53 protein-coding genes (1 of these 53 only partly in view) are annotated in these 57059 nt (G+C 51.1%); 26 read left to right on the top strand and 27 right to left on the bottom strand.

What is annotated here, in order from left to right:
- The 4 genes from A0W33_RS12290 to A0W33_RS12305 all read left to right on the top strand — a co-directional run.
- Nucleotides 1–1019 carry the 3' portion of a SusC/RagA family TonB-linked outer membrane protein gene (locus A0W33_RS12290; RefSeq protein ID WP_068838407.1) on the top strand. Its footprint begins 2146 nt before the window's first position, so 1019 of the gene's 3165 nt are visible here — the last part of the coding sequence; its start codon lies off the left edge, out of view; its stop codon occupies nt 1017–1019.
- 18 nt (nt 1020–1037) lie between these two features.
- Nucleotides 1038–2480, top strand: coding sequence for a SusD/RagB family nutrient-binding outer membrane lipoprotein (locus tag A0W33_RS12295; protein WP_068838408.1), 1443 nt, complete (start codon nt 1038–1040; stop codon nt 2478–2480).
- Between the two features lie 243 nt (nt 2481–2723).
- Nucleotides 2724–3779 (top strand): porin family protein, encoded by a 1056-nt coding sequence (locus tag A0W33_RS12300; RefSeq protein WP_071890044.1) that lies wholly within the window; start codon nt 2724–2726, stop codon nt 3777–3779.
- Between the two features lie 31 nt (nt 3780–3810).
- A complete protein-coding gene (locus tag A0W33_RS12305; RefSeq protein ID WP_068838410.1) occupies nt 3811–4407 on the top strand; it encodes a ribonuclease HII in 597 nt (198 codons plus the stop codon).
- Between the two features lie 70 nt (nt 4408–4477).
- On the opposite strand, the gene A0W33_RS12310 is transcribed toward A0W33_RS12305, so the two are convergent.
- The gene (locus A0W33_RS12310) at nt 4478–4912 is read right to left on the bottom strand and encodes a response regulator (protein WP_068838411.1); all 435 of its coding nucleotides are present in this window, start codon (nt 4910–4912) and stop codon (nt 4478–4480) included.
- 34 nt (nt 4913–4946) lie between these two features.
- Nucleotides 4947–6437 (bottom strand): sensor histidine kinase, encoded by a 1491-nt coding sequence (locus A0W33_RS12315; RefSeq protein WP_068838412.1) that lies wholly within the window; start codon nt 6435–6437, stop codon nt 4947–4949.
- Between the two features lie 350 nt (nt 6438–6787).
- Here A0W33_RS12315 and gcvT point away from each other — a divergent pair, with 350 nt between their 5' ends.
- Together gcvT and A0W33_RS12325 are read left to right on the top strand one after the other, a co-directional pair.
- A complete protein-coding gene (gcvT, locus tag A0W33_RS12320) occupies nt 6788–7876 on the top strand; it encodes a glycine cleavage system aminomethyltransferase GcvT (RefSeq protein ID WP_068838413.1) in 1089 nt (362 codons plus the stop codon).
- Between the two features lie 77 nt (nt 7877–7953).
- Nucleotides 7954–8679 carry a 2-phosphosulfolactate phosphatase gene (locus A0W33_RS12325; protein WP_068838414.1) on the top strand — a complete coding sequence of 242 codons (726 nt, stop codon included), beginning with the start codon at nt 7954–7956 and terminating at the stop codon, nt 8677–8679.
- Nucleotides 8680–8746: 67 nt separating this feature from the next.
- Here A0W33_RS12325 and A0W33_RS12330 read toward each other — a convergent pair whose 3' ends face one another.
- The 3 genes from A0W33_RS12330 to A0W33_RS12345 all read right to left on the bottom strand — a co-directional run bounded on the left by A0W33_RS12330 (nt 8747) and on the right by A0W33_RS12345 (nt 10875).
- Complete coding sequence (locus A0W33_RS12330) at nt 8747–9073, bottom strand: nucleotide pyrophosphohydrolase (RefSeq protein ID WP_068838415.1); 327 nt, start codon at nt 9071–9073, stop codon at nt 8747–8749.
- A 2-nt stretch (nt 9074–9075) separates the two neighbouring features.
- Nucleotides 9076–9534 carry a D-aminoacyl-tRNA deacylase gene (gene dtd, locus A0W33_RS12335; protein ID WP_068838416.1) on the bottom strand — a complete coding sequence of 153 codons (459 nt, stop codon included), beginning with the start codon at nt 9532–9534 and terminating at the stop codon, nt 9076–9078.
- Nucleotides 9535–10224: 690 nt separating this feature from the next.
- Nucleotides 10225–10875, bottom strand: a complete 651-nt coding sequence (locus tag A0W33_RS12345; RefSeq protein WP_068838418.1) for a hypothetical protein — start codon at nt 10873–10875, stop codon at nt 10225–10227.
- A 143-nt stretch (nt 10876–11018) separates the two neighbouring features.
- Here A0W33_RS12345 and A0W33_RS12350 point away from each other — a divergent pair, with 143 nt between their 5' ends.
- Entirely contained in the window at nt 11019–11921 is a 903-nt protein-coding gene (locus A0W33_RS12350) for an ATP-grasp domain-containing protein (RefSeq protein ID WP_068838419.1), read from the top strand.
- Here the strand turns inward: A0W33_RS12350 and A0W33_RS12355 are convergent.
- Entirely contained in the window at nt 11918–12814 is an 897-nt protein-coding gene (locus A0W33_RS12355; protein WP_068838420.1) for a universal stress protein, read from the bottom strand. The two genes, A0W33_RS12350 and A0W33_RS12355, sit on opposite strands and share 4 nt — an antisense overlap.
- A 169-nt stretch (nt 12815–12983) precedes the next feature.
- Between A0W33_RS12355 and A0W33_RS12360 the strand changes: the two genes are divergently transcribed.
- Nucleotides 12984–15704: a hypothetical protein gene (locus tag A0W33_RS12360; protein WP_068838421.1), complete on the top strand. Its 2721-nt coding sequence runs from the start codon at nt 12984–12986 to the stop codon at nt 15702–15704.
- Between the two features lie 41 nt (nt 15705–15745).
- Here the strand turns inward: A0W33_RS12360 and corA are convergent, their stop codons facing one another.
- Entirely contained in the window at nt 15746–16876 is a 1131-nt protein-coding gene (gene corA, locus A0W33_RS12365) for a magnesium/cobalt transporter CorA (RefSeq protein ID WP_068838422.1), read from the bottom strand.
- A gap of 67 nt (nt 16877–16943) precedes the next feature.
- Nucleotides 16944–17561 (bottom strand): IMPACT family protein, encoded by a 618-nt coding sequence (locus tag A0W33_RS12370; RefSeq protein ID WP_068840102.1) that lies wholly within the window; start codon nt 17559–17561, stop codon nt 16944–16946.
- A gap of 108 nt (nt 17562–17669) precedes the next feature.
- On the opposite strand from A0W33_RS12370, the gene A0W33_RS12375 reads away from it, so the two are divergent.
- The 4 genes from A0W33_RS12375 (at nt 17670) to A0W33_RS12390 (ending at nt 21594) form a co-directional block, all read left to right on the top strand.
- On the top strand, nt 17670–18083 hold the full coding sequence (locus tag A0W33_RS12375; protein WP_068838423.1) for a sugar 3,4-ketoisomerase: 414 nt from the start codon (nt 17670–17672) through the stop codon (nt 18081–18083).
- Between the two features lie 278 nt (nt 18084–18361).
- Nucleotides 18362–19477, top strand: coding sequence for a DegT/DnrJ/EryC1/StrS family aminotransferase (locus A0W33_RS12380; protein WP_068838424.1), 1116 nt, complete (start codon nt 18362–18364; stop codon nt 19475–19477).
- 2 nt (nt 19478–19479) lie between these two features.
- Complete coding sequence (locus A0W33_RS12385; RefSeq protein ID WP_068838425.1) at nt 19480–20424, top strand: glycosyltransferase; 945 nt, start codon at nt 19480–19482, stop codon at nt 20422–20424.
- Between the two features lie 189 nt (nt 20425–20613).
- Nucleotides 20614–21594, top strand: coding sequence for an acyl-ACP desaturase (locus A0W33_RS12390; protein WP_068838426.1), 981 nt, complete (start codon nt 20614–20616; stop codon nt 21592–21594).
- Between the two features lie 122 nt (nt 21595–21716).
- On the opposite strand, the gene A0W33_RS12395 is transcribed toward A0W33_RS12390, so the two are convergent.
- Nucleotides 21717–21998 (bottom strand): DUF427 domain-containing protein, encoded by a 282-nt coding sequence (locus A0W33_RS12395; protein ID WP_068838427.1) that lies wholly within the window; start codon nt 21996–21998, stop codon nt 21717–21719.
- 153 nt (nt 21999–22151) lie between these two features.
- Between A0W33_RS12395 and A0W33_RS12400 the strand changes: the two genes are divergently transcribed.
- From A0W33_RS12400 to A0W33_RS12410, 3 genes are all read left to right on the top strand, one after another.
- Nucleotides 22152–23252: a vWA domain-containing protein gene (locus A0W33_RS12400; RefSeq protein WP_068838428.1), complete on the top strand. Its 1101-nt coding sequence runs from the start codon at nt 22152–22154 to the stop codon at nt 23250–23252.
- 47 nt (nt 23253–23299) lie between these two features.
- A complete protein-coding gene (locus tag A0W33_RS12405) occupies nt 23300–23773 on the top strand; it encodes a hypothetical protein (RefSeq protein WP_068838429.1) in 474 nt (157 codons plus the stop codon).
- Nucleotides 23774–23866: 93 nt separating this feature from the next.
- Nucleotides 23867–25390 (top strand): sigma 54-interacting transcriptional regulator, encoded by a 1524-nt coding sequence (locus tag A0W33_RS12410; RefSeq protein ID WP_068838430.1) that lies wholly within the window; start codon nt 23867–23869, stop codon nt 25388–25390.
- Between the two features lie 68 nt (nt 25391–25458).
- On the opposite strand, the gene A0W33_RS12415 is transcribed toward A0W33_RS12410, so the two are convergent.
- On the bottom strand, nt 25459–25749 hold the full coding sequence (locus tag A0W33_RS12415; protein ID WP_068838431.1) for a hypothetical protein: 291 nt from the start codon (nt 25747–25749) through the stop codon (nt 25459–25461).
- A 210-nt stretch (nt 25750–25959) separates the two neighbouring features.
- On the opposite strand from A0W33_RS12415, the gene A0W33_RS12420 reads away from it, so the two are divergent.
- Nucleotides 25960–26682, top strand: coding sequence for a hypothetical protein (locus A0W33_RS12420; protein ID WP_068840103.1), 723 nt, complete (start codon nt 25960–25962; stop codon nt 26680–26682).
- Here A0W33_RS12420 and A0W33_RS12425 read toward each other — a convergent pair.
- Together A0W33_RS12425 and A0W33_RS12430 are read right to left on the bottom strand one after the other, a co-directional pair.
- Nucleotides 26660–27964: a dicarboxylate/amino acid:cation symporter gene (locus A0W33_RS12425; protein WP_068838432.1), complete on the bottom strand. Its 1305-nt coding sequence runs from the start codon at nt 27962–27964 to the stop codon at nt 26660–26662. The genes A0W33_RS12420 and A0W33_RS12425 overlap by 23 nt on opposite strands.
- Nucleotides 27965–28300: 336 nt before the next feature.
- Nucleotides 28301–28759 carry a peptidylprolyl isomerase gene (locus tag A0W33_RS12430; protein WP_068838433.1) on the bottom strand — a complete coding sequence of 153 codons (459 nt, stop codon included), beginning with the start codon at nt 28757–28759 and terminating at the stop codon, nt 28301–28303.
- Nucleotides 28760–28913: 154 nt separating this feature from the next.
- Here A0W33_RS12430 and A0W33_RS12435 point away from each other — a divergent pair, with 154 nt between their 5' ends.
- Nucleotides 28914–29567 (top strand): fasciclin domain-containing protein, encoded by a 654-nt coding sequence (locus tag A0W33_RS12435; protein ID WP_068838434.1) that lies wholly within the window; start codon nt 28914–28916, stop codon nt 29565–29567.
- A gap of 80 nt (nt 29568–29647) precedes the next feature.
- On the opposite strand, the gene rsgA is transcribed toward A0W33_RS12435, so the two are convergent.
- Together rsgA and A0W33_RS12445 are read right to left on the bottom strand one after the other, a co-directional pair.
- Nucleotides 29648–30571: a ribosome small subunit-dependent GTPase A gene (gene rsgA / locus A0W33_RS12440; RefSeq protein WP_068838435.1), complete on the bottom strand. Its 924-nt coding sequence runs from the start codon at nt 30569–30571 to the stop codon at nt 29648–29650.
- The gene (locus A0W33_RS12445) at nt 30568–31821 is read right to left on the bottom strand and encodes a 3-deoxy-D-manno-octulosonic acid transferase (RefSeq protein WP_229802172.1); all 1254 of its coding nucleotides are present in this window, start codon (nt 31819–31821) and stop codon (nt 30568–30570) included. The genes rsgA and A0W33_RS12445 overlap by 4 nt, the downstream gene beginning before the upstream one ends.
- A gap of 256 nt (nt 31822–32077) precedes the next feature.
- On the opposite strand from A0W33_RS12445, the gene A0W33_RS12450 reads away from it, so the two are divergent.
- Together A0W33_RS12450 and A0W33_RS12455 are read left to right on the top strand one after the other, a co-directional pair.
- Entirely contained in the window at nt 32078–34084 is a 2007-nt protein-coding gene (locus A0W33_RS12450; RefSeq protein WP_139237171.1) for an FG-GAP-like repeat-containing protein, read from the top strand.
- Between the two features lie 213 nt (nt 34085–34297).
- The gene (locus A0W33_RS12455) at nt 34298–35107 is read left to right on the top strand and encodes a tRNA pseudouridine synthase A (protein ID WP_068838437.1); all 810 of its coding nucleotides are present in this window, start codon (nt 34298–34300) and stop codon (nt 35105–35107) included.
- 384 nt (nt 35108–35491) lie between these two features.
- On the opposite strand, the gene A0W33_RS12460 is transcribed toward A0W33_RS12455, so the two are convergent.
- The 3 genes from A0W33_RS12460 to A0W33_RS12470 form a co-directional block, all read right to left on the bottom strand.
- On the bottom strand, nt 35492–36136 hold the full coding sequence (locus tag A0W33_RS12460; RefSeq protein ID WP_068838438.1) for a peroxiredoxin: 645 nt from the start codon (nt 36134–36136) through the stop codon (nt 35492–35494).
- Nucleotides 36137–36388: 252 nt separating this feature from the next.
- Nucleotides 36389–37162, bottom strand: a complete 774-nt coding sequence (locus A0W33_RS12465) for an enoyl-CoA hydratase-related protein (protein ID WP_068838439.1) — start codon at nt 37160–37162, stop codon at nt 36389–36391.
- Nucleotides 37163–37256: 94 nt separating this feature from the next.
- On the bottom strand, nt 37257–38531 hold the full coding sequence (locus A0W33_RS12470) for an aspartate kinase (protein WP_216637163.1): 1275 nt from the start codon (nt 38529–38531) through the stop codon (nt 37257–37259).
- Between the two features lie 77 nt (nt 38532–38608).
- Here A0W33_RS12470 and fbp point away from each other — a divergent pair, with 77 nt between their 5' ends.
- Nucleotides 38609–39616, top strand: a complete 1008-nt coding sequence (gene fbp, locus A0W33_RS12475) for a class 1 fructose-bisphosphatase (RefSeq protein WP_068838440.1) — start codon at nt 38609–38611, stop codon at nt 39614–39616.
- A 260-nt stretch (nt 39617–39876) separates the two neighbouring features.
- On the opposite strand, the gene A0W33_RS12480 is transcribed toward fbp, so the two are convergent.
- The 4 genes from A0W33_RS12480 to yihA all read right to left on the bottom strand — a co-directional run bounded on the left by A0W33_RS12480 (nt 39877) and on the right by yihA (nt 41866).
- The gene (locus tag A0W33_RS12480; RefSeq protein WP_139237170.1) at nt 39877–40191 is read right to left on the bottom strand and encodes a hypothetical protein; all 315 of its coding nucleotides are present in this window, start codon (nt 40189–40191) and stop codon (nt 39877–39879) included.
- Nucleotides 40192–40288: 97 nt separating this feature from the next.
- Nucleotides 40289–40762, bottom strand: a complete 474-nt coding sequence (locus A0W33_RS12485; RefSeq protein WP_068838442.1) for a DUF5606 family protein — start codon at nt 40760–40762, stop codon at nt 40289–40291.
- A 22-nt stretch (nt 40763–40784) separates the two neighbouring features.
- Nucleotides 40785–41183 carry an energy transducer TonB gene (locus A0W33_RS12490; protein ID WP_068840106.1) on the bottom strand — a complete coding sequence of 133 codons (399 nt, stop codon included), beginning with the start codon at nt 41181–41183 and terminating at the stop codon, nt 40785–40787.
- 74 nt (nt 41184–41257) lie between these two features.
- Nucleotides 41258–41866: a ribosome biogenesis GTP-binding protein YihA/YsxC gene (yihA, locus tag A0W33_RS12495; RefSeq protein ID WP_068840107.1), complete on the bottom strand. Its 609-nt coding sequence runs from the start codon at nt 41864–41866 to the stop codon at nt 41258–41260.
- Between the two features lie 770 nt (nt 41867–42636).
- On the opposite strand from yihA, the gene A0W33_RS12500 reads away from it, so the two are divergent.
- The 4 genes from A0W33_RS12500 (at nt 42637) to A0W33_RS12515 (ending at nt 46952) form a co-directional block, all read left to right on the top strand.
- Nucleotides 42637–44613 (top strand): OmpA family protein, encoded by a 1977-nt coding sequence (locus tag A0W33_RS12500; RefSeq protein ID WP_068838443.1) that lies wholly within the window; start codon nt 42637–42639, stop codon nt 44611–44613.
- A 147-nt stretch (nt 44614–44760) separates the two neighbouring features.
- Complete coding sequence (ubiE, locus tag A0W33_RS12505) at nt 44761–45483, top strand: bifunctional demethylmenaquinone methyltransferase/2-methoxy-6-polyprenyl-1,4-benzoquinol methylase UbiE (RefSeq protein WP_068838444.1); 723 nt, start codon at nt 44761–44763, stop codon at nt 45481–45483.
- Nucleotides 45432–46199 carry a type IX secretion/gliding motility protein PorT/SprT gene (gene porT, locus A0W33_RS12510; protein WP_082815381.1) on the top strand — a complete coding sequence of 256 codons (768 nt, stop codon included), beginning with the start codon at nt 45432–45434 and terminating at the stop codon, nt 46197–46199. The genes ubiE and porT overlap by 52 nt, the downstream gene beginning before the upstream one ends.
- Nucleotides 46200–46202: 3 nt before the next feature.
- Entirely contained in the window at nt 46203–46952 is a 750-nt protein-coding gene (locus tag A0W33_RS12515) for an SDR family NAD(P)-dependent oxidoreductase (RefSeq protein ID WP_068838446.1), read from the top strand.
- A 79-nt stretch (nt 46953–47031) separates the two neighbouring features.
- Here A0W33_RS12515 and A0W33_RS12520 read toward each other — a convergent pair whose 3' ends face one another.
- The 4 genes from A0W33_RS12520 to A0W33_RS12535 all read right to left on the bottom strand — a co-directional run bounded on the left by A0W33_RS12520 (nt 47032) and on the right by A0W33_RS12535 (nt 50281).
- The gene (locus A0W33_RS12520) at nt 47032–47427 is read right to left on the bottom strand and encodes an NUDIX hydrolase (RefSeq protein WP_068838447.1); all 396 of its coding nucleotides are present in this window, start codon (nt 47425–47427) and stop codon (nt 47032–47034) included.
- 198 nt (nt 47428–47625) lie between these two features.
- On the bottom strand, nt 47626–47898 hold the full coding sequence (locus tag A0W33_RS12525) for a hypothetical protein (RefSeq protein WP_068838448.1): 273 nt from the start codon (nt 47896–47898) through the stop codon (nt 47626–47628).
- A 379-nt stretch (nt 47899–48277) separates the two neighbouring features.
- The gene (locus A0W33_RS12530; protein ID WP_068838449.1) at nt 48278–48469 is read right to left on the bottom strand and encodes a cold-shock protein; all 192 of its coding nucleotides are present in this window, start codon (nt 48467–48469) and stop codon (nt 48278–48280) included.
- 207 nt (nt 48470–48676) lie between these two features.
- Complete coding sequence (locus A0W33_RS12535) at nt 48677–50281, bottom strand: hypothetical protein (RefSeq protein WP_229802173.1); 1605 nt, start codon at nt 50279–50281, stop codon at nt 48677–48679.
- Between the two features lie 300 nt (nt 50282–50581).
- Between A0W33_RS12535 and A0W33_RS12540 the strand changes: the two genes are divergently transcribed.
- Nucleotides 50582–53068 (top strand): DUF5686 and carboxypeptidase-like regulatory domain-containing protein, encoded by a 2487-nt coding sequence (locus tag A0W33_RS12540; RefSeq protein WP_172798115.1) that lies wholly within the window; start codon nt 50582–50584, stop codon nt 53066–53068.
- A 201-nt stretch (nt 53069–53269) separates the two neighbouring features.
- On the opposite strand, the gene A0W33_RS12545 is transcribed toward A0W33_RS12540, so the two are convergent.
- Nucleotides 53270–54493, bottom strand: coding sequence for an OmpA family protein (locus A0W33_RS12545; protein ID WP_068838451.1), 1224 nt, complete (start codon nt 54491–54493; stop codon nt 53270–53272).
- A gap of 440 nt (nt 54494–54933) precedes the next feature.
- Here A0W33_RS12545 and A0W33_RS12550 point away from each other — a divergent pair, with 440 nt between their 5' ends.
- The gene (locus tag A0W33_RS12550; RefSeq protein WP_082815221.1) at nt 54934–55980 is read left to right on the top strand and encodes a hypothetical protein; all 1047 of its coding nucleotides are present in this window, start codon (nt 54934–54936) and stop codon (nt 55978–55980) included.
- Nucleotides 55981–56096: 116 nt separating this feature from the next.
- Here the strand turns inward: A0W33_RS12550 and A0W33_RS12555 are convergent, their stop codons facing one another.
- Nucleotides 56097–56939 (bottom strand): 1,4-dihydroxy-2-naphthoyl-CoA synthase, encoded by an 843-nt coding sequence (locus A0W33_RS12555; protein ID WP_068838452.1) that lies wholly within the window; start codon nt 56937–56939, stop codon nt 56097–56099.
- Nucleotides 56940–57059 lie beyond the last annotated feature (120 nt).

Raw genomic sequence — 57059 nt, forward strand, 5'->3', positions numbered from 1 at the left:
AAGTAGGTGGTGATTTCAGGTTCTTCAACAACCGCTTTACATTGGACTATACGTACTACGTGCAGACGACGACAGACCAGATATTTGCAGTTCCGTTGGCACCGTCAGCAGGTTTTACTTCAGAGTTTAGAAACGCTGGTAAGTTAGAGACAAAAGGCCATGAACTGATTGCCACAATCATTCCTGTGAAGACAGATGCTTTCGAATGGTCATTGACTACTAACTTCTCTTCCTATAAGAACGAGGTGTTAGAACTGGCTGAAGGTGTGGATAATATCTTCCTGGGTGGTTTCGTTACACCAAATATCAGAGCTGAGGCAGGTGGTGCTTATCCTATTATTTTTGGCTCGTCTTTTGTAAGAGATGATGCAGGTAACGTGGTAGTAGACAGCAGAGCAACGTTGGCGAATGGTAGTGCCAACCCATACTACGGTATGCCGCTTGTAGGCCCTGAAACAAACATCGGTAACGTACAGCCTGACTTTGAATTCACCTTCACAAACGGGTTCACTTTCAAAGGACTTAACCTGACAGCACAGTTAGACTGGAGAAAAGGCGGTAACATGTATGCTGGTAACACGCGACTGCTGAAGCTTTACGGTATGGCAGCATTAACTGAAGACCGTGAGTCAGCTTATGTTTACCCTGGTTCTAAAGGCTTCCTGGACGGTGACGGTAACCTGGTGCTGGAAGGCAACAACGATATCGAAATCGTGCGTGGCCAGACGTTCTGGAGCAACAGAATGGATGCCATCACAGAGTCTAACGTGTACTCTACCTCTTTTGTGAGATTGAGAGAAGTAGCTCTTAGCTACTCACTGCCAGCTACGTTGCTTTCTGCAACACCGGTACGCAATGCATCAATCTTCGTAACAGGCCGCAACCTGTTCCTGGTAACAGATTACCCTAACTTTGACCCAGAGACAAGCGTGGGTGGATCAGGTAACTTCCAGGGTCTGGAGTATGTATCGCTGCCACAGGCCAGAAGCTTCGGTGTTGGTTTGAAAATTGGATTTTAATTGATAAGTAGATAAATCATGAAGACGAATAAATTTCTAAGTTTCCTGCTTGCGACTGGCCTGCTTTTCGGCGCCAGTTCGTGCAGCGATGATGTGCTGGATGAGATTGACACAAACCCTAACTCACCCGAGGATGTGTCGCTTAGCCTGCTGATGCCGCAGGTAACCGTGAACGTGCCAACGGCCGTTACCGGTACGGACCTTGCCTGGTACTCTTCCGTGTACGTACGTCACACAGCGGGTGCCCACGGGCAGCTTCAGGATGCTGACAGACGCTCGAACCAGGAGGCATCCTCGATTGTGAACAACGTGTGGAACAACATCTACGCAGGTGTTCTTCCAGACTTGAACCTGATCATTCAGAAAGGTTCTGAAGGCGGAAGCGAGACGGGAAGCAACATTCACGTGGGTATTGCCAAGGTACTGAAGGCGTACACGCTTTCTGTGGCTACAGATGCGTGGGGTCGTGTACCTTACACTGAAATAGGCCAGGGAAGTGACCTGCGCAAGCCTAAGTTTGATGAGCAGCAGGCTATCTATGCAGGCATTCAGCGCTTGCTGGACGAGGCAATCGCTGATCTTGCAAAAGGAGGCGTAAGCCCAGGCGCATCAGATCTGATCTATGGCGGCGATGCTGCAAAATGGACGAAAGCAGCCTGGTCTTTGAAAGCTAGGTACTACAACCGTCTAAGCAACATTGACCCTGCCGGCTCTGCCACAGCAGCGCTTGATGCCGCTTCTAAAGGCTTTACAAGTGCCGCAGACAACTTTACATTCAACAAGTACACCGCTACTGCCATTGGAGAGCATCCTTGGTTCCAGGAGTCTAACGACCGTGCACACCACGCCGTAAGTGATGCCTTCGTAAGCACGCTTACTACCCTGAGCGATCCACGCCTTCAGGCAATGGTGAAGCCGGTACCTGCCACAGGTGTTATCACTGGTTTTCCGAACGGAGCCCAGGAGAACGACCAGGCAAGCACGAAGTTCTCTGACCCTACGGCCACTGTGTTGAACGCCACTGCTGCTATGCCGTTGATGACGTATGACGAGCTGAAGTTTATCCAGGCTGAGGCAAACCTTAGACTTGGAAACGCGGATGTTGCCTACACAGCTTACAAAGAAGGTATCTCAGCCGCTATGAAGCGCCAGATTGGTGCTACGGATGCTGCTGTTGCCACTTACCTGCTGGATGCTGATCTGCCACAGACGGCAGCTGCACTGCAGGTGCGTGACGTTATACTTCAGAAGTGGATCGCTTTCTGGTTGTTCCAGCCGTTCGAAGCTTATAACGACTGGAGAAGAACAGGTTTCCCTGGCTTCGTTGCAGAGCACCAGATTTCGGCTCCGCCGCTTCGCTTCTCTTACCCTACGAGTGAGATCGCTGCAAACAGCGAAAACATTCCAGACGTGCAGATTTACACGGACGGCGTATGGTGGGATGACGCATCAGAAGATTAATTTTTAATGATTAAATAAAAAAAGGGTCAGGTGTATATCACCTGACCCTTTTTTTATTTAAATAGGTGCTTGAAAATAAAGAGTTAAAGCGCTGTGTTCGCTTTCTAAGATTGCAGCATCAAAACTTACACGGTTATAGTCCGAGCCGGGGCAGTCATCCAGGATCATATCGCAACCGATAACTCTTTTTAAGTTTAGTGCATGCAGTTATTTAAATGAGAGAAGCTATAAAACAACTTTAAAATGAATTTAAAATCCCTGTTTATTTTTCTTTGTACACTCTGTTGCACAGTAGCTGTGCATGGGCAAACCTTCATTGGAGTCAAAGGAGGTATGAACTACAGCAAAGTAAATGGTATCGGCACTGTAAACGGCAGCTATGATTGGGACAGGGGATACCATCTGGGCGTAGCACTTTACACCAACATAGGCGAGGACCTTTTCCTGCAACCAGAACTGCTGTATACTACCCGGGGGTACAATTACACGCGGTACTACAAGAAAGACAAGGCAGTGGCAGGCGACACTGTGCAATTGAACCAGCACACAGAACTTAACTACCTGGACATACCTGTACTTGTGCGACTGCAACTAAGAAAAGTGTACTTTGAGGCGGGCCCGCAGTTTGGCGTCCATCTCAGCGGCAAAAAAGAGAATATGCACATGCTCAACAGGAACGGTGAGATTTCTTACGCACAGTCCAGCCTTGATACGCGTGATTTTGTGGAGCCATTCGATATCGGTTTCATAGCAGGGGTAGGTTATCAGAGCAACACAGGTATCGGGTTGGGGCTACGGTACAACCAGGGCTTTAGAGAAGTGGTGAAACGGGTAAATTGGGAGAAGAACATACTATTGCAGGCGTCTGTTTCTTATATATTCGGCTATAAAAAGTACATGGTCGGCAACAAAAACAGACCTGCTGGCTACGATCTGCAGGATGAATACTATGATCCTGCTAAACCAAGTAAAGCCAAGAAGGCCGGATACAAAATCACCACGAAGCGAAACGTACAGCGCGTGAGCATTGTAAAGATGGGGGAGTCGGCAAGACCTGAGGTGAAGTATGAGTTTAATTCAATGGGTGCCAACACACCGACAAATGTGTTGCTTTCAGGTTCCAGCGGGGAGGAAATAAACACGCCCCTGTTCATGGGTTTCAGGGACATTCAGTTTCCTTTTAAGGGCGTAATCCGTTACACGACCCAGGCAACCGTGGGAATAGGGAGTATCGAGAGTATTTTAGAATTTGAAATAACCGAGCCCGGTATCTGGAGAGTCAACATCATGACTCAATAAGGCCACAGAGGATTAAAAACAAAGAACAGCAATGCTTTTAGCAAACCATAGCGGCTACACCTTAGAAGCTGGCGTAGATGAGGTAGGGCGCGGCTGCCTGGCCGGTCCGGTGGTGGCAGCGGCCGTTATACTTCCTCCAAACTACCAACACCCGCTGCTGAACGATTCTAAAAAGCTGTCGCGGAAGCTGCGGGACCAGTTGCGGGAAGATGTGGTACGCGATGCGGTGGCCTGGGCCATAGGAGAGGCCACGCCACAGGAAATAGACCAGGTCAACATTCTGCAGGCGTCTTACCTGGCCATGCACCGGGCCATCGCGCAATTGTCCAGGGGGCCTGAGTACCTGTTGGTAGATGGCAACCGCTTTAAGCCTTACGGCACGCTACCCTATAGCTGCATTGTGAAGGGAGATGGAAAATACCAATCTATCGCGGCCGCATCCATACTTGCAAAAACTTATCGGGATGAGCTGATGAGCCATTTGGCAGCTGAGTTCAGCCAGTACGGCTGGGAACAGAATGCCGGGTATCCTACCAGGCAACACCGCGCCGGCATAGCGCAGTATGGAATTACTGAGCATCACCGGCAGTCTTTTGCGCTGTTGGCAAAGCAAGCAGCGTTGGGCTGATTATACGTAGAGGGACTTTAAAACAACAAGCCATACTTGCACCGCCTGGTACAAGTATGGCTTGTTGTTATTATTTTAGCTTGATCAGGTCGAGGAAGAGGCTGAAGCTATCCAGGGAAGAATCGCTGCGCTCAAAGCTGTCGAAGGAGAGCGGCTTCACGATATAGCCCGAAACATTAAGCCGTTGTGCGGCCATGCGGTCTGACTCCTCATTGGAGGTAGTCATGATAAAAACGGGAATGTGGCTGAACTCAGGCTCCCGGCGCAGCTCCTCCAGGAATTCCAGACCGTTCATTTTAGGCATGTTAATGTCCAGGAGAATAACGCTTGGTGCCGGTGCTATCTTCTCCACGCCATCGCCACGAAGCATGTTCAGGGCCTCGCGTCCATTACGCGCCTCGTGTATCGGATGGGTAAGACCAATCTTTTTTAGCTCCCGCTCCACATTCATGGTATCCAGGTAGTCGTCTTCTACCAGCAGTATATTTACTTTCTCAGTATTCATTATGTAGAGGTACTTCTTGTCAGTTAATACAAAACTATGAAAAATTTTCCTCTTTACCCGTGTCTTTCGGCCAGGTAAAGGTAAAAGTGGCGCCCTGCCCCGGTTGGGAGGCTACCCAGATGGAGCCGCCCTGCCACTCCACAATCTTCTTTACAATGGCCAGGCCTACTCCCGTACTCTCCACCGCGTCGCGCTCCTGCAGTGTCTGGAAAATGACGAATATCCGCTCGTGGTACGCTGGCTCAATGCCAGGGCCGTCGTCCGCCACCGAGAAAACATGAAAGTCCTCCGTCTCGTGGTGGCGTACCGAAATAACGCCATGGTCCTTGTCGTGGTACTTGATCGCGTTGCTGATTAGGTTGCTGAACACCTGCTGCAGCTGTATACGGATTGTGTGCAGCGTGGGTAAGTCCTCCTGCACATCCAGCACAAAGCCCGGAGGGGGGGAGAGCATGTCTTTTAACTCAACCAGCAGCTGGTTTACGTTCACGGTTTCCTCCACCTGGCTGGTGCGGCCGATGCGGGCAAGAGCTAGGATACCGTTTATCAGGTTCTCCATGCGGTGTACCCGTACCCGCATCAACGTCAGGTACTCCTGCACGTTCTGCGGCAGGTTTTCGCCCATGTCTTCCTCTATCCAGCGCGAGGCTACCTCAATGCCGCGCAGGGGCGCTTTCAGGTCATGCGATACCACATAGGCAAACTGGTCCAATTCCTTGTTCTTGCGGTCGAGCTCGGTGAAGGTCTCATCGATGGTGGTCGACATCCGGTTGAGGGAGTGAGAAAGCTGGCTGAGCTCATCCCGGCTGGTATCTATAATCTGGGTTTTGTAATCGCCCTGCGATACCTGCTCAGCCAGCTTCACCATCTTAATAATGCGGTTGGTAATGAGGCGGGTGATGTAGTAGGCCCAACTAAGGCCTAGTATAACCGACAGAATAGTCAGGATAGTAGATACCTCGCGGGTATTGTCGATACTTTGGCTGAGGTTTTCGCGGCGATCCTCGCGTACTTTATACTCAAACGCGTTAAACTGCTTGAATTTGCTGCGGAGTGAGTCCATGATGATCTTTTCGCCCATGATAAGGCTGTCCAGCTGCGTCTCGTAAGTGTCATCGTTGATTTGTGCGGCATCATTTCGCTTCAACTGGATGAGCGGCTCGGCATAGTTGTCTACAAAACGTTTCTGCAGCGCGTTTATCTCCTCCAATTTTTGAATTTGATCTGATGCGATGGCGATATACTTCTCAGTGGTCTGGAAAAGTCCAGGCAACTGATCTTTGGCCTGGGTGTAGGGCTGCAAAAAGGTTTCGTTGCCGTTCAGCAGAAACCCGCGCAATCCGGACTCCATGTCCGTAATGCTACGCTGCAGGGCGGCAGAGTTCCTAATCACGATCTGCGAACGTGACACCCACTCCGTGTTTTCGATTACGACTTTGGACAGGCGGTAGTTAACGATGGCCACAGCCGTGAAGAGCACCGATATCAGCACAAAACCGGCAAAGAGTTTAACAGAAAGTTTCATGTATCAGGGCGATAGCAACAAATAAGGGTGAAAACAGCTCCAGTGGCTGAAGGAGAGCGGCCGCTATGAGAGCGAAGCCACCCAATGATAGCTAAAATTCAAAGATAAGGTTTTTTCGCCGGCTTTGGGGTAAGCAGTACAGCAGGAAGTAACGATAACCATGTGTGGGTTTGCTATTGGAGTAATCTTTACGAAAATATAGTACTTATGTTATATTTATATTCCTTAGATGTGTTGCAATAATAGGAGGTGATACAGAAGGCTGTAACTTATAGGGGGAGAAGGTGATTAAATTTCGGAAGCCCTTTAAAATTACTTATTTTTGCGCCACACTAGAACCGCTATCCCGAATGGAACTAAAGAAAATTGCTCTGAATGATGTGCACGAGGCGCTTGGCGCTAAGATGGTGCCTTTCGCCGGCTATAACATGCCTGTGCGCTACTCATCCGATATAGAAGAACACAAAACGGTTCGCGAGGCTGTAGGCATTTTCGATGTGTCGCACATGGGCGAGTTTATACTGCGCGGCCCAAAGGCGCTGGACCTCATCCAGCGTGTTACATCTAACGACGCCTCAAAACTGGCTGATAATAAAGTACAGTACTCGTGCCTGCCAAACGAGAACGGCGGCATTGTGGATGACCTGCTGGTATACCGCCTGGCAGAGGAAGAATATATGCTGGTGGTGAATGCCTCGAACATTGACAAGGACTGGAACTGGGTGAGCAAGTATAACACCGAGGGCGTGGAGATGGAAAACATCTCTGATCAAATCTCTCTGTTTGCGGTGCAGGGACCAAAGGCAGCCGAGGCACTGCAGTCGCTCACGCAAATAGACCTGCCGAACATGGTATACTATACCTTCGACAAGGGCGAGTTTGCCGGGGTGCCGGATGTGATTGTTTCGGCTACAGGCTATACCGGAGCCGGTGGCTTTGAAATTTATGTGAAAAACGAGGACGCCCAGAAAGTTTTTGAGGCAATCATGGCGGCAGGCAAGGACTACGGCATCAAGCCGATTGGTTTGGGTGCCCGCGATACGCTGCGCCTCGAGATGGGCTTCTGCCTCTACGGTAACGACATCAACGACACCACCTCTCCGATAGAGGCTGGCCTGGGCTGGGTGACTAAGTTTGACAAAGATTTCACCAATGCTGCCAACCTGAAAGCGCAGAAGGAGCAGGGCATCAGCCGCAAACTGGTTGGGTTCGAGATGGTGGATAAGGCCATTCCGCGCGCGCATTATGAGATCGTAAACGCGGAGGGCGAGAAGATCGGGGAAGTAACCTCCGGCACCATGTCGCCGATGCTGGGCAAAGGTATTGGCCTGGGTTACGTAGCCAAAGATTACAGCAAAACCGGCTCAGAGGTATTTATCCGTGTTCGAAACAAAGACATGAAAGCCGAAGTGGTGAAGCTTCCTTTCTATAAGAAGTAGTTGATCGTTAATCGTTATTCGTTGCTCGGTAGTTATGAATCGAACAGCGAATAACGAGTAACAAAAATCGAATTAAAATGCCAAGTATAGATGTGTGCTTCAGCCCTGAGCTGCTGCACTTGTATGAGCTGAAAGGCAAGGCCGTGGTGGCTGTGGATGTACTAAGGGCCACTTCGACCATGGTAACGGCTTTTGCCGAAGGTGCCGCCACGATCTTCCCTGTGATGGAGTTGGAGGAGTGCCAAAGCTTTGCCGCACGTGGCTGCCTGACCGCCGCCGAGCGGAACGGGATTAAGGCAGAGGGCTTTGACCTGGGCAACTCGCCTTTTGCCTACATGGATGGCAACGTGCAGGGCCGCGAGATCGCGATCACCACAACCAACGGCACGCGTGCCATCCGCCTGTCTGAAGGAGCTGATGAGATTGTAATTGGTGCTTTCCTGAACCTGCAGGCGGTGGCAGATCATTTAGCGGAGCTGGGCTTGGATGTGCTGGTAGTATGCGCTGGCTGGAAAGGGCAGTTTAACCTGGAGGATACCTTGTTTGCCGGAGCCTTGGTAGAGCGCCTGCAGCAGCAGTTCTCCTACGAGCACGACAGTGCCCTTGCGGCTTTATACTTGTACCAGAACGCCAAAGCTGATTTGCTCAGCTTCCTGCGCCAGTCCTCACACGTACGCCGGCTGGAGCACCTCGAGATCTTCAAAGACATCGAATTCTGCCTGCGCCACGACGCCTACAACGTGCTCCCAGTGTGGCGCGAAGACCGACTGGTAGACTTGAGAGTTTTGAAGTTAGAAATTTAAAAAGGTAGAGAGTTAGATAGTTAGGATGGAGTAATATTTACCACTGACTTTCTAACTCTTTAACCTTCTAACTTAATTTTCTGTTTTGCTTGTGACGGTCGCTGTCGCGGGAGGTTTTCTTCTCGAGGTTTTGGCGCATGGCTTCAGTCAGATCGATACCGGTTTGGTTTGCGAGGCAGATCAGTACGAACAGCACATCCGCCAGCTCATCGCCTAACTCTTTGCCCTCGTCGCTTTTCTTAAATGATTGCTCGCCGTACTGGCGGGAGATGATGCGGGCCACTTCGCCCACCTCTTCGGTAAGTATGGCCATGTTGGTGAGCTCGTTGAAGTAACGCACCCCGTTCTCCTTTATCCACTTGTCTACGGTGGCCTGTGCTTCGGCTATCGTCATACTTAAAATAGGTCTTTTTGTTTGGTGTCCATCACAATGGTAACAGGACCATCGTTCAGCAGCGACACTTTCATGTCCGCGCCAAACTCACCCGTTTGCACCGGCTTGCCTAAGGCCTGCTCTAGCAGCGTGACAAAACGCTCGTACAGCGGAACAGACACAGCCGGGGGAGCCGCATTCACGTACGACGGGCGGTTGCCTTTCTTGGTGCTGGCATACAGCGTGAACTGGCTGATCACCAGCACATCGCCCTGCACCTCCTGCACACTCAGGTTCATCTTACCGTCCGCATCAGAGAAGATACGCAGGGCAGCCACTTTCGCGGCCATCCACTTCAGGTCCTCTTCGGTGTCTTCGGCCGTGAATCCTGCCAGCAGCAGCAACCCCAGCCCGATTTGCCCTTTTACGTTTTCTTCAACCTCCACTGCAGCCTGTGTTACCCGCTGAATCACAACTCGCATAGTTTGCTTTGTTTTTGTTCGAAGCAAATATAGGTGGAAGAGTTTAGAGTTATAAGTTTAAAGTGAAGAGTCTTGTTTGTGGAGCGGAGGTGCTGTGCAGCCGCTTGATTGATCTAACCACGATGGGCCCCTGTTTGTCTAAGGAGGGGAGTTTTACCTCACCCCGGCCCTCTCCTAAAAACAGGAGAGGGAGTAGCAGCATTGGTCATACTCAGGTACAAGCGCTGTAGCAAATGGTGTTCGGCGGGCAGGTCGCGACCTGTCCCTACAAATCCTGTACAAGAAGATGAGCGAAGGCTTCTGCTACCTGAACTGAATCCAGTCCTTGGGTTGAGCGCCTTTGGAGTTTTTCGGTCCCGCGGGAGCGGGATTGCAAAGCGAAGCGAGCAAAGAAAAAGTCCCAGCGCGATGCCCGAGGACGGGGCCCCGCGGCCGTGAGCGCTCCAAAGCTAAAGGTGAAACGATAAGTATTTGGGAACTGAAGGATGAAGGGCAGCTAGATAAGTTAGCTTGGTTGAAGTCGCGGTAAGCAGTGGCTATGCAAGTATGGCAGAAGCACTAGCAGTAGCCGGCACAAGCGGACACTGGCGCCAGGCAAGGTATAGAGGTGAACAGCAGCTAGAAAGTATAGCCTAACTAATGCGCCAGCACAGCTACTATAAGAAGCATCAGGAATAGATCACCTAAACCCTAATCCACATACCCATTATACTTGATCTCCTGCACCTTTCCTTTGGCTAGAAAGAAATGCAGGGTGATGGGCGCTCCCTCACGGTTAGAGGCAACCACCTCATTGGCAGTCTGGGTAATTTTAAGGTCTTCTCCCTGGCTCTTGAGGCGGTTCATTAACTCGGCCTGGCTCATGCCCACACGCAGGTTGTTACGCAGCGTAATGGCACCACTGCGGATATCGGCTGTTTGCAGATGCAGCTCGCCAGAATGCGTAGGAGCATAAAATTCCAGCATAGAGTTGCCAAACCGAATCGTATAGATTGTGTCAGAAATATCAGGTTTGTGGCGGTTCTCAATGGCATAGGCATCGAGCGTGAAGTCAGCGTCGATGCGGTCGAAGTACGAGGCCAGGTTGTTGCTTTGCTTCTGGTTGGCCACGAATGGGTTACTCAGCAAGCTGATGGTGGCTGTTTCGCGGGAGCGGCGGACAGAAGCGGTGTCGTCGGGCTCTGCAGCGAAACGACGCTGGCGCACCGGTTCGTCCTCTGCCTCGGTGGCGGTATCGGCAGAACAGGCAGTAGCAATGGAATGCACCAGCAACAGCAGCACGAGCAACCGTACTGAAAGGCTGTACTTATAGCGTATACTGCTGTGGAAGCGGAGGAACATTCTGAACGTCGTGGTTATGAAAATGAGGTAGTAAACTATGCTTGTATACGAGAATCTGCCCTCTAATAGTTATGATTAATCGGTACCTGCTGATTTGCTTCGGCTCAGGATTAAGTATAGTTTTGTGGCAAATATGATGAAAAATGAACACACCGCAAATAGCGCTGATCACTTATAAAAGCGAAGGAAATTACACAAGCGTATCCGAGGAGGAAAACAGCACACTGCTCCATTTGTTATCACAAAAAGGATTAAATATTTCGCTGGAAATTTGGGACGACCCGGCAGTGGATTGGGCCAAGTATGACGTGGTGCTGCTGAAGGCGCCCTGGGACTATTTTGAAAAAATTAACGCCTTTTATGCCTGGCTGAACAAACTGGAGCAACTGGAGGTGCGGGTGCTGAACCCCATCAAAACGGTGCGCTGGAACGCCGATAAACGCTACCTGCTCGAGCTCCAGGAAAAGGGGGTAGGGGTGGTGCCAACATTCTGGTTGGAGCAGGGTACTTCGTTAAATGTCGCTGCTGTTTTTGAGCAGTTGCAGGCAAGTAAACTAATCCTGAAGCCAGCTGTGAGCGGTGCCGCCAAAAATACCTTTGCCCTGACAGAGGCCGAGGCCCAAGACAAAGCGGCAAGCATAGATGCGCTGTTGCAGCAGGAGAGCTTCCTGGCGCAGCCGTTTGTGCCCGAGGTGCAGGCGAAAGGGGAGTGGTCGTTCCTTTTCTTTAACGGGGAGTACAGCCACACCGTACTTAAAACTGCTAAGCCCGGCGACTTCCGGGTACAACATTTCTTCGGTGGCACGGTGCATACGCCAGAGCCGCCCGCGCACTTGCTGGAGACAGCGCATAACATCGTGGACAATTACGCACAAGGCTGCCTGTACGCCCGTGTGGACGGTGTGGAAGTGAATGGAGAACTGGTGCTGATGGAACTGGAACTGATCGAGCCATTCCTTTTTATGGCCACTAGCGAAGGTGCTTTCGAACGCTACTACGAGGCACTACTGACACAACTGCAACTGCCTGAGGCCAGCATAGCTTAAGCCTTATCCGGGCTGTGGAATACGAGCATCGGAACCTGCACTTCCAGCACCAGTTTTTTGGTGAGACTGGGGTGCAGGATGCTGCTGAGTAGCGAACGCTGGTGGTTAGTAACCGCAATAAGCTCCACCTGCTCCTGCGTTACAAACTCCTCCAAGGCATCAGCTACATCATCTCCCTCCAACAGCTTAAACCCGATGTTCTGAGTTGATGCACTCCCTTGCAGGCTTTCACGGAGCTGTTCGAGTTGCTGCCTGTCCTTCTTCTCAGTGTCATCAGAGCCGATGTGCACGCACAGGATTTGGGCGTTAAACGGCTGCAGCAACTCCTGCAGCGAATGGATTGCCTGTGCATCGGTCTTGCTGAAATCAGTGGCGTAAAGAATGCGGCTGAAGCCATGCCCACGGTAGTGCCCGGGCACGGTTAAAAGTGGTACTTCGGCCTCATCCACCATTTTTGTGGTGATGGTGCCGAACAGGGAGCGGGAGTAGTCATCCTCCCCCTTTGTGCCCATCACCAACAAGTCGGGTTTATACTCAGCTACCTGCTCCGGAATAACATCCTCGGGCATGCCGTTGACAAAAGCGCGCTTTAGCAGCACGTGCGGCGCTGCTCCCGTTGCCTTGATTTCTTTGTAAAGGGCATCCAGCTGAGCATGTCCGTCCTCCTGGTTGCGGTGCAGCACGCGATCCGTAATGGCCTCCGAGGCGGGACTCAGCGAACTGCGGCCCGTGTCAGCGAAGGGATCGTCAAGTTCAGGGTCCAGCAGGTAGTCGCTGAAGCAGTGCAGCAGCAGTATCTCGGCTTCCGGGTAAGGTGCGGCCAGGTGCAGGGCGTATTTACAGGCGTTTCTGGAATTATCGGTAAAATCTACGGGTATCAGGATTTTGAACATGGGAATGGGGTTATGGCTTGGGAGGTGTATACGCAGTGTGCGCCGCATGTTGTTATCCCCACACCTGAAACAATGCACCATACTATAAATTTTTCTACGCGAACCGGGGAGCGGGGCCTTCGGGTAAGTTCAAAAAAAGGCTTAGTTTTGTAGACAGAAAACACCGCCCATGCCGAAACGCATAGTATTCATATTTATTGGGTTAGTTATACTTGCCTCCCTGGTCTTTTACGGATTCAGCCGTTGGCAGGGCTCCAGGGAGATAGTTGACCTGTGGGCGCTGGTGCCCGAGGATGCAGCGGTGGTGGTGGAAACAAACAACCACCAGGCACTGGTAGACCACCTGGAGGAGACAGAGCTGTGGCAGAGCTTTTCGGTGCTGCCTTTCATTCAGACGTTGGAGGAAGACATCATGTACCTCGACAGCGTGGCGCCGGGCAGTCAGCGCCTCGAGCGCTTCCTGGACAAGAAAGATATTCTGACCTCGGTGCACATTGCCGGCAAAACCGACGTGGCCTTTGTCTTCTACGTTCCTGTCAGCACCGTGGGGGAGCACCGTTTTTTACGGTCACTCACTGAGGACATTGACAAAAGCCCGATTTTCACACAAGACACCCGCGAGTACCAGGGCCACCTGCTAACCGACATCGCCAACACCCGCACCGGCCGTAGCTTTACGTATTTCACCTATCACAACAACATCATACTTAGTGCTTCGCCCGTGTTGGTGGAGGAGATTGTGCGGCGCATTACGCGCGGCAACCCCACTTCCATAGCCGCTGAATTCAAGAACACCAACTACCTGGCACAGCCCGAAGTATACGCCAACGTTTTTGTGAATTACCGCGTGCTCCCCGACCTGCTGGGCCTGTTCTTAAGCGATGAGGTGATGCCGACTGTGCGCTACCTGGCTACGCTGTGCCAGAATGCCATGCTGGAACTGAAACTGGAGAAGGGGGAGATATTCCTGAACGGCTTCTCCACGCCAGAGAAGCTGAAGAACTCCCTGCACCAGGTGATGCAGCCGCAGGCCCCACAGCCGCTGGGGGTAAAGGCCTACCTGCCCAACCGGACGGCATTGTTGCTGCACTTCGGGCTGGAAGAGATCGAGCGCCTGCGCCTCCCGTTGCAGCATAACAAATCAACCTACGCCACTACGGTAGACAGCCTGGCCCAGACACTTAGCCAGGAGGCGGCCCTCGCGTACCTGGAGTCTGGCAGCATCAACCAAAGCCCTGAAAAAGTGGCTTATGTGCACCTGGGCCAACCAATGCTGGCGCAAAGGCTGCTGACGCAGCTGAACAAGCAGGTGTCGGCGGCGCGCCAGCAAAAGCCCCTCACCGAGAAGTATGGCAGCTATACGTTGCAACTGCTGAACGTTCCGGAACTGCCGGCACAGCTGTTAGGCCGTGTGTTCTCCGGGTTTGAGCAAAGCTATGTGGTGCAAGTAGGCGATTACCTGCTCATTGCCGAAGAGATGGCCACGCTGCGCCACCTGCTGGATGATATCTCGGAGGAGAAGGTATGGGGTAAATCAGTTGGACAAACGGCTTTTATAGCCAAAACACTGCAGGAGGCGAACATGAGCGTTTACCTGAATACGGTGAATGCCTGGTATGTCCTGAATCGCTATATTACCGAGGAGGACCGGGACAACCTGCTGCGGCACGCGCCGCTCATCAAGCGGTTCTCGCAGGTAAGCCTGCAGTTCTCCATTGTGGAGGGAGAGTACTACACCAGCATGGTGGTGCGCAAGCCCGAGCAGATTAACAATGCCGGGCAGAACACGCTGGTGACCGAGGAGATCATCCGGTTTAATTCACGCCTGGTTACGCGTCCGTTCCCGCTACAGAACGCCGTGGACAGGAGCCGGGAGGTAGTGGTGCAGGACTCCTCCTTTGTGCTCCATAATATTACGGCGGGCGGCAAGCGCGGCTGGACGGACACCCTCGGTGCTTCGCTGCAGACCGATGTGAAGCAGATAGAGTATGGCGCGGACAAGAAACTGCGCTACCTGTTTGCCACCTCCAGTCAGATACACGCCATTAACAACCAGGGGCAGCCGCTGGATAACTTCCCCTTCAACCTGCCCGATTCCCTGACGGTGCAGCACCTGGCCGTGTTTGACTATGAGAAGAACGGAAACCACCGCCTGCTGGTGGATGATAACATGGGCAACCTGTACATGTACGACATGCAGGGCACGGCCATACAGGGCTGGCAGCCGCGCCGCCTGGATTACCGCCTGGCAGCCGAGCCACAGCACCTGCGCGTAGGCGGCAACGATGTAATCCTGGCATTGCTGGAGAACGGCTACATCTACGCCCTGAACCGCAGCGGCGAAACGCTGCCGGGTTTTCCGATCAGTTTGGGTGCACCACTTACCTCCGGGGCAGTGGCCAAGGTGGGCGCAGACCTGAAGCGCACCGAGATCACCGCCGTGACCCGGTATGGCAATGTGGTCACCTTTAACCTGCAGGGCCGGGTGCTGAACACTGAACAGTTGCTGCGCCCAAGCAAGCGCGCTTTGTTTGAGCTGGTGCCTGAGGCGAGCAATGGCCGTTCGTTTGTGATTGCGCGGCAGGAGCAGGGAAAACTGGCCCTGTTCGACCAGGACCTGAATGAGCTGTTCGAGAAGCGCTACGTTACCTCAGCCTCTAAAATTGTGCAGTACTTTAACTTCGGGGGAGACAATAGGATTGTGGCCATTACTGAGCGCGGGCCTCAGAAAACGTATCTCTACGATATGAAAGGCAACCTCATCGGTAATCGTACGCTGGAGAATTACCAGCCGGTAACCATCTACTTCAACGAAACCAGCAACAGCTACACCCTCTACCGAGTACACCGAAACGAGCTAATGAAACTGGAGTTCACGGTAGGCGAGTAAGGAGCAGCTTTATTCTGCCGCACGGCAAGTATAACATCACTCTAAAAACTCCTGAACCAGCCCTTGCGGTAAAAGAAAATCAGTTGAGAAACGATCAGGAGTCCCATTAAACTGACTAAAATCGGGTAGGCATACGGCTCATACAGCTCTGGCATGTTGTAGGGCAATACGCGGCCTGTCTCAGGGTCCTCGCGTGAGAAGTTCATCCCATACAAGCCCACAATAAAGCTTAGCGGAATAAAGATGCTGGAGATAATGGTGAGCACTTTCATGATCTCGTTCATGCGGTTGCTCACCGTAGACATGTGCAGGTCCACCAAGCTGGAGGCCATTTCCTTGTGGTTGTCTATCAGGTCGATGAGCTGGATGGTATGGTCATAGGCGTCGCGGAAGTAGGCTTTGAGGCTCTCGTGAATTACCTCCTCGTCCATGCGCAGCAGCTCGGTCATTTTATCGCGCTCTGGCCACACAATGCGGCGGAGTTTTACCAGCTCGCTTTTCAGGTCCAGGATGAGCGCCAGGTTGTTGCGCGATGGCTGCAACAGCACCTGCTGCTCCATGTCTTCGATATAATCGCCCATGTCGGCAATTACCGGGAAATAGTAATCCAGCACCACGTCCATCATGGCATAGGCCATGTAGATGGTTGGCCGCTTCCGGATCACGCCTTTGCCCACGCGGATGCGCTCACGCAACGGGTCGAGGCAATCCTCGTAATCGCTTTGCAGGCTAAGCACATAGTTGGGTCCTGTGAAGAGCGAGAGCTGCACATCTTCCAGCGTCTTGTTTTCGGTGGACCAGCGGAGCATGCGCGAGATGATGAACAGGCGGTTTTTATCGAACTGCTCTACCTTGGGGCGCTGGTAGTCGTTTACCACGTCTTCCATCTGCAAGGGGTGCAGGTTAAAATCCACGGCCAACTGTTCCAGCATCTTCTCATCCCGGTAGCCGCGAATATCAATCCAATGCCGCGCATCCGGTCTGGAAGTAACGCGTTGCACCAGCTCCGGGTAAGTCTTTACCTCCAGCTCCTCAAAAAAGTCCTCGCTAAACGACATCAGGAAAAAGCGCGGCGCAAAAGCCTCAAACGGAATAAACAGGGAGCCCGGTTTTACGCCGGCTTTGCGTTGCAGGATCTTGTCTCGGGAGCGGTTGTGCTTGCGTTTGGCCATCAGGGGAGTATAGGAAAAAGTAAAGTTAAAGAGTTCAGGTTAGAAAGCTATAAAGTTGAAGCAGGCATCAGGTAGTGGGGGAGTCGGCTAGTTCTTCGACTTTAACGCCTTCCATCTCTTCTAGTTTTTGTGTGATTTCCTCCTGCAGGCTCTTCCGTACTTCCAGGGTGAGGCGGCAATCCAGCATAAACCGCTGCTCCCTCACCGTCAGGTCATACTCCTTCACCAGGCTCATCACGTCGTTCATTTGCGGGTAGTCGTAATGCGCCTGCAGCAGCGTTGTTTCGTGTTTTTCAAGAATAGTGGCCTGAGCGATGGCTTCCGCAGCGGCCACTTTATAGGCATTGATCAGGCCGCTGACACCAAGTTTCGTGCCTCCAAAGTAACGCACCACCACGATCAGCACATTGCTAAGCCCAGCAGAGCGCATCTGCCCAAGTATGGGATCGCCGGCCGAGTGGTTGGGTTCGCCGTCGTCATTGGCGCGATAGCGGGTTTGGTCGGCCCCCAGGATGTAGGCATAGCAGTGGTGGCGGGCGTCGTAGTACTTTTTCCGAAGCTCGGCGAGCGTGTCCTTCACGTCCTCCTCAGAATAAACGGGGAAAGCGAGGGCAATGAATTTACTTCCTTTTTCTTTGTACAAACCCTCTGAGGGCGCTTCTATGGTTCTGTAGGTGTCTTCCATGGTTGCTGCTGCTGGCAACCTGCAAGTTAGCCAAAGCCTTGCAAGGGTAAAAATTATCGTATCTCTCTAAAATGGTTTACTTTTGCGGGTATACCAACAGCCTGACCTTTGCCAGCCACACCATACTTGCTTTCCTTCGACCACGTGGGTAGCCCGGAGAGCGGCTATATCACCAGCACCCAGTTGGCCGATAACATTCCCTTCGTGATAAAGCGGGTGTTCTGGACGCAGGGAACGCCCCCGGAGACAACCCGCGGCCACCACGCCAACATGGCTACCGAGGAGGTGCTGGTTGCCCTGACCGGAAGTATAAAAGTGCTGATCGACACGGGCCATGCGCGGCAGGAGTTTGAGCTGACGCATCCGCAGCAGGGGCTGTACGTGCCGGCCATGTGCTGGGTAGAGTTGCGCTTCTCGGAGGGAGCCACGGCCCTTTGCCTCACCTCCACCGACTATAGCAAGAAAGACTACATCCGCGATTATGCTTACTTTAAGAAACTGACGACACACGGGGCGCTGTAAAGTATAATGTTAAGAAAGTATAAGTAACTTAAGTTGCGATTTGCTTACGCCGTTGAAACATAACCCACCCCTAACCCCTCCGGGGAGGGGAATTATTTCCCGTTTATGTGGGACTCCACTCTTGGGAGGGGTTAGGGGTGGGTTTCCAGTTATCAGAAACCAATTAGTATCATATAGCGCAACTTGGGGTAAGTATAAGCTGCACGGCCTGTGGCCTGATGCCTTACGTCTTTCCTCCTTTGTCTAATCCATACTTCAATATTTGTTTGATTTAGCCCATGCAGCCGATTCCATACTTTCAGTTTAGAGACTTCCCGAGGGGTTTGGAGGCGCAGGTGCAGCAGGCGCTACTGGATGCTGTAGCGGGAAAGCAGTATGTGCTGGGGCCACAGGTGCAGGCTTTTGAAACAGAGTTTGCCGCATTTCTGGGAGCCGGAAACGCCATTGGCGTGGGCAACGGCTACGATGCGCTGGTTATACTTCTGAAAGCCTTGGGTGTGGGAGCAGGCGATGAAGTGGTGGTGCCGGCCAATACGTTTATCGCCACAGTGAATGCGGTGCTGCAGGTAGGGGCCATGCCTGTACTGGCTGAGCCGGATGTCCATACGTATAACTTCACTGCCGAAAGCGCTGCGCAATACATCACCCCCAAAACAAAAGCCATCATCGCCGTACACCTGTACGGGCAGGTGTGCGACATGGACGCACTGCAGCAACTGGCGCAGGAACGAAATGTTTTCTTATTGGAGGATGCTGCTCAGGCACACGGGGCCAGGTATAAAAATCAGTTCGCCGGAAGCTTCGGCCATGGCGCCGCCTTCAGCTTTTACCCAACCAAAAATCTAGGCGCTTTAGGCGATGCCGGCGCGGTTGTTTCTTCCCACATAGATATCGCTGACTTTGCGCGCAAGTACCGGAACTACGGCGAGGCGCAGAAGTATAGCTCGGAACAGGTGGGCATCAACTCGCGTTTGGATGAGTTGCAGGCGGCGGTGCTGCGGGTAAAACTCCGGCACCTGCAGGCCATGAACAGCGAGCGGCAGCGGCTGGCGGAGGTTTACCTCCAAAACTTAAGTCAAATCGGCGATCTTATACTTCCAGCTAGCGCCCCGCATTGTGGACATGTGTACCACATCTTCAACATCCGGACAAAGCACAGAAACGAACTGCAGGCGTGGCTGCGGAAGCAGGACGTTGCCACCGCCATCCATTACCCCTTGCCGGTGCACCTGCAGCCTGCCTATACTTCGCTCGGCTACCAACCCGGCGATTTTCCGGTGGCGGAAGAACTGGCCAGCACCAGCTTAAGTCTCCCGCTTTTCCCGGGGCTAACCAAACATGAGCAGCAGCGGGTAATAGCGGCAATCAAACAATTCTATAGTACGAAACACTAAGTATGGAGCAGCTGCCATTGGTCTCGATTATCTGCCTGTGCTACAACCATGCGCGCTTTCTGCGGCCTGCCCTGAATTCTGTTCTGGCCCAGACGTATCCCAACCTGGAAATTTTGATTGTGGACGACTGCAGCACCGATGGCAGCGTGCGCATTATTCAGGAATACCTGCAGGCTTACCCGCAGCTGCGCTTTATCAGCACCAAGTATAACCGAGGCAACACTACCGCTTTTAACATGGGCTGGCGGGGCAGCAGCGGCAGGTTTATACTTGATTTCGCTACCGACGATGTGCTGCTGCCCGAGCGGGTGGCACAGCAGGTGCAATTGTTTCAACAACTTGGCCCCAGCTATGGTGTTGTGTATTCTGATGCCGAATACATCTCCGACGACTCGGCGCATCTGTACTTTCACAGCCAGAAGCACCTCCCTGCGCTGGATGGCGATGTGTTTGCCGAGGTGCTGCGGCGCTACTTTATCTGCCCGCCCTCCATGCTGATTCGCCGGGAGGTGTTCGAGGAACTGGGCGGCTATGATGAAACACTCGCCTATGAGGATTTTGATTTCTGGGTACGGTCGGCGCGCAAGTATAAATATGCCTATTTGCCGGAGGTTACTACCCAGCGGCGGGTGCACAACCGCTCGCTTTCCAGTGGTTGGTACCAGAAAGGCAACCTTTTACTGGCCTCCACTGTTGTGGTGTGTAGGAAAGCGGCAACGCTGATCAAAACACAGGAAGAACGGGAAGCCCTGACTGTCCGCTTGAAGTATGAGGCGCGACATGCCTACCTCACCGGAAACCGGAAGGAGGCCGGGCAATTCTTGGAGATGTTGCAGCAAGTGGCCGGGAAGCAGGTTTTGTACCGTTTTATCGAAGTGTTAAACAAGTATAATATCGACCTGGGTTTCCTTAGAGAGTTATATTACCGCCTACGGCATAAGTCGTAACATCCTGCTTTGCTACCTGCCGTACCTATAATTTCAATTGTACGGTAAACAATAGCTGTAAAATCCGTAAACACTATTTTAAGGCCTAAAATCATGCCTATTAGGCTTTTTTAAGATCCAATTTATGGTTATAACAAACTATATATTGGATAATTAATTATATTTGGCACTCAATCAAACAACAACAAAATGATTACAGCAGCACTCGCCTCTCGTTCAGAAGTCATAAAATGGATGGAAGACTTCGTAAGCGAAAAGCTCTCCGAGTTTCTGAAAACTGTGGAAGATAGCTGGCAGCCTGCAGATCTTTTACCTGATGCCACCATGGATACTTTCCTGGATGAGATAAAGGATTTACGTGAGCGCGCCCGCGACCTGAGCTACGACCTGATGGCCGTTTTAGTCGGCGATACGATAACAGAAGAAGCACTTCCAACCTACGAAAGCTGGTTGATGACCATAGACGGACTTCCACAGGACCCGAACGGCCCCTGGATGAAATGGAACCGCGGCTGGACAGCAGAAGAAAACCGCCACGGCGATGCGTTAAACCGCTACCTGTATCTGAGTGGCCGCGTTAACATGCGCGAAATGGAGGCGTCTACCCAGTACCTGATCGCCGATGGCTTTGACCTGATGACGGACAGCGATCCGTACCGCTCTTTTGTGTACACCAGCTTCCAGGAAACTGCTACCAACATTTCGCACCGCCGCGTAGCCCAGATAGCCAAGCGCCAGGGCGATTTGCAGCTGGCTAAACTTTGCGGCCATGTGGCAGCAGACGAGGCACGCCATGCAAAGGCGTACAAGGCATTTGTGAGCAAGATATTTGAGGCCGACCCGAACGAGATGATGCTGGCTTTTGAAGATATGATGCGCAAAAAGATTGTGATGCCAGCGCACTACATGCGTGAGCTGGGTGTGGACATGGGCAAGACCTTCGGCCACTTCACCGATGCGGCGCAGCGAATAGGCGTTTATACTTCTGCCGACTACACCGATATTCTGGAAGGCCTGATAGCCGAGTGGAAGATTGAGGCCCTCTCCGGGCTGGACGAAGCCGGTGAGCGTGCCCGCGATTACGTGATGGCCCTGCCAGCACGCCTGAAGCGCGTAGCAGAGCGCATGCGCGTACCATCGCTGGAGTACAAATTTCGCTGGATCGCCTAGCTAGAAAGAGTTTAAATAAAAAGAAAAGGCCAAAGATGCGAAAGCGTCTTTGGCCTTTTTGCTTGGGTTCCGAATCGGGGCTAGTATGAAGAACCTTTTAATTTATCAATATTCATTACCCATTACTCCTGCACTTTCACACCTTTCCAGAAAGCAACATAACCTTTAATTTCTTTGGCTGCATCGCGGGGGTTAGGGTAATACCAGGCGGCATCTTTGTTTGTTTCGCCGTTCACGTTTACGTGATAATAGGAGGCCTCGCCTTTCCAGGGACAACTGGTGTGCGTGTGGCTTTCGTTGAAATAGGCCTTGTTTATACTTTCAGGCGGGAAGTACTGGTTTCCCTCAATTTCAATGGTGTCGTTGCTGTCGGCAATTACCTTTTCATTCCATATCGCTTTCATACTTAAATTCGTTTTAGAGGATGGCGCACTACGATGTACTACTAGCAACATGTGGCAAATGTTTGCATCGCGGGCAATAGTTTCCACCATTTACAGCGGCAACTACCGAACAATGCGCAAGCGCCGTGTGTTATACTTTGAAACCCTGATAAAATGGCAATAGGATACCGATTTACTGATTTTGTACCCCCGCAGGACGATAAGCCCGGCTTTGAGTCGCTGCTCAAGATATTTCTGCAGTTAGTAACCATTACCTCCGGCGATGCGGGCGAGGCATTGAACTGGCTCAGCTCATTGGACAAGCAGTATAACCTGACTGGTGACGAATACGGCATCGGCGACTTTATTGAAGACCTCCGCAAGAAAGGCTACCTGGATGAGGACCCGCAGAAGAAAGGCAGCTTCAGCCTAACGGCCAAGAGTGAGCAGGGCATCCGCAAAAGTGCGCTGGAAGAAATCTTCGGCAAGCTGAAAAAAGGCGGCAAAGGCAGCCACGCTACACCGCACACCGGCACCGGCGACGAAGCCAGCACCGACCGCCGCGAATACCGCTTCGGCGACTCCATCGAGCAGATCTCAATGACGGACTCGCTGCGCAATGCCCAGATAAACCACGGTATCGGTGATCTGCAACTCACGGAGCAGGACCTGGAGGTAAACGAGACGGAGCACAAAACGCAGGCGGCTACCGTGCTGATGATTGATATCTCGCACTCCATGATTTTGTACGGCGAGGACCGCATTACGCCTGCCAAGAAGGTAGCCATGGCCCTGGCTGAGCTTATCCGCCAGAAGTACCCGAAGGACACGCTAGATGTGATTGTGTTTGGAAACGACGCCTGGCAGATAGAGGTGAAAGACCTGCCCTACCTGGAAGTTGGGCCGTACCACACCAATACCGTAGCGGGGCTGGAGCTGGCGATGGATATCCTGCGCAAGCGAAAGACACCAAACAAGCAAATCTTTATGATCACCGACGGCAAGCCAACCTGCCTTAAAGAAGGGCTCCACTATTACAAGAACAGCTTCGGCCTGGACCGCAAAGTGGTGAACAAGACGCTGAACCTGGCTGCACAGTGCCGCCGCATCAAGATACCGATCACCACCTTTATGATTGCCTCAGACCCGTACCTGAAGGCGTTTGTGGATGAGTTTACTCAGGTAAACAACGGGCAGGCTTATTACAGCAGTCTCAAAGGCTTAGGGCACCTGGTGTTCCGGGATTACCGGCAGAACCGCAAAAAGACATTTTAACGTTACCCGCTGCCATTTCACAGCAAAGCGCATTATCCGGCACTTACATGAAGCAGCTAACCGCACCTACTATACTCCCGCACCTGTTGATGCAAACAGTACTGGTCTTCCTGACTACGGGAGGTGCTATACTTGCCATACTCACAGAATTACCGGGTCTGGTGCTTTTAGGTGTTTTCCTGCTTTTTCAGCTAGGCACGCACTTGGCTATCAGGGGCGTTGAAAGTTTATTGCCGGCAGGGCAGGAGCGGTGGCTGCAGGTGCTGCAGCAGCTCGTTGCCTCCTTGTTTGTGGTGATGCTGCTTGCCATACTTGCCGTCATACTTTGGCTGGTGTTTGAATACAGCATCTGGCACCTTTCGGGCAACAGCGGCGGCTATACGCTGAGCCTGGCGCATGTGGTGGTGTCGGTGGTGCCACAGGTGGTGGACGTGCTGCTGCTGGGAGAAGCGCTGCGCCTGGTGTGGATCTGGTGGCAAAGCAGGTTGCAAAACAGCCGCAGCCTGACCACTTCCGACTAAAACCGGCTCGTGCCGTAAAAACAAATCAACATAAAACTGATTTATGACATACCACATCAGTTGGTGTGTTAATTGATAAATGATAATTGATACATGAACTACCGAGATATTCCAGCAGAGAAACTACAGCAGCTAAAAACATTAGGCCAGCTTAAAGCAGCCGGATACGAGCCGGAGAGCGTGAAGCAGGAGCTGCGCCGTAACCTGATTCAGAAGCTGAAGAACAAGGAGGAGATTTTCCCGGGCATCTGGGGCTATGAGGAAACGGTGATTCCGGACATGCAACGCGCTATTCTGTCGATGCACCACGTGAACCTGCTGGGCTTGCGCGGCCAGGCGAAGACGCGTATTGCCCGCCAGATGATCGATTTGCTGGACGAGTACATACCCGTAGTAAAAGGCTCTGAACTGAACGACGACCCGCTGCAGCCGCTTTCGCGTTTTGCCAAAGACCAGGTGCATGAGCACGGCGACGACACGGCCATTGAGTGGCTGCACCGCTCGGAGCGCTACACCGAGAAACTGGCCACACCCGACGTGTCGGTGGCTGACCTGATTGGTGATGCGGACCCGATAAAAGCGGCCACATTGAAGCTGCCATATTCGGATGAGCGGGTGATTCATTTCGGCTTGATCCCGCGTTCGCACCGGGGCATCTTTGTTATTAACGAACTGCCCGATCTGCAGGCGCGCATCCAGGTGGCGCTGTTTAACATTTTGCAGGAAGGAGACATTCAGATACGTGGTTTTAAGGTGCGCATGCCGCTCGATATCCAGTTCGTTTTTACGGCCAACCCGGAAGACTATACCAACCGTGGCTCCATCGTGACACCGCTGAAAGACCGTATCGATTCGCAAATCATCACGCACTATCCGAAAGATATTCAAACGGGAAAGAAGATCACGAGCCAGGAGGCAAGAGTAAAGGCCGGACAGGATTCCCTCGTGAAAACCAACGACATCATCGGCGACCTGATAGAGCAGGTGGCCTTCGAGGCGCGCGAGAGCGAGTATGTGGATGCCAAAAGCGGTGTATCAGCCCGACTGACAATATCTGCTTTTGAGAACCTACTAAGTGCCGCCGAACGACGCGCGCTGCTCAACGGCGAAAGCAAAACCTATGTGCGCGTGTCTGATTTCCTGAACACCATTCCTTCGGTAACAGGTAAGGTGGAGTTGGTGTACGAGGGCGAGCAGGAGGGAGCGGGCCATGTGGCGCAGGTGCTCATGGGCAAGGCCATCCGCACGCAATTCCTTGCCTACTTCCCGGACCCGGACAAAGCCAAGAAGTCAAAACAGGGAAATCCCTACAAAACCATTACCGGCTGGTTTGGCGATGGAAATACGCTGGATGTACTGAGTGATGCATCGGGCGAGGAATACAAGAATGCGCTGAACAAAGTGCCGGGCCTAGCCGAGTTGGTTGAGAAGCAGCAGCCAAAGGCAAAAGGCGACGAGAAACTGTTTATGATGGAGTTTGCCTTACACGGCCTTGCTGAGCACAGCCAGTTAAGTAAAAACCGCCTCAGCACCGGCCTTCAGTTTAAAGACCTGCTAAGTGGTATGTTCACCATGCCAAGCTTCGGCGAAGAAGAGGAGGAAGACGAGGACTATTGATTAGTTCTGATTTATAAGTTTTGAGTTAAAAAAGAGTAGCAGTTGCATCAGCACCTGCCACTCTTTTTCTAATGGGCAATGAGTGCTGCTGCAATATTTTCCCACTCTTCCTGTAGAGTAACTTCTGCTCTTTTTCTGCCTGCCTTGCGGTACCAGTAGTCCGCGTTCCACGTGTCACCCTCCTCGCGATGCAGGTAAGCGTGTATCCAAGCGGCGTTCTGGTCTGGCAGGTCCTGAATCAGCACGTGTGCCTTGTTCCAGTCGCCCTTCGCTGCGTACCACAGCGCCTGCAAGTATACCGAAGCTCCTGCAGGTGGCGAACTGGCCTGCAGGCTCTCTTTAAAGCTCTGTAAATTCATATTAGCGCTTTCTTGGGGATGCTTTTGGTAACTTTCTAAGTATACATCCTTTCTATATGTTTATACTCATTCCCCTTTACGAAAACAACGGTTGGCGGTCATGTATAAACACTGAGCTTCCCTTTAAGCACATCCGCTCCCACTTTTATACTTGCTGGCTACGCTGCTGCTCCGGAAAACTTAATGGGGAGAATCAAAGTAGCAGGGGGTATGGAAAACTACGTTTCGATCTGGCCGGTGTTGGTGCTGGCGCTTATTCACTTCTTTGGTACGCGGCTTCGATTTCTGGAAGGGCTGCCGCGCAGCGTGTGGCTTTCGCTTGCCGGTGGCGTGTCTGTAGCCTACGTTTTCCTGCACCTGTTCCCGGAGTTCAGCGAGGGGCAGGCGCATATTAAGGAGTTCGGCGGGTTGGGTGGCTTTCTGGAGCACCACGTGTACCTGATGGCACTGATAGGCCTGGCTTTTTTCTATGGACTGGAGCGGGCTGTCATCGAAGACAAGCAGGAGCAGGGAAAGGGGCAAAAGCCATCAGGAGGCGTATTCTGGATACACATCGGCTCTTTTGCCATCTACAATGCCTTGATCGGCTACCTTTTGTTTCAGCGGGAAGAAGGTGCTTTGCAGGAACTGATCTTGTTTTCCATTGCCATGGCCCTCCACTTCATCGTGAACGACTACGCGTTGCAGGAGCACCACAAAGAGCGCTACAAGCGCATCGGGCGCTGGGTACTGGTGGTGGCGCTGGTAGCGGGCTGGGTAGTAGGTTACCTCCTGCAGATATCAGAATCAGCCATTGCCCTGCTCATGGCGTTTGTGGGTGGCGGCGTGATCCTGAACGTGATGAAGGAGGAACTGCCCGAGGAGCGCGCAAGCCGCTACTGGGCTTTCGCGCTCGGGGCAGGGTTGTACGCTACGTTGTTGTTATCTCTTTAGGCGGGTGCAGCTGCCCCTCAGTACGGGCAACCAGCATCGCTACAGTCGCGTCGCCGGTCACGTTCACCGTGGTGCGGCACATATCCAGGATACGGTCCGGGGCAAGTATAAGCGCGATGCCTTCCACAGGAATTCCTGCCTGCTGCAGCACAATCACCAGCATTACCGTACCGGCACCGGGCACAGCGGCCGCTCCGATAGAGGCCAGCGTTGCCGTCATCACAATACCCAACTGCGCCATGATATCCAGCTCAATGCCGTAAGCCTGGGCAATAAAGATAGCGGCCACTGCCTGGTAAAGGCTGGTGCCATCCATGTTGATGGTTGCTCCCAATGGAAGCACAAAGCTCGTAATCTCTTTGTTGATGCCCAGGTTCTTTTCGGCGCACTCCATTGTTACAGGCAGCGTGGCCGCACTCGATGAGGTAGAGAAAGCCAGCATCTGAGCCGGGAATATGCCCTCGAAAAAGCTTTTATACTTCGTCTTGCCGATAAACACCACCAGCAGCGGGTACACGATAAAGATCATCGTGGCCAGGCCTGCAATCACCACCAGGCAGTAGTAGCCCAGCACCAGCAGCAGTTCCACGGCAGACCCGGGATCATCGCCGGCGAAATCTACCACCAGTCCCGCCAGCAAGGCAAACACGCCATAAGGGGCGGTTTTCATGATGATGTCTACAATCTTCAGGATCACCAGGTTTACACCCTCGAAAAAGTCATTTACCGGGGCAGCCTTATCCGGCGGAATCATGATGAGGGCTATGCCGAAAAGGAGGGCAAAGAAGATAACCTGCAGCATGGCACCGTTATCGGTAAGGGAGCCGAAGATGTTGCTCGGCACTATGTCTACGAGCGGTTGCAGTGGCCCCTGCTGCTCCACAGCGGCCGCGTCGGATGATTTTTGGACGGTGGTAGAGGCGAACTGCTCTTTAAACTCCTCCCGCTTTTCGGGCGAGAAGGCTTTGCCCGGATCGAAGATGTTAACCAGCACCAACCCCAGCGTAACGGCCAGCACCGTGGTGCCCAGGTAAATACTGATGGTTTTGGAACCGATGCGGGAAAGGCGGCTGATATCGCTTAGGCTGGAGACGCCGGTAATGAGCGAGACAAGCACCAGCGGCACGGCAATGAGTTTAAGCAGGTTGATGAAAATAACACCGAACGGTTGGATCCAGGCAAGGGTAAAGTCCACGAAGCCAAGGTAGCTGGCGGCCATTCCCCAGGCAATGCCAAGAGCCATGCCGATCAGGATCTGCCAGTGTAAAGCAAGTTTCTTCATACGCACAGTTTAGGTCTGTGTGCCGCGCAAAGGCTGCGGCCACTTTATCGTAAAGTATGGTTTTAGTTATACAGAAGCCTAGCACCAACTAAAGCCGGGGAGGGCAAAACAGGATAATCCCCTTTGGGTACAGAACAGCTCTAGGGTAAAGCTACGGATAAATACGCAGGATGCATGGCAGGAGCGGTAATTTTGCTCTTTTATGCAAGGATATTCCGGTATGGCGGAACTATGGGCAGACGCAGGATATGGTAGTTCTTCGGTGTGCAGCAGGTACAAATAAAAAGCGCCGACTCCTTTTGGGGAGCCGGCGCTATACTTTGATAGGCTAACGAATTAAGCCTCGTTCACTACTATTTTCTCGATGCGGTCGTTGGCGCGGATTTGGTCGATCACCTCCAGGCCCTCCACCACTTTACCGAAAACGGTGTGGTTTCTGTCGAGGTGGGCAGTGTTCTTGCGGCTGTGCACGATAAAGAACTGGGAGCCACCGGTGTTGCGGCCGGCATGCGCCATACTTAGCACGCCACGGTCGTGGTACTGGTTTTCGCCGGTCAGTTCGCAGTCGATCTTATAGCCTGGGCCACCTGTTCCTGGTACGCCTTTGGCTCCTTCGCGCGTGTTCGGGCAGCCGCCCTGCACTACGAAGTCCGGAATTACGCGGTGAAACGTAAGGCCATCATAAAAGCCCTCATTGGCAAGCTTGGTGAAGTTCTCAACAGTTTTTGGAGCGTCTTTTTCAAAAAACTCCACCTTCATTACACCTTTGCCGGTATGTATTTCTGCAGTTTTCATGGTATGTGTCGTTATGTGTTTTATTGATGTTGATAACAAAAGTACGGATTTTATAGTTTAAGAGAGCTAAAGACCGTCTGCTTCTGGTATACGGCTGTGCCGGCACCACGCTGGCACGTAAAATAAAACGCAACGCACAACAAGTATAAAAACTATGAAGACATACAAAATAATAGCATACGCTTTCGCCCTGCTGATGGGCTTCGGCCTCGCGAGCTGCGGCACTGACGAGAGTAACAGCCAGAACGAAATGCAGGAGCAAAGCTCTGAGCCAACCGGCCGTGAAGAACCCTATGCCCGTGGCACAAACCCTTCTACCGCATCCGCTAAAAACGACGAGGGCAACCTGGACGACACCAACCCGAAAATAGGCGGGCACGAGATGATGCCGACGCAGATTATCACCGAGAACATCACCTCTAACTACAAACTCCAGACGCTTGCATCGCTGATTCGCAAGGCAGGCCTGGTGGAAACCCTGAATGCCACAGGACCCTATACCGTGTTTGCCCCGGTAAACGACGCCTTTGAGGGATTGCCGGAAAACGTGTTGGAGGACCTGACTAAAACAGAGAACAAAGCTCAGCTGGTCGAAATCCTGAACAACCACGTGATAGCTGGAAAGCTAACCGCGAACGACCTGAAAGACGGTGCCATGCTGAAAACTGTGGGTGGCGAATCGCTGAAGGTAACCAAAAGAGGCAATGATGTGATGATTAACGGTGCCAAGGTATCGGAGGCGGATCAGATGAGCGCAAATGGTGTGATCCATGTGATCGATAAAGTGCTTGCCGTAAACAAGCAGTAACGTTAAAAAAACATAAGAAAAGGCAGGCACTGTAAAGTGCCTGCCTTTTCTGTTTATGAGTACGTACGCAGATACCGGTTCTACTTGCGGTTGTCCTGGTTGTGGAGCATGCTCAGGTAGCTTTCGTAGCGGGTAAGGGAAATCTCGCTGCCGCGCACAGCCTCAATTACGGCGCAGCCCGGCTCGTTGAAATGGGTGCAGTTGTTGAAGCGGCACTGGTTCATGCGCTCGCGCATCTCCGGGAAAAAATGGCTTAGCTGTGCCGCCGGAATATCCACAATGCCCAGTTCCTTGATGCCCGGCGTGTCGATGATGTAGGTGTCTTCGTTCACCTCAAACATCTCGGCGAAGGTGGTGGTATGCACCCCTTTGTCGGAGAAGTCGGAGATTTCGGCGGTTTTCAGGGCCAGGTCCATCACCAGCAGGTTGATCAACGAGGATTTGCCTACGCCGGAGTGGCCGGAAAGCAGCGTGGTTTTGCCTTGCAGCAGCGCCTGAATCTCCTCTATGCCTTCCTGGTTTGCGGCCGAGGCAGCTAAACTGTCGTAGCCGATCTGCCCGTACATGTGCGCAATCTGCCGCTGGTATTCCTGCACGTCCTCATCGTACAAATCAGTTTTGTTGAAGATAAGTATGGCCGGAATATCATAAGCCTCAGCGGTGACCAGAAAGCGGTCGATAAAGCCAAAGGAGGTGCGCGGCGACACCAGCGTAACAATGAGCAGCGCCTGGTCGAGGTTAGCGGCAATGATGTGGGAATAGGCTGTTTTGTGCGTGCTCTGGCGGATGATGTAGTTCTCGCGGTCCTCAATCTTGTAAATTACGGCTGTGTCCTCGCCGGTTGTCTCCACGTCGAACTCCACGCGGTCGCCCACGGCGAGTGGATTACTCACTTTCAGGTTTTTGTTCTTGAACTTGCCGCGCAGCCTGGCCCGGTGCAGGTTGGCTTCCGCATCGCGCACCAAATACCACGATCCCGTCGATTTTACTACTACTCCCTTCATCTGGCTTCGTTAAGCAGGCGCGTTATGTCGGCCATGATCCTGGTCGTGGCGCCCGCCTGCTCTTGTACGTATGTCTTTTCTTTGATTGTTATACTTTGGCGCAGCCCCGGTGTTTCATGGACTTCCTCGAAAGCTTTCAGCAATTCCTCGCTGCTGTTCACAGGGAAGGCGCAGCCCAACTCCACCAGGTCCTTCGCCTCCTGAAACTTGCCGTAGGAGGGCCCGAAGAACAGCGGAAGACCAAACACCGCTGCCTCCAGCGTGTTGTGCAATCCCTTGCCAAACGCCCCGCCAATGTAGGCGTAAGTGCCGTAGCTGTAGAGGGAGGAAAGCATACCGATGTTGTCGATCACCAGCACACCATACCTGGCCACGCTTGCCTCGCTGGCCTCCGAGAAACGAATGGCACCGGCTCCCACTGTTTTCATCACCGTGTTTATACTTGCCGCATTCACCTCGTGCGGCGCGATGATGAATTTTATACTTGCGCTATACTTCTGAATCAGGGGCAACAGCACATCAATATCTACAGGCCAGCTGCTGCCTACCATAAACACTAACTGCCCGGCGGCAAAGGCTTCAACCTTCGGAATCGTCTTTACGGAGGCCGCTGTTTGCAGCACCCGGTCAAAGCGGGTGTCGCCGGCTATACTTGCGTGGGAAATGTTTATACGTTGCAGCAGCTCCAGCGAGGATTTATTCTGAGTGTAAATGTGCGTGAAGCGCTGCAGGATGTTGCGGTAAAAAGCGCCATAAGGTTTGAAGAAAACCTGCTCCTGCCGGAAAATGGCCGAAATGGAAAGAATGGGTATTTGGCGTTGCTGCAGCTCCAGCAGGTAATAATGCCAGAACTCATACTTCACAAATACAGCCAGTTTCGGTTGCACGATATCAAGAAACTGGCGTGCGTTTGAGGCGCTGTCCAGCGGCAGGTAGAAAATGTAGTTGGCTCCGGGGTAGTTCTTGCGCACTTCATAGCCGGAAGGGGAGAAGAAGGTGAGCAGGATCTTATACTTGGGGGAAGCCTCCCGAAACGCCTCCATCACTGGCCGTCCCTGCTCGAACTCGCCAAGCGAGGCACAATGAAACCACACGAGCGGCTCCTTGTTGATTTGCAGTGCCTCTCGTAACTTATCGAACTGCCGCTCACGCCCCTGCCGCATCAGCTTCGCCTTTTGGTTAAAAGGAGCCGCCAGCGCCATGCCTGTTTCGTAAGCCTTCAGCCCGATGTCGTAGAGTAATTTTGGCAAGTATGGTGTAGTTTGATTGTGGCTGCAAATATACAAGTTTGTACTCGGACTGTAGAGGTTTTTAGAATTGCCCCAAACTACCTGTTGAAGCACATCTTTATACATAGATAACCTCCTTTACCAAGAATTTTATTGTAGTGCTGAGAATCATAGTTTGCGAAAAATAAAACTGCCAATTAGAACTCATTGAGCCTAGATTCTAATTGGCAGTTGCTAGTTTATTGCATGACTCATATATTTGATCTTCACTATTAACGTGAATTACTATCTATTAATCATTCCGTTTACTTCTCCCTTTATGCTAAAGAAAACATTCTTAGTCTTTATGCTTCAATTTGGAGCGTTGGTTGCTTCAGCTCAATTTAAAGTTGTTTCTAACAGCCCGGTTTCCAGTGACGAAGTAGAATCTATGGGGATTTCATGGACTGACTATGACGATGATGGAGATGATGATCTCTTCATTACTGTATCTTATCCTATTCAAGGAGAGCTTTCAACACGGGATGTATTGTTTAATAATAATGGAGAGGGTGTTTTTACACAAGTCACAACTGGTAATCTGATTGATGAGGAGGGGACAGGCAGGAGTTCAACATGGGCAGACTTCAACAATGATGGTTTAATAGATGCTTTTATAATCAACCAACACGAGGCCTTTCTATTTAAGAATGCAGGAGGTGGAGTTTTTACGAAAACAATGTCAGTTCCTACTACATCCTTCTCATTTGATAACCTCTACAGCGGGGGGCTTTGGGGAGATTTCAACGGGGACGGATACGTGGATTTATTTGTGACTTCCTCCCCACATTCTGATAATGCTCGAAACATACTTTACTTAAATAACAAAGACGAATCTTTTACAAAAGTTTCGGGCGATAAAAATTTTTCCACAGCAAGAAGTGGAACTGATCCATCAGCGATAGACTATGATAACAATGGCACTTTGGATCTGTTTGTTCCCAACTACTGCGCTAATAACTTTCTATATTCTAACCAAGGCGATAGCACTTTTATAAGTGTAACACAAAGTGTTCTGCTGCAGTCAAGTTGCTCTGTTGGGGCATCTTGGGCCGACTATGACAACGATGGCGATTTTGATGTGCTGATTCAAAACAATGTAAACGGCAACAATTTACTTTTTGCAAATAATGGTGACGGAACATTTACAGAAGTACGTAATGCGGCAACTAATTTTGGGGCATCTTCTTCAGCATGGGGTGATTTTGACAATGATGGCTGGATTGATCTTGTTATAGTAGGTAGTGACGAAGAGGGGAGTACACGCTTACTTAAGAATAATGAAGGGAAATCTTTCACTGATGTATCTCTAGAACAAGGTATTACCAATAAAAACTATTCTTGGGCTGTAGCTTGGTCAGATTATAATAAAGATGGCTCACTGGATTTTTTTGTTGCGAACGCTCATGGAAATGGACTGCCAGCCAATGATATCCTTTATGAGAATAAACCGAATGAAAATGGCTGGATAAATATCAAATTAAAAGGTACTAATTCTAACCGTTCTGCTATAGGAGCTGTTGTTAAAGTTAAAAGTGGAGGGAAATGGCAGATGAGAACAGTTCAGTCAAAAACTGGTAACAACTCTCAGAATTCTCTTAATATACATTTTGGATTAGGGTCGGCGAAAAAGATTGATACGCTTCAAGTGATATGGCCACATCATGGCACTCAGGAGTTTATTAATCATCCTATAAACAAATTTATTGAAGTTACAGAAGCAGATTTCCCAAAAGCTCCTAAAAACCTCACCGCAATCCAAGCCGGTATAGGAGAGGTTAAGATAAGTTGGGATGATAGTTCATCAGATGAGATAGGCTTTAGGGTAGAAAGGTCGTTAGCTAATGAAAGTAGCTTTAAGCCTGTCTCCGTAGTACCGGAGAATGATAATTTCTTTACTGATATCGAACTACAGGGGAGTGGCACATACTACTATAGAGTTGCCTCTACGAAGGCAGGAGGTTTCTCAACCTATTCCAATGTTGTATCGGTTACTATCAGTAAACCAACGGGTATTTTTGAACAAGATCCCTTGGTGTCTATATATCCTAACCCAGTTCGTGATTACTTAATGATTGAATGGAGAAGCTTTAATAATGAAATTCTTAGAATTGTTAATGCCAAAGGGCAAACAGTATATCATGGGCCATTCAATAGCACCGGAATGATTTCATTTAAAGATTTTGCACCAGGGTTGTATATCATTTCTCTCGGTAACAAAAAAATGAAGATTTTAAAAGAATGATAACTTATAAATTGGTATCTATTTTGAAAGAAAATCATACCACACAATAGTCTATCATGAAAGTTTTTTAAGTACATCAGCCTGCTTTTATGAAGTGAACTATAGAGCAGGAGTTGGAACATTAACCTTATATTTACTTGATAACTTATTTAAGCAAGAGTTGGGAGTTAATGTGACTCGTACTCAATTATAAGTTTTTAAGACTATATCAACTTGAGATATTTCTTTCATATAGGGTACAGCGGCACCAACTACAGCGGCTGGCAACGGCATCCGTACGGGCTGGGGGTGCAGCAGGTGCTGGAGACAAGTATAAAGCAGGTGCTGAAGGTGCCGGTGAACCTGGTAGGCTGTGGGCGCACAGACGCCGGGGTGCATGCCAGCCAGTTCTTTTTTCACCTCGACCTGGAGCAGGAATGGGCGTACGACCTGCTGTTCAGGCTGAACAAAGTGCTGCCGCCCGACATTGCCATCTTCGATATTATTCCGATGGAAGGGCTGCCGCACGCCCGCTTCGATGCCACCCACCGCAGCTACGACTACTTCATCCACACCTACAAAGACCCGTTCCTGAACGACAGCAGCACGCTTTACCTGGAGCCCAACCTGCACCTGGATAAAATGAAGGAGGCGACGGCGCTGCTCCTGAAGTATACCGACTACAGGGCTTTCTGCAAAACACCGGCCCAGCACGATAACACCATCTGCCACATCACCGAAGCCGGGTGGTTTGCCGATGCACAGGGCGGCAAGCTGCGTTTTCATATTTCGGCAAACAGGTTCGTGCGCCGGATGATACGGCTGGTGGTGGGAAAGCTGCTGAAAGTCGGATCTGGCACCTTGAGTGTAGCAGAGTTTGAGAGTTATCTGGCCACCCTGCAGCCGCCGGACGCTTTTTCTGTTGCGCACCCGCAGGGTCTCTATCTCTCTAAGGTTACTTATCCGTACCTGGACCTGCCCGCTAAAGCAGGATTCGCCACGGCCTTCCAGAGCCAGGGCTGCAGCTATTGGCAGGCGGTGTAGTGGTTTGCTTTTTTTCCACAACATTACTGGATTAGACCTGAAAGATTCATCATCCAGAACGACTGTCCCCTCGAGGGGACCATAGGGGTGTTTAATTCTGAAGTGACAAGCCTGAACTTGAGCTTTCTATAACTCGCAGCTTTAAAATACCCCTGTAGTCCCCTCAAGGGGACACTTCTGCTCTAGTTAGAATTATGAATGGATTTCTCGCTGCACTCGAAATGACAGTAGTGCTGGAAAAGCTTTGGCAAACTCATTCCAGCACGTCGGCACAAGCGGACGCCTGCGCCAGTTGTTTTATCAAGACCAATCAGCCAAAACCCATCATAAACAGAAAAGCCCCTACCGAGGCAGGGGCTTTTCTGTTTATGATGGATCCTATTTCTAGTTGCTCACTGATTTGTTAGCAAGGTAGCTGGATACACCTTCTTTTGTAGCTTGCATTGCCTCTTTGCCTTCTTCCCAGTTGGCAGGGCAAACTTCACCTTTCACTTCAAAGTACTGCAGGGCATCCACCATGCGCAGCGCCTCGTCGATAGAACGGCCAAGCGGCATGTCGTTCACCACCTGGTGACGCACGATACCTTCTTTGTCGATCAGGAACAGGCCACGGTAAGCAACCGGCTCACCAACAAAAATTGTCTCGCCTGCATCATTATAATCGTAGTGGCCAGCCAGCACGTCGTAGTTTGTAGCAATTGTTTTTGCCGCATCAGCTACCAACGGATACTGCACCCCCTGGATACCGCCCTGGTCCTGTGGCGTGTTCAGCCATGCGAAGTGCGAGAAATGCGTGTCGGTAGAACAACCTACTACAGCCACATTCTTACGCTCAAACTCTTCCATTCTCTCCTGGAAAGCGATGATCTCAGTTGGGCAAACAAAGGTGAAGTCCATTGGGTAGAAGAAGAAAAGTACGTGCTTCTTGCCCAGGTACTGCTCTAATGAGAAATTCTCCTCAAATTCTTCGCCGTTTACTACTGCTGTAGCTCTGAAAGAAGGAGCTTTTTTGCCTACTAATACTGCCATATCTAAATCGTTTTTACTGTTGTTGATAAATCTGATTTCTTTTAAGAGGCGATTGCCCCTCAATTATGGCGCAAAGGTAAGGCTTAAAGTTCTAATTTAGAAGGTTAGAAAGTTAAATAGTTGTTGAAACAAGTATTTTGAAGGGAGCAAAGCCACTCTGACAAGTATGATAGCTTTAGAAGTATGGGTGCAAACAAGATTATACTTTGTCCGCCTTTCTAACCATCTAACTCAAAACTTTCTAACTCCAAATTACCTTCCCTTGAACTCGGGCTTGCGTTTTTCCACGAAGGCGTTCATGCCTTCTGTTTGGTCTTCGGAGGCGAAGCAGAGATAAAAGTTCTTGCGCTCGAAGTGGAGGCCTTCGTCCAGGTTGGTCTCAAACGAGCGGTTCACCGATTCCTTCGCCAACTTAGCCGCCACCGGCGACATCTGCGCTACCTCTGTAGCCAATCTGAAAGCCTCGTCCAAGTATAACTCCACCGGCACCACGCGGTTGATCAGGCCGTGCTTCTCGGCTTCGTCGGCCGTAATGAATTTGCCTGTCAGCACCATTTCCATGGCTTTGGCTTTGCCGATGGCTTTGGTCAGGCGTTGCGTGCCGCCTGCACCCGGCATCACACCTATCTTAACTTCCGGCTGCCCGAACATGGCCGTTTCAGAGGCTACAATCATGTCGCACGTCATGGCCAGCTCGCAGCCACCACCCAGTGCAAAACCGGAAACGGCAGCGATGATCGGCTTCTTTGTCTTGCGGATCTGGTCCCAGGTGGAGAACTGGTCCACGTTCAGCATGTCAATGGCCGTTTTGCCAGCCATCTGCTTAATGTCGGCGCCAGCGGCAAAAGCACGCGCATTACCGGTAATAATGATAGCACGCACGTCATCGTTCTCGTCCAACTCCTTCAACGCGTCGCGGAGTTCGCCCATCAGTTGCAGGTTCAGGGCATTGAGTTCTTTCGGTCTGTTTAGCTGAATCAAGGCTACTTGAGGCTGCGCCTGGGGGGTTACAAGTATAAATTCCATAGTATAATCTGTTTCTGTTGTTGATGTTTGAAATTACGGTTTTTAAGCTTATTCTGAAAAAGCCCACCTGGGGCAGCGCCATCTTAAGTAAATTCTATTTGCTCACGAACTGAAACGTGGTGCGCGTACGCTGCTCCAGCAGCACCTCTTTGTCCTGCAGCATTTTTGCCAGGCTATCCGCATCGTAGTTTTTGATAGTGTACAGGCGCAGCTCAGTGTTATAGTGAATCACAAACTGGTCGTGCAGCGTCTGGATGAGGCGGTGCAGGCGCGTGGGGTGGTAATCGGTACAGATAGAGAAGGAGATGGCCGAGTTCTGCATCACGTTGATCTTGATGCGCAGCTCCGACAGTGCATTAAAAATAGTGCCCAGGTTCTGCTCAGATATAAAGGTGAAGTCTTTTACGCTGAACGATACCAGGCACTGGTTCTCCTTTATGATATAGGCGGGGGCAAACTTCTCGAATCGGCAGTCGCTTATCTTGGTGCCGGCACCAGCCGGATTCAGAAACGATTTCACGTACAGCGGTATCTGTTTATTTGCCAGTGGTTTGATTGTTTTTGGGTGAATAACCGAAGCGCCGTAGTACGCCATCTCCACCGTTTCCTGGTACGATATCTCGGCATAACACACTGTTTCCTGGAAGTACTTGGGATCGGCGTTGAGCAGGCCCGGCACATCTTTCCAGATATACATGCCTTCAGCATCGAGGCAAAAGGCAAAAATAGCGGCGCTGAAGTCGGAGCCCTCGCGGCCAAGCGTAGTGGTCAGGCCGTTATTGGTGCCACCCAGAAAACCCTGCGTCACTACCAGCCCTTCCTGCAGCAGCGGCAACACATCGCGCTTGATCAGGCGCTCGCTCCAGCCCCAGTCTACCCGCGCCTCCCGCCAGTTGTTGTCTGTCTGGATATACTTCCGGCTGTCCAGCAAGGTGTTAGGAAAGCCTTGCGCCTCCAGAAAATGGTGCAAAATTGAGGACGAAAAAAGTTCGCCAAAACTTACGGTTTGATCGTATACCTTGTCAAAGTTGTCATTTTGGGGTGTGCTGCCCAATTGCAGGTGCAGCAGCTCGAACAAGTGGTCCAGCCGCTGGTAAACAGGATGGTCCCGGTCCGGAAACAATTCGTGCAGTACCTCCTGGTGGTACGCCTTCAGTTGCAGGAACGCCTGCTCATATTCCCGTTGCTGGCTTGCCAGGTTTAAAAGTTCTTCCAGGGCATTGGTGGTTTTGCCCATCGCGGACACGACCAGCAGCAGGCGCTGTTCACTGCCGTTTGTTTGCACTATCTGAGCCAGGTTACGAAACGCTTCGGCGCTCTTTACAGAGGCGCCGCCAAATTTATATACACTTATCCGGTCTTTACTCATAGGTCGTAAAATTAGGCATCATTCGGAATATTGCCTAAAAATGATATTTTTGTAACTAGAAGGTTAAATTTAACTGTATGAATGACAAACTTGCGCTACCTGTAGGCACTACGCTGGACAGGTTCATCATGAGAAAACAGGAAGAGTTTTCTTATGCCACAGGAGAGCTGTCGCAGCTGCTCCGCGACATTGCACTGGCGGCCAAAATCGTTAACCGCGAGATAAACCGTGCTGGCTTGCTGGACGTTACCGGGGCTTACGGCCAACAGAACGTGCAGGGAGAAGACCAGCAGAAACTCGACGTGATCGCCAACATCCGCTTTATCCGTGCCCTCCGCAACGGGGGCGAGGTTTGCACCATCATCTCGGAAGAAGAGGACGACATCATCCAAACCGGTAACCACAAAGGCAAGTACATTGTGGCCATCGACCCGCTGGACGGCTCTTCCAACATCGACGTGAACGTGTCGATCGGAACAATTTTCTCGATTTACCGCCGTGTTTCTGAGCAGGGTGGTAACGGCACCATGGAAGACTGCCTGCAGGAAGGTACGCGCCAGGTCGGTGCCGGTTATGTAATTTACGGTTCCTCTACCATGCTGGTGTACACCACAGGCCATGGCGTGAACGGTTTTACGTATGATCCGTCGCTCGGCGAGTTCTTTTTATCGCACCCCAACATCACCTCCCCGAAAACAGGTTCTATCTATTCCATCAACGAAGGAAGTGCAGCCTCTTTTCCTGAGGGCCTGAAACAGTACGTGAATTACTGCAAAGAAAGCGGTTACTCTGCCCGTTACATCGGATCTTTAGTAGCTGATTTTCACCGCAACCTGCTGAAAGGCGGTATTTATATTTACCCGGCAACGGCAAAGGCACCAAAAGGCAAGCTCCGCCTGATGTACGAGTGCAATGCCATGGCCTTTATTGTAGAGCAGGCTGGCGGCAAAGCCACAAACGGCTCCCAGCGAATCCTGGAAATCAAACCAACCGAACTGCACGAGCGTTGCCCGCTTTACATTGGCTCCACCGAGATGGTAGACCAGGTAGAGGAGTACCTGAAGGCAGAAGTAGAAGTAAATTAATCGAGCGCTTTATTAATCTGGATCATTAAAACACAACATCAAAGGCAGGAGGCTGAAAGGTCTTCTGCCTTTTTTCATGCTGCCCAGGTGTAGCGCTATGCTTGAGCATCATAGATTAGTGTTAGAAGTATAGAAACCCTGCCATTTCGAGATGAAGTATGGCTCGTGTAAAAAAAAGCCTGAAAGTATAAATCAAGAATGGCGCATGATCCGGCCAGGCGAAGGGAAGCATAGCTGGTTTATACTTGCTGCCGCACTGTTTACCTGCCCTCGCTGTACCGCAGCCTGATCTGCGCTTTACGGACTTCACGCTCTATAATAAGCTGGGCAATGCGATACGCGATGGTCTCCTCATCAGCGTTCACCATGGCATTTTTCACCCGGTGCTCGTCTACATCAATGCGGTAGAGCAGGTGCAGCAGGCGGTTCAGGTCGGTGTGAAGCAGGTGGAGCACAACACGCGCCAGTTTCTGGAGCAGCGCATCCACGTTGTTGGCGGGCAGGTTGTCCACCTCAAAAACCTTGATCAGGTGGTTCGTAGTGCTGGCAAGTATGGCAGGCGAAAGCTGTGGCATGTTTGTGCGGTATGCGGCAGGGCCAGGTAATGATATTGGGAGCAAAGGCTGCAGGTGCAGAAACAAAAAAGCCTTCCGGTTGTGGAAGGCTCCTTTGTTATTTAGCGTCTTTTTCTGAGGCCTCTTCGGATGTTTCAGAGCCTTTTGCGTCCTCCGATCCAGCTGCTGCAGCTTCTTCTGTGAAGCCAACATGCTTGTTTACGATGTGGTACCAGGCGGCCAGCTTCTTCATGTCTGACACATACACGCGGTCGTCATCGTAGGTTGGAAGCACGCTTGCCATAAACTCCTTGTACTCCTCGTTGTCGGGCTTCTCGCTTAGTGGCAGCTCGTCGCCATACTTCTGGTGTACCAGGTCAAAAACTTCGGCAAGTGGCACAGTGCCTTCCTCATCGGTTGTATAGATAGAGATCTCGTCGAGCAGCGACATACGGTGGCGGGCCTGCGCTACCATCGTTTTCGGGTTCTCCTCAAGGCTCTCTAAAATTACACCAGTGCGTGTTGGTTTTACCACACGGTACAGGCCTGACTGGCCAGATACGGCTGCAACTTGTCTTAAATCGATAGGCATAGTAAAGGTATCTCTGTTTTGTTTATAATTTAAACATAATTGGGATGCTGCCATTCACAGCATAACCCGGGGCTTTGAATTTCAGCAGTCGTGCCACGCGCAGCGCCTCGTCTCCTGTTCCGGCCCCTGGCTGGCGCAGGACCTTAAAGTTGTCGGTAGAGCCGTCGGGGTTTATAGTGAACGAGATAATGGACTCGCCCTGCACCCGATTGCGCTTTGCCAGCGTAGGGTACGTAAGCTCCTTGTTGATGGCTTTATACATGGCCTCCACGCCGCCCTCGTAATACTCCGCTACCGGAGGTGTTTTGGTTGGAGTCCACACCTTTTCTTCCTGCGGTGTCTGCTTGTCGATGGTCTGGGCGCTTGCCGTTAGGGTAGCGACGGCAAATAAAAGAAACAAAAATGAGATTTTTCTCTTCATAAGGATAAACATTTAAAATTCTACGTCACGGGAAAAGCTACGGCACCTGTCTAAATGCTTCCTTGGCGGGCCCGCTATTGCTGGTTCTGCATCTGTGCGTTTACCTGCTCAATAAAGCCCAGAACCTCGTCCCGACCCGTGCTCTTTTCGGAGGAAGTACGGAACATCTGCGGTAGCTCGTCCCAGGTTTCAGCGAGTTTACGCTTATAGGCAGCTATGGTTGAGTCTGTCTTCAGCGCCGACTGCTTGTCTACCTTCGTAAATACAATCACAAACGGCACACCCATGGTTCCCAGGTGGTCAATAAAATCAAGGTCTACCTGCAGGGGCTCATGGCGCGAGTCGATGAGCACAAACACGCAGGTCAGGTTCTCGCGCTTCTGCAGGTAAAAATTGATCATGCGGCGCCACTCCTCGCGCGAGCTTTTGCTCACCTTGGCATAGCCGTAGCCTGGTAAATCGACCAGGTACCACTCGTTATTAATAAGGAAGTGGTTGATGAGCTGCGTTTTACCCGGCTGCCCCGATGTTTTGGCCAAACTCTTCTGCTCAGTCAGCATGTTTATGAGCGATGATTTGCCTACATTAGAGCGGCCAATAAAGGCGTACTCCGGTTTGTTGGGGGCAGGACATGCCTCCACCTTGGTATTACTCATCAAAAATTTCGCGTCCTTTATAATCATGCCTTTTGGGTTTGAGGCTCTGCCGTCCAAGCGGTAGTGTTTGGTGCAGAGCGGTAAGCGTATCAGTTCAGCCGCCTGTTTGCAGGGGCCTTATGTAACCTCAAAGGTAAGCATTTAAATCCCACCTCTGCAGGTGGCCTGCTTATACTTTAACGCAGGAAGTACTTTCAGATTATAAAGAGGGCAAGTATAGATCGGGATTGCCGCCTCTGTCATGTTAAGCCTGAGTAAGACTGCCAGGTTGCGGTGATCTGGTATAAGGGTACCGGGGCTGTAGCATAGAAGTGTTTCACTCAAGTGGTTTTCAAAGCCAGGTGCTTTCAGCGCCTGTGAGAGGGCGGCCCTTTACACTTCTGCTTACATCAGGCTCCGTTTTATGGATACTACAGGAGGCCGCCGTGGAGAATAAGGTGTGGCAGCAATGCGGTTGTTGATTGAGCGCCTTTTTCTTTACACCTTAAAATCTTGCTTTTATCACGATTGAGCAGCTGTACACCATCAAAAAAAGTATGAAAGCCAAATTAAAGCTTGCTAATATTTTTAATTTTATATATTTGTGATTAACTTAATTAATTATATCTATTCTTTTATTTAGCTAAACCTTTGCGTGCAGTCAACACGTAGGCAGTTAAGCATACAAACTAAAGATATACTAAAAATAGTATATCACGTATAGAAGCAAATCCTGCTGCTGTGGCCCTGTGCCTGACAGTTGGTATCAGTAATTATTACCAACACAAACAAAGAAATTATAACAAACCCTTTTACACATGAATCATTTAGCCAAATCGTTCTCACGGGTTTCTCTGTTGCTGGCGATGGTGTGCCTTCTGGCCTCCACAAGTGCCTCGGCGCAAAGCACCAGAAAGCTTTTGCGAACAGGAAACAAGTTATTCGACAAAGAAAACTATCGTGCAGCAATCCCTTATTACGAGCAGGTGCTTGCACAGGACCCCGACAATGCGAAGGCGCTTTACTTTGCCGGTATCAGCTACATGACCTTCGACAAAGAGAAGGCCGCTGACTACCTGTACCGCGCTCAGAAGCTAAAGCCTAACGTAGACCGTGACCTGGAATACTGGTTGGGCCGTGTAGACCACATCAACTACCGATTTGACGAGGCCATTGCGCACTACCAGAACTACCAGAAGGAGATTCCGAACCGCAACTACGGCCTGAAAGAGGAAGTAGCCCAGTTGATTCAGTACTCCAAAAACGCAAAGCGTGAGGTAGCCAACCCGAAAGACGTGTTTGTGAAAAACCTGGGTGGTACCGTGAACACGGCGTACTCAGAGCACAGCCCTGTTATCTCGTCTGATTACAACTACCTGCTTTATACTTCCCGTGGAGAGAAATCGACAGGTGGCAAGGAAGCGCGTGACGGTGAGTTCTACGAGGATATCTTTGAGACAACCCGCATTGGCGAAGATGAGTGGGCGCAGACCCGCATTGTGCCAGGCAACCTGAACAGCGCCGGACACGATGCCTCTATCCAGCTTTTCGACAACGACACAAAACTGTTGCTATACCAGTCTGTCAACAACGGCGACATCATGGTGTCTGAGCGCCAGCCTGACGGTAGCTGGGGAACACCTACCAGCATCAGCGACAAAGTAAATACACGTGACTTCGAATCTGACGCGTACATTACGCCAGATGGGCAGACGCTGTTCTACTCTACCAGCCACTACTCTGAAAACGGTGACCTGGATATTTACACGATCAAGCGCAACGCGAACGGTACCTGGGGCAACCCAAGAAGCCTGGGCAACACCATCAACACACCATTCGACGATGACAGCCCGTACCTTTCAAGCGATGGAACACTTTACTTCTCATCGCGCGGTAACAACAGCATGGGTGGCTACGATATTTTTGCTGCCAAGTATGACTCAGTTGCCCGCCGCTGGTCGCGCCCTGTAAACCTGGGTTCGCCTATCAACACGCCGGACGATGACACGTACTACCGCCTTGCTCCGGACGGAAGCTACGCTTACCTGTCTTCTTACCGCATTGGCGGTTACGGCGAAAAGGATATCTATACCATCAACTACATCAGGAACGCAACTGTTAGAGGCCAGGTGTTCACACAGGCGGATAGCATTGCCATACCGGGTATCGAGCTGGTGTTTAACGGCCTGCAGGCTGACAAGCGCCCAATTACTTACCGCGATGTAACCAAGCCTGACTCTGCCACTTACAACGTGCAGGTGCTGTCTGGCCGTAACTACCAGGTGCAGCTGTCGTTGGATGGCCGTGTGCTGGAAACGCAGGAGTTTGAGGTACCGGTGGTACTGAACGACACAAGCACGATCACCAAGAACTTCTACATCAACTTTGTTGACTCTACCGGTGTGCTTGCCAGAAACACAAATGCTTCTTCTTACAACATGAAGCCTGTGTATTTCGATACAGACGAGTACAAGCTGACGCCAGAGGCCATCCAGGAGCTGGACAGAATTGCTGAGATCATGAAAGCCAATCCAACGCTGAACATCAGCATTGAAGGCCACACTGACTCACGCGCCTCTGATTCCTACAACATGACCTTGGGCCAGAACCGTGCGGATGCAGCATATGACTACCTGATGACGAAGGGCATTTCAGCGAAGCGCCTGGTAACGGCTTCGTTTGGCGAAAGCAGACCTGTAGTGCCAAACACATCAGAGGAGAACATGCAGCTTAACCGTAGAACAGAGTTCAAAGTGGTTCCACGCCAGGGCGAGACCCAGAAAAGCATACAGTAGCAAGCGAAGCCGAAAGGTTCTTTATACTATATCCCTGAAGCAGGCCGGACGTTTGTCCGGCCTGCTTTTTTATATTTCGGAACATATTCTGCGGATTATAGTTTTAGGTACAGTATTTTTGCTCCATCACTCACTCGATTTCAACCCATGTCGGTAGTACCTTACAAAGACCAGAACGGCGATAAAAAGTCGCAGGTGGCGACAATGTTCAATAACATTGCGGGCAAGTATGATTTCCTGAACCACTTCTTAAGTGCTGGTATTGATATCGTCTGGCGCAAAAAGGCTGTACGCCTGCTGGCACCTGAAAAGCCGAAGCAAGTACTGGATATTGCCACCGGAACCGCTGATTTCGCCATTGAAGCACTGCGCCTGAACCCAGATAAAATTACGGGAGTCGACATCTCTGAGGGTATGTTGGCCGTAGGACGGGAGAAGCTGGCCAAACGCGGGCTGCAAAACAAAATAGAGCTGCTGTACGGCGATTCGGAAGACCTGCCCTTTGAGGATAACTCCTTTGATGCCATTACGGTGGCGTTTGGCGTGCGTAACTTCGAGCACCTAGAGAAGGGGCTGTCGGAGATGCACCGTGTGCTGAAGCCGGGCGGGACAGCCGTAGTGCTAGAATTCTCCAAGCCGCGCAGCTTCCCAATGAAGCAGTTGTATCAATTTTATTTCAAGAATATACTACCGGTGGTAGGCAAACTCGTTTCTAAGGACAATGCTGCCTATACTTATCTGCCGGAATCGGTTCAGGCGTTTCCGGATGGGCAGGATTTTCTTAATATTTACCAAAAAGTCGGATTTAGAAGCACGAAATGGCATTCACTCACATTTGGAATAAGCTCCATCTACACAGGCAAAAAGTAGCCCTTTGCCTACTGGCCGTACTCCTGTTGCTTGGCAACACTACGCAGGCGCAGCAAAGAGACAAAGCCCTTAACAAGCCTGGCTACGACGATCGCCCGGTGCACTATGGCTTTTACCTGGCTGTTCCCCTCACCAAGTATAACCTGCAGCATTCGCAGGCTTATGTGGACCAGATAAGAAGCGTAGACCCTAATATCTCGGTTCGGACTAAAACAGATATAGGGTTTTATACCGGCTTGGTGTTGAACGTACGCCTGGCGCAGTACCTGGATGCTCGTTTTGTACCGGGTGTGGGTTTTTACGGCCGTACCATCGAGTTCAGAAACATAGAGGTGCCCAACCAGGAAACAGAGGACCTGATGATCGAGACGATTGCAAACACAATGGTTGAGCTACCGCTGCTGCTGAAGTATAAATCAAAGCGCCGCTCTAACTTCAGGCCATACTTAGTGGCCGGTGTAAAGCCAAGTATAGATCTGGGCAAAGGCAATAGCGGTGCGAGTGGCGCCATGTTGCTGGAAGTGGAACAGTATGACCTGGCGCTGGAATACGGAATAGGGCTTGATGTTTTTTACCCATACTTCAAGTTCGCGCCGGAACTGCGTTTCTCGCATGGCTTGATTAACCAGCACAAGCCGGTGGAGGGCAGCCAGTACAGCGCCTACATCCAAAAACTGACCAACCACAACGTTTCACTCATCCTTTTCTTTGAATAAGAAATGACGAAGATCGCACTTATAACAGGTGCCACTTCCGGGATAGGCAATGCCACAGCCCTGGAACTGGCCAGCAAAGGATACCGTATCATAGCCACCGGTCGACGGCAGGAGCGCCTGCAGGAGTTGCAGCAAAAGCTGGGCGCGGAGCAGGTGTACCCCTTGATGTTCGACGTGCGGGAGCGGGAAACGGTGCAGCAGGCAATAGATAGTTTGCCAGAGGCGTGGCGCAATGTGGAGGTGCTGGTAAACAACGCCGGAAACGCGCATGGCCTGTCGCCGATACAGGATGGCTCCCTGGATGACTGGGATGCAATGATTGACATTAACGTGAAGGGCCTGCTCTATGTCACCAAGGCTGTGCTGCCGTTGCTGCAGAAAGCAAAGAAAGCGCATATCGTGAATGTAGGCTCCATAGCGGGCAAAGAGGTGTACCCGAACGGAAACGTGTACTGTGCCTCCAAGCATGCCGTAGATGCACTCTCTAAGGCCATGCGCCTGGACCTGGTGCAACAGGGTATCAAAGTATCAGAGGTGAACCCGGGGCTGGTGGAAACGGAGTTCTCGGAGGTGCGGTTTAAAGGCGACTCAGCGCGTGCCGCCACTGTGTACCAGGGCTATGAACCGTTGCAGGCCCAGGATATTGCCGAGTTGATCGGCTTTATCGTTACGCGCCCGGCACACGTAAATTTGGCTGAAGTGCTGGTGCTGCCTACCGCACAGGCCTCATCCACCATTGTGCACAAGCAGTAGCTCTAAAGAAATAAGAGTATAAATCCCGGTCCTGCAGCATACTTACTGCAAGGCCGGGATTTATACTTTAAGGCAGGTGCTACTTCAGAAGTCCTTCTGCTTTCAGCCAGTCAAAAATGATTTTATCAACCGGAGACACATGTTCCCTGTCCCCATAGCTGAGCCATACCACTTCCTCAATCTCTGATGCGGCCTTAATGGAGCCTTTATAGGCGGCACGGTAGCACTGCATTTTAACCTCTACCCCCTCTGGATGCCCGTGCGCCTGCGTCTGAAACGTGTCCACATACGCGATGGTCGATTCAATGAGGGTTATACTTAGCTCTTCCTGTATCTCCCGGATCAGCGCCTGCTGGTCTGTTTCTCCCGCCTCACGTTTACCGCCCGGAATATAATACGTGTCTTTTCCGCTGCTCCTGGTGCTCAGTATTTTGCCTTCCTTCAGTTCCAGCCAAGCCAGTTTATCGATTATCATCTGCTAACTTAATTTATCTAAACATGTGCGCAAAAGTACACAGTAATATGGTTCTCTGAAGTAGCTGCATGACCGGTGTTATAAATAAAGCAGGTAAGAAAAAAAGCAGGTAAGTAAACATGTTGCTCCCTTAAGAGAGGCACAAAAAAAGAGGAAGCCTAAGCTTCCTCTTTGATAAAACAGGTACTTTGCGGGAGCTTACTTATCGCGCTCGTATCCGAATTCCTTCACTATTTTGTTGTATACACCTAATAGTAGGAAAGACGGTGCCCACTGGCCCACAAATAATGCCTCCTCATCTTTTTTCAGAACCTTAAGTGTGGCAGAAATAGCCATTGAACCAAGAGCGGCCCACAGGTACACATCCGATGGTACCTTAGATGTATACTGCTCAATAGCTGCTGCTACTGGTCCTTCTTTATGTTCTGGGTTTGCTCTATCTGCTTTGTTTTTTAAGTCTTGTGCTTCCATAATTTTATTTTAGTTGTTAAGAAATTGCTTTATCCCTTACAAAACGTATTAACAAACCTATGGTTATCAAAAATTGAAAATTTAGGACTATGGGCATAAATTTAGATAAAGTATAACCTAGCCCAAGCAGCAGTTTCCAGCAGCACTGGGAGGCGCAGGCAAAGGAGCGGGAGTACCCGGAAGGGCTGCAGTGCCGTGTGCGGCGGCGGTATACTTGAGGAGTCGGAGTAGCGGTTACCCGGCAGAAGTTACTTGCCACACTTGTATCGCCGTTTTGAAATAGCTTATAACAACGGCAAGCGCAGGAGGGGTAAGGGCAAAAAAAAGCCTTACAATAAATGTAAGGCTTAGAAGTTATGAATATGGGTAAACGGCTAAACTAAGCTTGCTTAACGTTTACTGCATTTAATCCTTTTCTTCCTTCTTTTAGATCGAAAGTTACTTCGTCACCTTCTCTTACTTCGTCAACAAGACCAGAAATGTGTACGAAATACTCTGTGTTTGATCCGTCTTCTTTAATGAAACCAAATCCTTTAGATTCATTGAAGAACTTAACAATACCTTTGTTCATTCTATTAATTTTTTAATTTTATGTAAAGGTAGAAACAAAATGCAAAAAATCAACCCCTCCTGCATTTTATCAAACAAGAAATTTTCCTTGTCAGATTTCTTGCACAAATAATCCTATAAATCAGGTTTGAAAGCGGATAAAGAGTTGCGACCAGGGCAGCCAGCGGCAAGCAAAGGAAACTGAAAGCGGCGGCAGTTCAGCCGCAGGTCAAAAGCCTTCGCGGTCGAATGCGTGCACCCGTACATCTTTTGTTCGCTTGTCTTTGGTTTCAGGGCCAGCTTCCAGTTCTGTTCCACGCTTGGTGTCGTATACCCATGTTTTTTTGCCCCAACCGCGTACCCTCGAGGTATCCTTAATCTCGTCTTCGCCGCGCCCGCCTACAATCACAACTTTTATCCCTTCCGAAACCTCCCCGCTTACCTCAAACACATCATCCTCAGCCAGGCCATGCAGCATGATTTGTTTGGTGTCAGCGTTGTTAATAATGCGGTGGTACACGATTTTACTGTCTGATTCCCGTCGCACGGTTACTTCAGTCTCTTTATCATTCAATCGCTTTACCTCAAACAGATCCTCCTGGTCTGTTCCCACCACCAGCACTTCCGCTGCCATGATGCGGTAAAATTCGGCGGCGGCTTCGCGCAGGCTGTTGCGGCGGTTGATGAGCTTGCGTTTTGTCGTTTCGCCAATCAGACCATACACCGAGTCCGGATACTGCCGCACTGCCTGCTCAATTACCTCGTCCGTAATACTGTTCTGCAGCACAAGGGCCAGCGAGTCGTATTGCGCTTTGGTGACTTCCGATAAAGCACGGTTGTCTATAAACTCTGAATTCACGGTAAGGGCTTTCACATCATTAAATTCGTCATCAAACGACTCGAACTTGCGGATGCCCCAGTTGCGGCTGAAAAGCCAGGGAATGATACCATCCTGAAAGCGGTAAAACGCATTGTCACGGTCTTTCGGGATGGGGCGGTAGTAGTGGTTGCCGTTCTCCTCGTACTCTGCCCATTCCCACTGTCCCTCGTGGCGGTCCCAGTCGTGCACCAGCACATCGAACAGGCGGGCCTTGGCAAAGGCGAGCTGGTCGATGAAATGGTCGTCCTCCTCAAACCTATTGCTTAGCACGTTGCCGGTTCCCACGATATCCACCGCATTTCCGGGCATCAGGTGCACCATCCGCTTGTCGTTATACTTCTCTTCGATCAGGTACACTTTGTCGCTCATGAGATCGGCGTGCTCCCCAAAGTCAGCGTCGTTAGGCTTTACGTACACCAGCTTGGGCGTGGAGTGAGGAATTTCGGCCGCCGCCGCCATAGGCGGCAGCACAAGCGCTGCATACGGGTTAATGGCGGATATCTGATCGCGGAGCACATTCAGCACAAATGTTTTGCGCCAGCCTTCTGGCAATACTTCCTTGGGGTCTTTGTCCAGCGAGCGAAGGGCATAGGTGGAGCTGTCGGTGCTCATTAAATCCATACTGGTAGTTTGCTGGCCTCCGCCCAACTCTTCTATCTTAAGTGTATCCATATTAAGGACAGGCACTTTGACAGGTGCATTCCAGAGGGGGCGGTGGTGTGTGCCCCAGAATATTCTATGCAGCAACCCGCGCTTGTACTGTTTTCCGGCCTTCACTATTACACTGTCTACCGGGCCAGGAGCGGTTTGAAGTTGTTCATATACCTCCGGATTTACGACCGGCGTTTCTGCATAAAAATTTTTACGGGCACAGCCAGTCGAGAGGAAGGCAAGCAAAAAAAGGAAGGCCTGCCAGTGGCGTATCTTCATTGGGTTGGGTTCGTCTGATCGCATGGCTTATCTAACGTAAAATCTATATTAAGTTTTCATGTGAAGGGAGGATATGGGTAAGGCAAAAGCTACCTTGTACTAGTTAATGCTACTTTAAAGGATCAGGTGCAGTAGCAAAGCATCTGGAAAGAATTATAGGCTAAAGGCCAGAATATGGAGGGTTAAAAGTTCAAATATAGTGCCCCATAGCCGCTACAGCAGCGGAGAAGGGAAGCCGTGTTTCGTACAACTGTTGTTTAAACAAATAAGTTGGTGCTTAGATGAAAAATCATATTACCTTTGCGCGCATTTTATCCTATTGCTTTGCGTAAGTCTCTACTGCTAATACTATTTATACTTGCTGCCGTGGTAAGCCACGCGCAAACCCGCATCTCGGGGCAAGTGTTGGATGCGACAACGGGCGAGGCCCTCCCATTTGTCAGCATCTACGTCAAAAACTCCGCCATCGGAACCTCCACAGATGAGAATGGGGCATTCAACATCAAGCTAAGCAGCACGCCTGATTCACTCACAGCCTCCTTTGTGGGATACCTGTCACAATCGCTTCCTGTGGCAGAGGGAGTGGCCACTCAGGTACTTACCTTTAAACTCGGCACAAATGCCCAGCAGCTGCAGGAGGTGGTGATCAGGCCCGGAGAGAACCCCGCCTGGGCTATTATGCGCCGCGTGGTGGAAAACAAGAACAGCAACGACAGGCGCAAGCTCGCCGCCTACCAATACGAAGCCTATACCCGTATGCAGTTTGATGTAAGCAATTTGGGGCAGAAGAAAGGAAAAGGACTGATAGGCAAGGCGGTGACCGCAGCCGTGGATTCGCAACTGTACCTGGCCGGTGAGGACGGCAAAAAGCTGCTACCGTTCTTCATCTCCGAGTCGCTGTCGGATTACTACTACAACCGTGAGCCTAAGCGCAGCAAAGAGATCATAAAAGCCTCCAAGGTAACGGGCATTGGCCTGCAGGACGGCACGCTGGTGTCGCAGGTGATCGGGAGCAGCTATCAGGATTACAATTTTAACCAGAACTGGGTAAGCGTGCTGCAGAAGAACTTCATCAGCCCCATTGCCGATGGCTGGAAAGGCTATTACAGCTACGAACTGGAGGACAGTACCTTTATCGGGGAGGACTGGTGCTACGAACTTTCGTTTAAGCAGAAGCGCCCGCAGGACCTTGCCTTCAACGGCACGATGTGGGTGACAGCCAAGGAGTATGCCTTGCGCAAGATAGACGCCACCGTCAGCAAATCGGCCAACATCAACTTTGTGGAGAGCATTGCACTGCAGCAGGAGCTGCAGCCGGTAGGGGAGCAGGCGTGGATGCCTTCGGTATCGGATGTACGGATAAAGCTGGTGGGCCTGACACCGAGCCGGCCGGGTGTGCTGGCGAAGGTGCACACTTCATACCGGCAGGTAGTGGTAAACCAGCCACAGACAGCGGGATTCTTTGACAAGCCGGTGGAGCTGTTGAAGGCAGCAACAAAGCAGACGGATGATTTCTGGAAAGCCAACCGCCACGACTCGCTTTCTGTAGCCGACAAGCAAGTATACACCACCATCAACACCATCCGCGATACACCCAGGATACAGCGCTTTACCAGCATTGCGACCATACTTGGAACGGGCTACAGGAGCTTTGGAAAGGTAAGCTGGGGACCGTGGCCGTACACCTACGCCTATAACAACATAGAAGGACACCGTTTCCAGGTGGGCGGCAAAACCAACATCAACTTCAGCGATAAGCTGGAACTGCGCGGCTATGCAGCTTACGGCACTGAGGATGCGAAGATAAAGTATAACGTGGGGGCTAAATACATTTTGAGCCGCCGGCATTGGAGCGAGATCGGTGTGGAACACCAGGAGGATTTGCAGCAGGTGGGCCTGATGTCTGACAAACTGGAGTCCAGCCCGTTCTTCCTGGGCTTCTCCCGTTTCGGCGAACTGCGCCGCCCGATGCTGGTACGCGAGACAAGTTTATACTTGCAGCGCGATGTGCTGCGCGGCTTTACCGAGCGCATCAGCCTGAGTACCCGCCACTTCGACCCGGCCTATGATTTTGCCTACTACACGGCAGGACCTGAGCAGCCTGAGGAGGTTGCCACTTCTTTTACAGCCACAGAGGTAAGCGTGCTCACCCGCTATGCAAACAACGAGGTGTTTGTAGAGAACGACAACGAGCGCATCAGCCTGGGTAGCGGCAACTGGCCAATCCTAAGTATGAAGTATACATTGGGCCTGAACAACGCCCTTGGCTCGACGGTGGATTACCAGCGGGTGGATGTTGGCGTAGAGCAGGAGTTCGTGATGGGCCGCCTGGGCAATGCCCTTTACAGATTGGAGGCTGGCAAAGTGTTTTCGCCGGTGCCTTACCCGCTGCTGGAGGTGCACACCGGCAACGAAAGCCCTTTCTACTACGATGCCACCTACAACCTGATGGACTATTTCGAGTTTGCGAGCGACACCTACGCCTCGCTGCACTACGAGCAATACTTCGAGGGGCTGCTGTTCAACCGCCTGCCGCTCATCAAGAAGCTGAAGTGGCGCGTGCTGGCTAGCTCCAACGTGCTGTACGGCAGCTTAAGCCAAAAGAATTTGGACCTGATTCCGGTAACGACGCCGTCGGGTGCCACGCAGGAAACGTTTAAGACTTTGGGCAGCACACCGTACGTAGAAGTCGGCTACGGCATCGAAAATATCTTCAAGGTGCTGCGCGTGGATGCCTTCCACCGCCTGACGCACCTGGATGAGGGCGCCCGTAAGTTTGGCCTGAAATTCTCGCTTCAGTTTAAGCTGTGAGGATCAGTTAATAATTCAACGCAAAGGGCCCGCTATACATAGCGAGCCCTTTGCGTTTGATGAAACCATATTACTATACTGAAGCCGCATTTACCCTGGCCCGCGCTTGCTTTACCGACTTAATATCTTAGCACCTAAACATAAAAGCCCAACGCAAAGGCTGGACTTTCATGAAAGAAGTATGGTAAAAGAGAGAGCTAGTTACAGCTTTACAAACTCTACTCTTCTGTTGTTAGACTTGGCTTCTGGTGTGGTGTTCCTGTCCAGGGGTTTAGACTCGCCCCAGCCCTTGGCAATCAAACGGTCGGGTGCCACTCCCTGCTCCGACAGGTATGCCCGCACCGCCTCCGCCCGTTGCTGACTCAGTTTCAGGTTGGTGTTGTCGTCACCGTCCGTGTCGGTATGGCCTTCCACGCTGAATTTCAGGTCTGCCTGCTCCTGCATCAGCTTGGCTATACTTGCCAGCGTACCCACCGACTCCGGCCGAATAGTGGCCTTGTTCACATCGAACTTAATGCCGTGGGTAACATACTTGCCGTCTGCCATGATCTGGTCGTACAGCTTTTTGCCGCCCTCGGCGATAAACACGTTCTTCACCATTGAGTTGGCGTCAACGCTTTTGTCAATTTTAATGCGTAAACCGCCGGGTTTTCCCTCCAGGTTCGGGATGTTGATGAGGCGGTACTGGTCCAGGTATACTTTCAGGCTGCGCTTGTTAAAGGAGATGGCCACATGGCGCCATTGGTTACTGACACCGGCAGCCGCCAACTCCTCCGACTCAGACCCGAATGTCTTGAACCTCGCGGCGTTTGCCCTGATGTCGATGGGATACCAAAGCTCTTTGTGTACCGCCTCTTTATACTTGCTGCCCTCCGGTATCAGGAAAATCTCGTAGGCCACATTCGGGTTGTCGCTGTCGAAAAACAGATCCATTTCGATGGTGAAAGTTTCCGGAAGCCAGTTTTCAGTTGCCACAAGTGGTGTGATATCCGTACCTGACTGCACCAGGTTGATCACGGATTCGCCCTCGAACGACGCTACCTCGGCGTTGCCGCTGATCAAATCCCAGCGCGACGGAAACTCCCCGTTTTCCTCGCCAGCCAGGTTGTCATCAAACATCACCTTGTCGCCGGCCACGAAATCATACCTCGACCATGCTTTTGCCTTTCCCTTTTCTGCTTTTGGTGAATTTCCTGTATCTGCACTATTGTCTATAGCAGCTTCCTGTTTGTTTGCAGCTGCCTTCTCTGTTGCTTTTTGGGGAGCCTCCAGTGCGCCATCTATGGATTTGTCTACCTGCTGGCTCACTTTCTGATTGAGTTTGTCCTGCAGCTTTTTACCAACATTTAACTGAGCATGGGAAGGAATAGTGAGAAGCGCCAGCAGTAGCGTAGCTAAACCCATTGTAAATACACTTTTTTTCATAGTAGTAACTGCAATTGATGATGTACCAAAGGAATATGATTTAATTATATAATTATACTATATAAAAGAATATTTATTTAATGAAATGATTTTGCAGGTGAAGGACATGGAAGGCAGGGTATAAGGGTACTTCTGCTTTTGCAGCAGGGTAATAGGCATATGAGTTGTAAAGTACAATTTATACTTAGTGCTCTGCGACTTGAGTCTTTTACTGCCTTGAGTTGTGGCATCAATTCTGTTTTTTACTAGACTGTTCTTAAATAATTGAATATCAGGATTATTGTTATTGTTGCAACATGAGTTTAGAAAACACTGTTGCTGTACATGCTGTTTTACCACTTGAATAATTACTATAAAGTCTCCTTAAATAGGATTAATACAACCTGTTATTGCCACTGACGTTACAAGTAACATCTTGAAAATTTATAAACTGAATAACTATGAAAGATGATTTACACGAAGAACGAGTATACCGAACAACTACACCCGTAGCAACCAGACACGCCGCCGGCTATAGCGCGATAAAGCGGATCTCGTGGGGAGCAGTATTTGGAGGGCTTGTAGTGGCCATGGTGCTGCAGCTAACCTTAAGCTTGTTGGGCCTGGGCATCGGCTTTGGCTCGATTGATCCTGCCCAGGAGCAGAACCCCATGGCAGGGCTTGGTACCGGCACACTGATCTGGTGGATTGTAAGTATGCTGCTCTCACTTTTTGCGGGCGGCTGGGTAGCAGGCCGCTTAGCAGGTATGCCTACTGCCTTCGATAGCATTCTGCACGGCATCCTGACATGGAGTTTATTTACGCTCCTTACCTTCTACTTGCTCACGACAGCCATTGGGAGCATTATTAGTGGTGTGGGTAGTGTTGTGGGTCGCACACTGTCGATGGCAGGGCAGGGAATAGCTGCGGTGGCACCGGAAGCAGGCAATGCCATTCAGTCGCAGTTGCAGGAAAGTGGCGTCAACTTCCAGTCTATAAAGCAGGAGGCACGCCAGATTCTGCAGCAGACGGGCAAAGCGGAACTGCAGCCCGAGAACATAGAGCAGGAGGCAAGAGAAGCAGGCAATGCCGCTCAGAACACAGCAGGGCAGGCAGCGGCAGACCCGCAGTCGGCCGGCTCAACCTTTGATGCGGTGATGGACAAACTCTATGGGCAGGGCTCCGAAATTGCGAGTGCGGCAGACCGTGAGGCGGCCGTAAATGTGATTATGGAGCGCACCGGTAAGAGCAGGGCAGAGGCTAACGAGATTGTGAACAGCTGGGTGTCTACCTATGAGCAGGCGAAGTCGCAGTTTAAGGAAACGAAGGCGCAGGTAGGGCAGCAGGCACAGCAAATTGGAGGCGATGTGGCTTCGGCTGTTTCGAAGGCCGCTATTTATGCTTTCTTTGGCTTGTTGCTTGGTGCCATTGCGGCAGCTGTAGGTGGCAAGATCGGAGAGCCGAAAGATCTGGCTTCAACCGGAGAGGATGCCGTTAGACCTGTATAAGTAGCATACAATAAAATAAAAAAGGCCAGCTACCTACAGGGTAGCTGGCCTTTTTTACACTTCTCCAGTCAGACTGATTTATACTTGTGTCTCCCTTTTACTTTGCTGTTTGCAGGTTACGGTATCCAGGGAATATCCTTGAAGTTCGGCTTGCGCTTCTCCAGAAAAGCATTGCGCCCTTCTTTGGCCTCGTCGGTCATATAAGCGAGGCGAGTGGCCTCTCCGGCAAACACCTGCTGGCCTACCATGCCATCGTCGGTGGCGTTGAAGGCAAACTTCAGCATTTTAATGGAAGTCGGTGATTTCTGCAGGATCTCCTGTGCCCAATCGTAGGCGGTGTCCTCCAACTCATCGTGCGGCACCACGGCATTTACCATGCCCATGTCGTAAGCTTCCTGCGCGGAGTAGTTGCGGCCCAAAAAGAAGATCTCTCTCGCACGTTTCTGGCCTACCATCTTGGCCAGGTAAGCAGAGCCGTAGCCCCCGTCGAAGCTGGTCACATCGGCATCCGTCTGCTTAAAGATAGCGTGCTCCTTGCTCGCCAGCGTCAGGTCGCAAACCACGTGTAAACTGTGGCCACCGCCCACGCACCAGCCTGGTACCACGGCAATTACCACCTTGGGCATAAAACGCATCAGGCGCTGCACTTCCAGTATGTTCAGGCGCGGCATGCCTGCCTCATCCACATAGCCTTGGTGGCCGCGTGCGTTCTGGTCGCCGCCGCTGCAGAAGGAGTAGATGCCGTCTTTGGTAGAGGGCCCCTCGGCAGACAGCAATACTACGCCAATAGAAGTATCCTCGCGGGCATCCAGGAAAGCCTCGAAAAGCTCCGCCACCGTTTTCGGGCGGAAAGCGTTGCGCACGTTTGGCCGGTTGAAAGCGATACGGGCGACGCCATCCGCTTTTTTATAGGTGATATCTTCGTATTCCTTTACGGTTTTCCAATTTGCTTTGCTCATATCTCTCAATTTGAAACCAAAGTTAAGGGTTTATACTTTGTGGCTCAACTGGTTTTTTATGTGATGATCTGTACCTGAACCAGCGGTTTGTAGCCCTACTTGCCAGACAAAGTACCTCGA

The organism is Pontibacter akesuensis (assembly GCF_001611675.1).
Taxonomy (GTDB): Bacteria; Bacteroidota; Bacteroidia; order Cytophagales; family Hymenobacteraceae; genus Pontibacter; species Pontibacter akesuensis.

What these genes read in the sequence shown, in the direction of transcription:
- yihA (WP_068840107.1), bottom strand. Translation starts at nt 41,866, where the DNA reads ATGATTATAAAGGACGCGAAATTTTTGATGAGTAATACCAAGGTGGAG.
- corA (WP_068838422.1), bottom strand. Translation starts at nt 16,876, where the DNA reads ATGGCCAAACGCAAGCACAACCGCTCCCGAGACAAGATCCTGCAACGC.
- A0W33_RS12390 (WP_068838426.1), top strand. Translation starts at nt 20,614, where the DNA reads ATGATTACAGCAGCACTCGCCTCTCGTTCAGAAGTCATAAAATGGATG.
- A0W33_RS12485 (WP_068838442.1), bottom strand. Translation starts at nt 40,762, where the DNA reads ATGCCTATCGATTTAAGACAAGTTGCAGCCGTATCTGGCCAGTCAGGC.
- A0W33_RS12350 (WP_068838419.1), top strand. Translation starts at nt 11,019, where the DNA reads ATGAACACACCGCAAATAGCGCTGATCACTTATAAAAGCGAAGGAAAT.
- A0W33_RS12420 (WP_068840103.1), top strand. Translation starts at nt 25,960, where the DNA reads ATGGAAAACTACGTTTCGATCTGGCCGGTGTTGGTGCTGGCGCTTATT.
- A0W33_RS12470 (WP_216637163.1), bottom strand. Translation starts at nt 38,531, where the DNA reads ATGAGTAAAGACCGGATAAGTGTATATAAATTTGGCGGCGCCTCTGTA.
- rsgA (WP_068838435.1), bottom strand. Translation starts at nt 30,571, where the DNA reads ATGAAGGGAGTAGTAGTAAAATCGACGGGATCGTGGTATTTGGTGCGC.
- A0W33_RS12305 (WP_068838410.1), top strand. Translation starts at nt 3,811, where the DNA reads ATGCTTTTAGCAAACCATAGCGGCTACACCTTAGAAGCTGGCGTAGAT.
- A0W33_RS12525 (WP_068838448.1), bottom strand. Translation starts at nt 47,898, where the DNA reads ATGGAAGCACAAGACTTAAAAAACAAAGCAGATAGAGCAAACCCAGAA.
- dtd (WP_068838416.1), bottom strand. Translation starts at nt 9,534, where the DNA reads ATGCGAGTTGTGATTCAGCGGGTAACACAGGCTGCAGTGGAGGTTGAA.
- fbp (WP_068838440.1), top strand. Translation starts at nt 38,609, where the DNA reads ATGAATGACAAACTTGCGCTACCTGTAGGCACTACGCTGGACAGGTTC.
- A0W33_RS12380 (WP_068838424.1), top strand. Translation starts at nt 18,362, where the DNA reads ATGCAGCCGATTCCATACTTTCAGTTTAGAGACTTCCCGAGGGGTTTG.
- A0W33_RS12325 (WP_068838414.1), top strand. Translation starts at nt 7,954, where the DNA reads ATGCCAAGTATAGATGTGTGCTTCAGCCCTGAGCTGCTGCACTTGTAT.
- A0W33_RS12370 (WP_068840102.1), bottom strand. Translation starts at nt 17,561, where the DNA reads ATGGAAGACACCTACAGAACCATAGAAGCGCCCTCAGAGGGTTTGTAC.
- A0W33_RS12545 (WP_068838451.1), bottom strand. Translation starts at nt 54,493, where the DNA reads ATGAAAAAAAGTGTATTTACAATGGGTTTAGCTACGCTACTGCTGGCG.
- ubiE (WP_068838444.1), top strand. Translation starts at nt 44,761, where the DNA reads ATGTCGGTAGTACCTTACAAAGACCAGAACGGCGATAAAAAGTCGCAG.
- A0W33_RS12360 (WP_068838421.1), top strand. Translation starts at nt 12,984, where the DNA reads ATGCCGAAACGCATAGTATTCATATTTATTGGGTTAGTTATACTTGCC.
- A0W33_RS12315 (WP_068838412.1), bottom strand. Translation starts at nt 6,437, where the DNA reads ATGAAACTTTCTGTTAAACTCTTTGCCGGTTTTGTGCTGATATCGGTG.
- A0W33_RS12310 (WP_068838411.1), bottom strand. Translation starts at nt 4,912, where the DNA reads ATGAATACTGAGAAAGTAAATATACTGCTGGTAGAAGACGACTACCTG.
- A0W33_RS12435 (WP_068838434.1), top strand. Translation starts at nt 28,914, where the DNA reads ATGAAGACATACAAAATAATAGCATACGCTTTCGCCCTGCTGATGGGC.
- A0W33_RS12480 (WP_139237170.1), bottom strand. Translation starts at nt 40,191, where the DNA reads ATGCCACAGCTTTCGCCTGCCATACTTGCCAGCACTACGAACCACCTG.
- A0W33_RS12555 (WP_068838452.1), bottom strand. Translation starts at nt 56,939, where the DNA reads ATGAGCAAAGCAAATTGGAAAACCGTAAAGGAATACGAAGATATCACC.
- A0W33_RS12430 (WP_068838433.1), bottom strand. Translation starts at nt 28,759, where the DNA reads ATGAAAACTGCAGAAATACATACCGGCAAAGGTGTAATGAAGGTGGAG.
- A0W33_RS12400 (WP_068838428.1), top strand. Translation starts at nt 22,152, where the DNA reads ATGGCAATAGGATACCGATTTACTGATTTTGTACCCCCGCAGGACGAT.
- A0W33_RS12535 (WP_229802173.1), bottom strand. Translation starts at nt 50,281, where the DNA reads ATGCGATCAGACGAACCCAACCCAATGAAGATACGCCACTGGCAGGCC.
- gcvT (WP_068838413.1), top strand. Translation starts at nt 6,788, where the DNA reads ATGGAACTAAAGAAAATTGCTCTGAATGATGTGCACGAGGCGCTTGGC.
- A0W33_RS12460 (WP_068838438.1), bottom strand. Translation starts at nt 36,136, where the DNA reads ATGGCAGTATTAGTAGGCAAAAAAGCTCCTTCTTTCAGAGCTACAGCA.
- A0W33_RS12410 (WP_068838430.1), top strand. Translation starts at nt 23,867, where the DNA reads ATGAACTACCGAGATATTCCAGCAGAGAAACTACAGCAGCTAAAAACA.
- A0W33_RS12515 (WP_068838446.1), top strand. Translation starts at nt 46,203, where the DNA reads ATGACGAAGATCGCACTTATAACAGGTGCCACTTCCGGGATAGGCAAT.
- A0W33_RS12405 (WP_068838429.1), top strand. Translation starts at nt 23,300, where the DNA reads ATGAAGCAGCTAACCGCACCTACTATACTCCCGCACCTGTTGATGCAA.
- A0W33_RS12395 (WP_068838427.1), bottom strand. Translation starts at nt 21,998, where the DNA reads ATGAAAGCGATATGGAATGAAAAGGTAATTGCCGACAGCAACGACACC.
- A0W33_RS12295 (WP_068838408.1), top strand. Translation starts at nt 1,038, where the DNA reads ATGAAGACGAATAAATTTCTAAGTTTCCTGCTTGCGACTGGCCTGCTT.
- A0W33_RS12520 (WP_068838447.1), bottom strand. Translation starts at nt 47,427, where the DNA reads ATGATAATCGATAAACTGGCTTGGCTGGAACTGAAGGAAGGCAAAATA.
- A0W33_RS12530 (WP_068838449.1), bottom strand. Translation starts at nt 48,469, where the DNA reads ATGAACAAAGGTATTGTTAAGTTCTTCAATGAATCTAAAGGATTTGGT.
- A0W33_RS12415 (WP_068838431.1), bottom strand. Translation starts at nt 25,749, where the DNA reads ATGAATTTACAGAGCTTTAAAGAGAGCCTGCAGGCCAGTTCGCCACCT.
- A0W33_RS12330 (WP_068838415.1), bottom strand. Translation starts at nt 9,073, where the DNA reads ATGACGATAGCCGAAGCACAGGCCACCGTAGACAAGTGGATAAAGGAG.
- A0W33_RS12345 (WP_068838418.1), bottom strand. Translation starts at nt 10,875, where the DNA reads ATGTTCCTCCGCTTCCACAGCAGTATACGCTATAAGTACAGCCTTTCA.
- A0W33_RS12300 (WP_071890044.1), top strand. Translation starts at nt 2,724, where the DNA reads ATGAATTTAAAATCCCTGTTTATTTTTCTTTGTACACTCTGTTGCACA.
- A0W33_RS12500 (WP_068838443.1), top strand. Translation starts at nt 42,637, where the DNA reads ATGAATCATTTAGCCAAATCGTTCTCACGGGTTTCTCTGTTGCTGGCG.
- A0W33_RS12465 (WP_068838439.1), bottom strand. Translation starts at nt 37,162, where the DNA reads ATGGAATTTATACTTGTAACCCCCCAGGCGCAGCCTCAAGTAGCCTTG.
- A0W33_RS12385 (WP_068838425.1), top strand. Translation starts at nt 19,480, where the DNA reads ATGGAGCAGCTGCCATTGGTCTCGATTATCTGCCTGTGCTACAACCAT.
- porT (WP_082815381.1), top strand. Translation starts at nt 45,432, where the DNA reads ATGGCATTCACTCACATTTGGAATAAGCTCCATCTACACAGGCAAAAA.
- A0W33_RS12425 (WP_068838432.1), bottom strand. Translation starts at nt 27,964, where the DNA reads ATGAAGAAACTTGCTTTACACTGGCAGATCCTGATCGGCATGGCTCTT.
- A0W33_RS12490 (WP_068840106.1), bottom strand. Translation starts at nt 41,183, where the DNA reads ATGAAGAGAAAAATCTCATTTTTGTTTCTTTTATTTGCCGTCGCTACC.
- A0W33_RS12355 (WP_068838420.1), bottom strand. Translation starts at nt 12,814, where the DNA reads ATGTTCAAAATCCTGATACCCGTAGATTTTACCGATAATTCCAGAAAC.
- A0W33_RS12550 (WP_082815221.1), top strand. Translation starts at nt 54,934, where the DNA reads ATGAAAGATGATTTACACGAAGAACGAGTATACCGAACAACTACACCC.